Annotated in this window: 56 protein-coding genes and 1 pseudogene (1 of these 57 only partly in view); 34 read left to right on the top strand and 23 right to left on the bottom strand. The window is 74.8% G+C overall.

What is annotated here, in order from left to right; genetic code table 11:
• The 4 genes from AC27L3_RS02705 to AC27L3_RS02690 all read right to left on the bottom strand — a co-directional run.
• Positions 1-988 carry the 5' portion of an FAD-dependent oxidoreductase gene (locus AC27L3_RS02705; protein WP_487232360.1) on the bottom strand. Its footprint begins 383 nt before the window's first position, so 988 of the gene's 1,371 nt are visible here — the first part of the coding sequence; it begins with the start codon at positions 986-988; the stop codon falls past the left edge of the window.
• A gap of 79 nt (positions 989-1,067) precedes the next feature.
• Entirely contained in the window at positions 1,068-1,682 is a 615-nt protein-coding gene (locus AC27L3_RS02700; RefSeq protein ID WP_487232359.1) for a TetR/AcrR family transcriptional regulator, read from the bottom strand.
• A gap of 171 nt (positions 1,683-1,853) precedes the next feature.
• On the bottom strand, positions 1,854-2,750 hold the full coding sequence (locus tag AC27L3_RS02695; RefSeq protein WP_487232358.1) for an undecaprenyl-diphosphate phosphatase: 897 nt from the start codon (positions 2,748-2,750) through the stop codon (positions 1,854-1,856).
• 152 nt (positions 2,751-2,902) lie between these two features.
• A complete protein-coding gene (locus AC27L3_RS02690) occupies positions 2,903-3,640 on the bottom strand; it encodes a TVP38/TMEM64 family protein (RefSeq protein WP_487232357.1) in 738 nt (245 codons plus the stop codon).
• A gap of 119 nt (positions 3,641-3,759) precedes the next feature.
• Between AC27L3_RS02690 and AC27L3_RS02685 the strand changes: the two genes are divergently transcribed.
• Positions 3,760-4,830 carry a GTP-binding protein gene (locus tag AC27L3_RS02685; RefSeq protein WP_487232356.1) on the top strand — a complete coding sequence of 357 codons (1,071 nt, stop codon included), beginning with the start codon at positions 3,760-3,762 and terminating at the stop codon, positions 4,828-4,830.
• A 4-nt stretch (positions 4,831-4,834) separates the two neighbouring features.
• Entirely contained in the window at positions 4,835-5,680 is an 846-nt protein-coding gene (locus AC27L3_RS02680; protein WP_487232355.1) for a spermidine synthase, read from the top strand.
• Between the two features lie 10 nt (positions 5,681-5,690).
• Here the strand turns inward: AC27L3_RS02680 and AC27L3_RS02675 are convergent, their stop codons facing one another.
• Complete coding sequence (locus tag AC27L3_RS02675) at positions 5,691-6,725, bottom strand: DUF8017 domain-containing protein (protein WP_487232354.1); 1,035 nt, start codon at positions 6,723-6,725, stop codon at positions 5,691-5,693.
• 86 nt (positions 6,726-6,811) lie between these two features.
• Here AC27L3_RS02675 and AC27L3_RS02670 point away from each other — a divergent pair, with 86 nt between their 5' ends.
• The 3 genes from AC27L3_RS02670 (at position 6,812) to AC27L3_RS02660 (ending at position 8,770) form a co-directional block, all read left to right on the top strand.
• Positions 6,812-7,264, top strand: coding sequence for a DUF4442 domain-containing protein (locus AC27L3_RS02670; RefSeq protein WP_487232353.1), 453 nt, complete (start codon positions 6,812-6,814; stop codon positions 7,262-7,264).
• A 115-nt stretch (positions 7,265-7,379) separates the two neighbouring features.
• Positions 7,380-8,039, top strand: a complete 660-nt coding sequence (locus tag AC27L3_RS02665) for a DedA family protein (protein WP_487232352.1) — start codon at positions 7,380-7,382, stop codon at positions 8,037-8,039.
• Positions 8,040-8,239: 200 nt separating this feature from the next.
• Positions 8,240-8,770: a gamma carbonic anhydrase family protein gene (locus AC27L3_RS02660; protein ID WP_487232351.1), complete on the top strand. Its 531-nt coding sequence runs from the start codon at positions 8,240-8,242 to the stop codon at positions 8,768-8,770.
• Positions 8,771-8,776: 6 nt separating this feature from the next.
• On the opposite strand, the gene AC27L3_RS02655 is transcribed toward AC27L3_RS02660, so the two are convergent.
• Both AC27L3_RS02655 and AC27L3_RS02650 read right to left on the bottom strand, forming a co-directional pair.
• Positions 8,777-10,375, bottom strand: coding sequence for an FAD-dependent monooxygenase (locus AC27L3_RS02655; RefSeq protein ID WP_487232350.1), 1,599 nt, complete (start codon positions 10,373-10,375; stop codon positions 8,777-8,779).
• 50 nt (positions 10,376-10,425) lie between these two features.
• Positions 10,426-11,292: an EamA family transporter gene (locus AC27L3_RS02650; RefSeq protein WP_487232349.1), complete on the bottom strand. Its 867-nt coding sequence runs from the start codon at positions 11,290-11,292 to the stop codon at positions 10,426-10,428.
• 109 nt (positions 11,293-11,401) lie between these two features.
• On the opposite strand from AC27L3_RS02650, the gene AC27L3_RS02645 reads away from it, so the two are divergent.
• Positions 11,402-11,974 carry a helix-turn-helix domain-containing protein gene (locus AC27L3_RS02645; RefSeq protein WP_487232348.1) on the top strand — a complete coding sequence of 191 codons (573 nt, stop codon included), beginning with the start codon at positions 11,402-11,404 and terminating at the stop codon, positions 11,972-11,974.
• Between the two features lie 28 nt (positions 11,975-12,002).
• Here AC27L3_RS02645 and AC27L3_RS02640 read toward each other — a convergent pair whose 3' ends face one another.
• Positions 12,003-12,497, bottom strand: a complete 495-nt coding sequence (locus AC27L3_RS02640; RefSeq protein WP_487232347.1) for a GNAT family N-acetyltransferase — start codon at positions 12,495-12,497, stop codon at positions 12,003-12,005.
• 34 nt (positions 12,498-12,531) lie between these two features.
• Positions 12,532-13,008: a CoA-binding protein gene (locus AC27L3_RS02635; RefSeq protein ID WP_487232346.1), complete on the bottom strand. Its 477-nt coding sequence runs from the start codon at positions 13,006-13,008 to the stop codon at positions 12,532-12,534.
• A gap of 64 nt (positions 13,009-13,072) precedes the next feature.
• On the opposite strand from AC27L3_RS02635, the gene AC27L3_RS02630 reads away from it, so the two are divergent.
• From AC27L3_RS02630 to AC27L3_RS02620, 3 genes are all read left to right on the top strand, one after another.
• Positions 13,073-13,699 (top strand): YigZ family protein, encoded by a 627-nt coding sequence (locus AC27L3_RS02630; protein WP_487232345.1) that lies wholly within the window; start codon positions 13,073-13,075, stop codon positions 13,697-13,699.
• 101 nt (positions 13,700-13,800) lie between these two features.
• Positions 13,801-14,967, top strand: coding sequence for an exonuclease SbcCD subunit D (locus AC27L3_RS02625; protein WP_487232344.1), 1,167 nt, complete (start codon positions 13,801-13,803; stop codon positions 14,965-14,967).
• Positions 14,964-18,230, top strand: coding sequence for an AAA family ATPase (locus AC27L3_RS02620; RefSeq protein ID WP_487232343.1), 3,267 nt, complete (start codon positions 14,964-14,966; stop codon positions 18,228-18,230). Before AC27L3_RS02625 ends, AC27L3_RS02620 begins: the two co-directional genes overlap by 4 nt.
• Here the strand turns inward: AC27L3_RS02620 and AC27L3_RS02615 are convergent.
• A complete protein-coding gene (locus AC27L3_RS02615) occupies positions 18,175-18,666 on the bottom strand; it encodes an Lrp/AsnC family transcriptional regulator (RefSeq protein WP_487232342.1) in 492 nt (163 codons plus the stop codon). The genes AC27L3_RS02620 and AC27L3_RS02615 overlap by 56 nt on opposite strands.
• A 94-nt stretch (positions 18,667-18,760) precedes the next feature.
• Between AC27L3_RS02615 and AC27L3_RS02610 the strand changes: the two genes are divergently transcribed.
• The 10 genes from AC27L3_RS02610 (at position 18,761) to AC27L3_RS02565 (ending at position 28,116) form a co-directional block, all read left to right on the top strand.
• A complete protein-coding gene (locus tag AC27L3_RS02610) occupies positions 18,761-19,252 on the top strand; it encodes a rhodanese-like domain-containing protein (RefSeq protein ID WP_487232341.1) in 492 nt (163 codons plus the stop codon).
• Positions 19,253-19,346: 94 nt separating this feature from the next.
• Positions 19,347-20,018: a class I SAM-dependent methyltransferase gene (locus tag AC27L3_RS02605; protein ID WP_487232340.1), complete on the top strand. Its 672-nt coding sequence runs from the start codon at positions 19,347-19,349 to the stop codon at positions 20,016-20,018.
• Between the two features lie 85 nt (positions 20,019-20,103).
• Positions 20,104-21,000 carry a TIGR03621 family F420-dependent LLM class oxidoreductase gene (locus tag AC27L3_RS02600; protein WP_487232339.1) on the top strand — a complete coding sequence of 299 codons (897 nt, stop codon included), beginning with the start codon at positions 20,104-20,106 and terminating at the stop codon, positions 20,998-21,000.
• A 175-nt stretch (positions 21,001-21,175) separates the two neighbouring features.
• On the top strand, positions 21,176-22,528 hold the full coding sequence (locus AC27L3_RS02595; RefSeq protein WP_487232338.1) for a hemolysin family protein: 1,353 nt from the start codon (positions 21,176-21,178) through the stop codon (positions 22,526-22,528).
• Complete coding sequence (locus AC27L3_RS02590; RefSeq protein WP_487232337.1) at positions 22,525-23,538, top strand: hemolysin family protein; 1,014 nt, start codon at positions 22,525-22,527, stop codon at positions 23,536-23,538. Before AC27L3_RS02595 ends, AC27L3_RS02590 begins: the two co-directional genes overlap by 4 nt.
• 140 nt (positions 23,539-23,678) lie before the next feature.
• Positions 23,679-24,482: an SGNH/GDSL hydrolase family protein gene (locus AC27L3_RS02585; RefSeq protein ID WP_487232792.1), complete on the top strand. Its 804-nt coding sequence runs from the start codon at positions 23,679-23,681 to the stop codon at positions 24,480-24,482.
• A 107-nt stretch (positions 24,483-24,589) separates the two neighbouring features.
• Positions 24,590-24,787, top strand: a complete 198-nt coding sequence (locus AC27L3_RS02580) for a hypothetical protein (RefSeq protein ID WP_487232336.1) — start codon at positions 24,590-24,592, stop codon at positions 24,785-24,787.
• 96 nt (positions 24,788-24,883) lie between these two features.
• Positions 24,884-26,317 (top strand): adenylosuccinate lyase, encoded by a 1,434-nt coding sequence (purB, locus tag AC27L3_RS02575; protein ID WP_487232791.1) that lies wholly within the window; start codon positions 24,884-24,886, stop codon positions 26,315-26,317.
• Positions 26,318-26,373: 56 nt separating this feature from the next.
• Positions 26,374-26,868, top strand: a complete 495-nt coding sequence (mug, locus tag AC27L3_RS02570) for a G/U mismatch-specific DNA glycosylase (protein WP_487232335.1) — start codon at positions 26,374-26,376, stop codon at positions 26,866-26,868.
• Between the two features lie 90 nt (positions 26,869-26,958).
• Complete coding sequence (locus AC27L3_RS02565) at positions 26,959-28,116, top strand: ROK family transcriptional regulator (protein WP_487232334.1); 1,158 nt, start codon at positions 26,959-26,961, stop codon at positions 28,114-28,116.
• Positions 28,117-28,138: 22 nt separating this feature from the next.
• On the opposite strand, the gene AC27L3_RS02560 is transcribed toward AC27L3_RS02565, so the two are convergent.
• The gene (locus tag AC27L3_RS02560; protein WP_487232333.1) at positions 28,139-28,873 is read right to left on the bottom strand and encodes a GntR family transcriptional regulator; all 735 of its coding nucleotides are present in this window, start codon (positions 28,871-28,873) and stop codon (positions 28,139-28,141) included.
• Positions 28,874-29,064: 191 nt separating this feature from the next.
• Here AC27L3_RS02560 and AC27L3_RS02555 point away from each other — a divergent pair, with 191 nt between their 5' ends.
• Positions 29,065-29,823: an SDR family oxidoreductase gene (locus AC27L3_RS02555; protein ID WP_487232332.1), complete on the top strand. Its 759-nt coding sequence runs from the start codon at positions 29,065-29,067 to the stop codon at positions 29,821-29,823.
• A gap of 178 nt (positions 29,824-30,001) precedes the next feature.
• On the opposite strand, the gene AC27L3_RS02550 is transcribed toward AC27L3_RS02555, so the two are convergent.
• Complete coding sequence (locus AC27L3_RS02550; RefSeq protein ID WP_487232331.1) at positions 30,002-30,886, bottom strand: RNA polymerase sigma-70 factor; 885 nt, start codon at positions 30,884-30,886, stop codon at positions 30,002-30,004.
• A 90-nt stretch (positions 30,887-30,976) separates the two neighbouring features.
• On the opposite strand from AC27L3_RS02550, the gene AC27L3_RS02545 reads away from it, so the two are divergent.
• The gene (locus tag AC27L3_RS02545; RefSeq protein ID WP_487232330.1) at positions 30,977-31,807 is read left to right on the top strand and encodes an alpha/beta fold hydrolase; all 831 of its coding nucleotides are present in this window, start codon (positions 30,977-30,979) and stop codon (positions 31,805-31,807) included.
• A gap of 40 nt (positions 31,808-31,847) precedes the next feature.
• Here the strand turns inward: AC27L3_RS02545 and AC27L3_RS02540 are convergent, their stop codons facing one another.
• Positions 31,848-32,300, bottom strand: a complete 453-nt coding sequence (locus AC27L3_RS02540) for a VOC family protein (protein ID WP_487232329.1) — start codon at positions 32,298-32,300, stop codon at positions 31,848-31,850.
• A 168-nt stretch (positions 32,301-32,468) separates the two neighbouring features.
• On the opposite strand from AC27L3_RS02540, the gene AC27L3_RS02535 reads away from it, so the two are divergent.
• A complete protein-coding gene (locus AC27L3_RS02535) occupies positions 32,469-33,845 on the top strand; it encodes a dihydrolipoyl dehydrogenase family protein (RefSeq protein WP_487232328.1) in 1,377 nt (458 codons plus the stop codon).
• A gap of 182 nt (positions 33,846-34,027) precedes the next feature.
• Here AC27L3_RS02535 and AC27L3_RS02530 read toward each other — a convergent pair whose 3' ends face one another.
• The gene (locus AC27L3_RS02530; RefSeq protein WP_487232327.1) at positions 34,028-34,807 is read right to left on the bottom strand and encodes an alpha/beta fold hydrolase; all 780 of its coding nucleotides are present in this window, start codon (positions 34,805-34,807) and stop codon (positions 34,028-34,030) included.
• A gap of 217 nt (positions 34,808-35,024) precedes the next feature.
• Between AC27L3_RS02530 and AC27L3_RS02525 the strand changes: the two genes are divergently transcribed.
• Positions 35,025-36,416: a GNAT family N-acetyltransferase gene (locus AC27L3_RS02525; RefSeq protein ID WP_487232326.1), complete on the top strand. Its 1,392-nt coding sequence runs from the start codon at positions 35,025-35,027 to the stop codon at positions 36,414-36,416.
• A 47-nt stretch (positions 36,417-36,463) separates the two neighbouring features.
• Positions 36,464-38,149 carry a DUF885 domain-containing protein gene (locus tag AC27L3_RS02520; RefSeq protein WP_487232325.1) on the top strand — a complete coding sequence of 562 codons (1,686 nt, stop codon included), beginning with the start codon at positions 36,464-36,466 and terminating at the stop codon, positions 38,147-38,149.
• 56 nt (positions 38,150-38,205) lie between these two features.
• Here the strand turns inward: AC27L3_RS02520 and AC27L3_RS02515 are convergent, their stop codons facing one another.
• Genes AC27L3_RS02515 through bioB form a run of 4 tightly spaced genes read right to left on the bottom strand, consistent with a single transcriptional unit; the run spans position 38,206 to position 42,368 of the window.
• Positions 38,206-38,988 (bottom strand): polysaccharide pyruvyl transferase family protein, encoded by a 783-nt coding sequence (locus tag AC27L3_RS02515; protein ID WP_487232324.1) that lies wholly within the window; start codon positions 38,986-38,988, stop codon positions 38,206-38,208.
• 43 nt (positions 38,989-39,031) lie between these two features.
• On the bottom strand, positions 39,032-39,745 hold the full coding sequence (gene bioD, locus AC27L3_RS02510; protein WP_487232323.1) for a dethiobiotin synthase: 714 nt from the start codon (positions 39,743-39,745) through the stop codon (positions 39,032-39,034).
• A gap of 9 nt (positions 39,746-39,754) precedes the next feature.
• Positions 39,755-41,071, bottom strand: a complete 1,317-nt coding sequence (locus AC27L3_RS02505; RefSeq protein ID WP_487232322.1) for an adenosylmethionine--8-amino-7-oxononanoate transaminase — start codon at positions 41,069-41,071, stop codon at positions 39,755-39,757.
• Positions 41,064-42,368 carry a biotin synthase BioB gene (bioB, locus tag AC27L3_RS02500; protein WP_487232321.1) on the bottom strand — a complete coding sequence of 435 codons (1,305 nt, stop codon included), beginning with the start codon at positions 42,366-42,368 and terminating at the stop codon, positions 41,064-41,066. Before bioB ends, AC27L3_RS02505 begins: the two co-directional genes overlap by 8 nt.
• A 147-nt stretch (positions 42,369-42,515) precedes the next feature.
• Between bioB and AC27L3_RS02495 the strand changes: the two genes are divergently transcribed.
• Positions 42,516-43,667: an 8-amino-7-oxononanoate synthase gene (locus AC27L3_RS02495; RefSeq protein ID WP_487232320.1), complete on the top strand. Its 1,152-nt coding sequence runs from the start codon at positions 42,516-42,518 to the stop codon at positions 43,665-43,667.
• A gap of 57 nt (positions 43,668-43,724) precedes the next feature.
• Here AC27L3_RS02495 and AC27L3_RS02490 read toward each other — a convergent pair.
• Together AC27L3_RS02490 and AC27L3_RS02485 are read right to left on the bottom strand one after the other, a co-directional pair.
• A pseudogene (locus AC27L3_RS02490) lies at positions 43,725-43,910 on the bottom strand (DUF397 domain-containing protein); the annotation flags it as partial.
• A gap of 15 nt (positions 43,911-43,925) precedes the next feature.
• On the bottom strand, positions 43,926-44,807 hold the full coding sequence (locus AC27L3_RS02485; RefSeq protein WP_487232319.1) for a helix-turn-helix domain-containing protein: 882 nt from the start codon (positions 44,805-44,807) through the stop codon (positions 43,926-43,928).
• Positions 44,808-44,982: 175 nt separating this feature from the next.
• Between AC27L3_RS02485 and AC27L3_RS02480 the strand changes: the two genes are divergently transcribed.
• Entirely contained in the window at positions 44,983-45,411 is a 429-nt protein-coding gene (locus AC27L3_RS02480; RefSeq protein ID WP_487232318.1) for an ATP-binding protein, read from the top strand.
• 22 nt (positions 45,412-45,433) lie between these two features.
• On the opposite strand, the gene AC27L3_RS02475 is transcribed toward AC27L3_RS02480, so the two are convergent.
• The 3 genes from AC27L3_RS02475 to AC27L3_RS02465 all read right to left on the bottom strand — a co-directional run bounded on the left by AC27L3_RS02475 (position 45,434) and on the right by AC27L3_RS02465 (position 47,380).
• Entirely contained in the window at positions 45,434-45,919 is a 486-nt protein-coding gene (locus AC27L3_RS02475; RefSeq protein WP_487232317.1) for a C40 family peptidase, read from the bottom strand.
• Between the two features lie 496 nt (positions 45,920-46,415).
• Complete coding sequence (locus tag AC27L3_RS02470; protein ID WP_487232790.1) at positions 46,416-46,709, bottom strand: hypothetical protein; 294 nt, start codon at positions 46,707-46,709, stop codon at positions 46,416-46,418.
• An 80-nt stretch (positions 46,710-46,789) separates the two neighbouring features.
• The gene (locus AC27L3_RS02465) at positions 46,790-47,380 is read right to left on the bottom strand and encodes an ATP-dependent Clp protease proteolytic subunit (protein ID WP_487232316.1); all 591 of its coding nucleotides are present in this window, start codon (positions 47,378-47,380) and stop codon (positions 46,790-46,792) included.
• Positions 47,381-47,444: 64 nt separating this feature from the next.
• Between AC27L3_RS02465 and AC27L3_RS02460 the strand changes: the two genes are divergently transcribed.
• The 8 genes from AC27L3_RS02460 to AC27L3_RS02425 all read left to right on the top strand — a co-directional run.
• Positions 47,445-47,747, top strand: a complete 303-nt coding sequence (locus tag AC27L3_RS02460) for a type II toxin-antitoxin system Phd/YefM family antitoxin (protein WP_487232315.1) — start codon at positions 47,445-47,447, stop codon at positions 47,745-47,747.
• 129 nt (positions 47,748-47,876) lie between these two features.
• A complete protein-coding gene (locus tag AC27L3_RS02455) occupies positions 47,877-48,179 on the top strand; it encodes an urease subunit gamma (RefSeq protein WP_487232314.1) in 303 nt (100 codons plus the stop codon).
• 17 nt (positions 48,180-48,196) lie between these two features.
• On the top strand, positions 48,197-48,508 hold the full coding sequence (locus AC27L3_RS02450; protein WP_487232313.1) for an urease subunit beta: 312 nt from the start codon (positions 48,197-48,199) through the stop codon (positions 48,506-48,508).
• Positions 48,501-50,222, top strand: a complete 1,722-nt coding sequence (locus AC27L3_RS02445) for an urease subunit alpha (RefSeq protein WP_487232312.1) — start codon at positions 48,501-48,503, stop codon at positions 50,220-50,222. Before AC27L3_RS02450 ends, AC27L3_RS02445 begins: the two co-directional genes overlap by 8 nt.
• Positions 50,222-50,920, top strand: coding sequence for an urease accessory protein UreF (locus tag AC27L3_RS02440; RefSeq protein ID WP_487232311.1), 699 nt, complete (start codon positions 50,222-50,224; stop codon positions 50,918-50,920). Before AC27L3_RS02445 ends, AC27L3_RS02440 begins: the two co-directional genes overlap by 1 nt.
• A 25-nt stretch (positions 50,921-50,945) precedes the next feature.
• Positions 50,946-51,647: an urease accessory protein UreG gene (gene ureG, locus AC27L3_RS02435; protein WP_487232310.1), complete on the top strand. Its 702-nt coding sequence runs from the start codon at positions 50,946-50,948 to the stop codon at positions 51,645-51,647.
• On the top strand, positions 51,644-52,438 hold the full coding sequence (locus tag AC27L3_RS02430; RefSeq protein ID WP_487232309.1) for an urease accessory protein UreD: 795 nt from the start codon (positions 51,644-51,646) through the stop codon (positions 52,436-52,438). Before ureG ends, AC27L3_RS02430 begins: the two co-directional genes overlap by 4 nt.
• Positions 52,439-52,640: 202 nt before the next feature.
• Positions 52,641-54,096: alpha/beta fold hydrolase (locus tag AC27L3_RS02425; RefSeq protein ID WP_487232308.1), on the top strand; the 1,456-nt coding region annotated here is incomplete at its 3' end.

The raw sequence follows: 54,096 nt of genomic DNA, 5'->3' as shown, positions 1-54,096 counted from the left end.
CGAAGGGCAGGCCGCCGACCGGCACCCCGCGGTAGCCCACCGACCGCAGCACCAGCTGGGCCTCGATCTCCTCGAACCGCCCGGTGCCCACCACGCCGCCGTTGCCGTCCGGCACCGTCCGCTCGAAGCGCACCGCCCGCACCGCGTCGTCGCCCAGCAGCGCCACCGGCCGCAGGAAGAAGCGCAGCCGGATGCTGCGCGCGCCGGGCTCCGCGGGGACCTGCGAGAACTCCCGCAGCACCTCGACGTTGCGGCGCGCGGGCCCCGGCAGCCCCGCCGGGTCCGCCCAGGCGGCGTCGAGGGCGGCCTCCTCGGCGTGCACGTGCGCCCGCACGCCGGGCAGGGCGCCCAGTTCGCGCAGCTCCTTGGTGGTGAACCGGGCCTGGGCCGGGCCCCGCCGGGCGACCATGTGCACCTCCCGCACCCGGCTGCCGGCGAGCGTGCCGAGGACGGCCTCGGGGACGTCGGTGGCCCGCAGCTCCGGGGCGCCGCGGGCCAGTATCCGGCTGACGTCGACCGCCACGTTGCCGGCCCCGATCACCACCACGGACCGCGCGCCGAGCACGAACCCGCCGGGCGCCGCGTCGGGATGGGCGCTGTACCAGGAGACGAACTCGGTGGCCGAGAAGCTGCCCGGCAGGTCCTCGCCCTCGATGCCGAGCCGCCGATCGCTCGCCGCGCCGACGCAGTAGACGACGGCGTGGTAGGCCTGAAGCAGCCGGTGCGGCGGGACCGCGCCCGGGCCCTCGCCCACGGACACGTTGCCCAGGAAGCTCACGCCCGGCGTCTCCAGCACGGTGCGCAGGCTGTTCTGCAGCGACTTGATCTTCTCGTGGTCGGGGGCCACGCCGTAGCGGACCAGCCCGTAGGGGCAGGGCAGCCGGTCCAGGACGTCCACGGTGACGCCCGGAACGCTGCGCTGCTGCACCAGGGCCTGGGCGGTGTAGACCCCGCTGGGACCCGATCCGACGACTGCGACGCGAAGCACGGCGGCTCCTTCCGCTGTGAGCCCCCAGGATCGCACTCCCCGGCGCGCGAAGGCAGATGCCCTGGCGCGCCGGGAGTGTTCACACCCCCGTCGGCGGCGGGTCGCCGGGCGGGAAGCCGAGCTCCCACGGCAGGCCGTAGCGCTGGAAGAGCTCGACGCGCAGCCGGTCGGTGGGCATCGGCATGCCCGGCACCAGGACCGCCACCACCGCGCCCATCATCAGGGCCCGCAGCATCCGGTAGTCGGCCTCGGGGTCGGCGGAGCCGAACTCGGCCATCGTCTCCTGCAGCAGGGAGGCCAGGCGCTGCTGGTCGGGGCAGCGGATGAAGGTCTCCGTCATCAGGATGTTGGCCATGTGCTGGCGCATCAGCCGTGGATGCTTGCGCGTGAGGTCGAGGATCGCGTCGATGGCCCGGGCGAGCTGCTCGCGCCCGTCGCGCGGCAGCGGAGTGCGCGCGTAGTAGGCGTCGATCTCCAGGTGCATCAGCCGGTGCACGGCCGACTGCAGCAGCTGACGCTTGCCCGGGAAGTAGTACGAGATCAGCCCGCGCGCCGCACCGGCGCGGTCCGCGACGTCCCCGAGGGTCGTCTCCTCGAAGCCGCGCTCGTCGACCAGCTCGGCGGTGGCCTGCAGCAGTCGTTCGCGCGATCGCCGGCGCAACTCCTCGTTCACCGCTGGGCTGCGCGGGCACATGCACATAACTCCTGTGTTGGCTGGCTCCCAACCAGTATACTTGGCGCTGCGTCACGTTGTCCCCTGTGCTGCACGGAGGACGGCTGCGCCGCCGGCGCCGGGTCATGCGGGGGATGATCCGGCGCCGGCGGCTTTTTGACGTCCCGTCACATCGAGGCTGCTTGCCGCCGGTCAGCCGGCGGAGCCGCCCGCGTGCGGGCCGAGGACACCCGCGCCGACGAGGGCGAGGAGCAACAGGCCCAGCAGGATGCGGTAGACGACGAACGGCAGGAAGCTCCTGCTGGAGATGAACCGCATGAACCATGCGATGACGGCGTAGCCGACCACGAAGGCCACCACCGTGGCCAGGGCGGTCGGCCCCCACGCCGTGGGCCCCTCGCCCGCGTCCTTCAGCTCGAACAGCCCGGAGGCGAGCACCGCCGGGATCGCCAGCAGGAACGAGTAACGGGCCGCGGCTTCGCGGGAGTAGCCGAGGAAGAGACCGCCGCCGATCGTCGCGCCCGAGCGCGAGACCCCGGGGATCAGGGCCATGGCCTGGCACAGGCCGAAGATCAGCCCGTCCCTGGTGCCGAGTTCGGCCAGCTGCTTGCGCCGCCGCACCGCCCGGTGCCGGCCGCCGGCCCGGTCGTACGCGTCCGGGCGGTGCTCGTCGCGCGCGGCCAGCCGGTCCGCCGCGCCCAGCACGACACCCATCACCACCAGGGACGTCGCGATCAGCCGCAGGTCCCGGAAGGGACCTTCGATCGCGTCCTTGAGCAGCAGGCCCAGCACGCCGATCGGCAGCGAGCCCACGATCACCAGCCAGCCCGTCCGGGCGTCCTGGTCGCGGCGCATCGCCGGATCGCGCAGCGAACGGAACCACGCCGCGAGGATGCGGCCGATGTCCCGGCGGAAGTACAGGATCACCGCGGCCTCCGTGCCGATCTGCGTGACCGCGGTGAAGGCCGCCCCCGGATCCGACCAGTGCGCGAACGCCGCGGTCAGCCGCAGATGGGCGCTGGAGGAGACGGGCAGGAACTCGGTGAGGCCCTGGACGAGCCCGAGAAGAAAGGATTCGAACCAGCTCATGAACGTCGCGCCCACCCCAGCGTCCTCGACCGGGCATGATCCGCCGCCGGTCTACCGGCCGGTACGTTCTCACGGATCGGTGAACGTCTTTACGCAATGCGGGCTGGTGTGCGAAGAGTTCATGGGCCGTACCGGCGGGGTACGGCCGCGGTTCACTCCGCGCCGCGCTCGGCGCGGCGGCGGGCCAGGGCGGCCGGCAGGGTGCGCGGCCGGCGCCGCCAGGCCACCGCGGCGGCCGCCGCGCCCGTGACCGCGATGAAGCCCGTCGCCGCCAGGAACACCGGCGAGGTGGGCGAGGTGGCGTGGCTCCCGGCGACGACGTAGGCCGCCGTGTTCGGGACGCTGCCCACCGCCGTCGCCAGCAGGAACGGCAGCCAGCCCATGCGCGAGACGGACGCGAGATAGTTCATCGCCGCGAACGGCAGCCCGGGCAGCAGCCGCAGCGCCAGCATCGAGCGGAAACCGTGCCGGCTCAGCTGCCGGTCGGCGGCCCTGAGCCACTTCCCCCGCAGCAGCGGACGCAGCGCCTCCTGCCCCAGCAGCCGGCCCAGCCCGAACGACAGGGCCGAGCCCAGCACCGTCCCCACCAGTGCCGCCGCCGTGCCCACCGGGCCGCCGAAGAGGGCACCGGCCGCCACGTTCAGCACCGGGCGCGGCACGAACGCCGCCGTGCACAGCCCGTACGCCACGGCGAACAGCACCGGGGCGGCGCCGCCCGACAGCCGGGCCGGCCAGCCGTCGGCCAGGATGCGCTCCGGACGGCACAGCAGCACGGCCGCGACCGCACCGCCGAGCAGCACGACGAGCAGCGCCAGCCGGAACCAGGGGGACAGCAGCGCGCGGACGCAGCGCTCGGCGGGCCCGGGGGACGGCACTGCGGTATCGAGCATCGAAGGAGCGTAACCGACGCCCGCCGCCCCGGGCGGCGAAAACCGTTCGACGGGCCGCAGCCGGTGCGCGAGCATCGAGGCGGTGCGAGGCGCCGGGACACCGCGCACCGGAAGGAGCCATGCCCGAACCGGCCTACGCCCGCACCAAACCGCACGTCACCATCGCCACCCTCGGCCACCGCGGTCACGGCAAGACCACGCTCACCGCCGCCCTGGCCCACCTGCTCGGTGCCCCCGCGCCCGTCGGCGCGCCGTACGTGGAGTACGAGACGGGCACCCGCCACTACGCCCACGCCGACCTGCCCGGCCGGCCCCGCCGCCTGCCCGCCCTGATCGCCGGCCTGTGGGGGCTCGACGGCGCACTTCTGGCCGTCTCGGCGCACGACGGCGTCACCCCGTCCACCGCCGAGCACCTGCTGCTGGCCCGCACCGCCGGCGTCCACCACGTCGTCGTCGCCCTCACCATGGCCGCGAGCGCCGGGCCCGCCCGCAGCGCCCGCGCCGAGGCGCAGGTGCGCGAGCTGCTCGCCGCCCACGGGGGCGGGCACGTCCCCGTCGTGCGGACCGACGCGCGGGCCGCCTTGGCCGGCGAGGCGCGCTGGCGCGCGGCGCTGGAGGCGCTCGTCGACGCCGTCGACACCTATGTGCCCACGCCGGTGCGGTACGCCGACGCGCCCTTCCTGCTCCCGCTCTCCCACGTGCGGCACCTGTCCGGCGGTGCGACGGCCGTCAGCGGCACCGTCGAACGCGGCACGCTGCGGCCGGGGGAGCGCGTGGAGCTGGCCGGCGCGGGCACGAGCGCCACCGCCGCGGAACTGCGCACCTTCGGCCGCCTCATGGACGGGGCCGAACCCGGCGACAGGCTCACCCTGCTGCTGACCGGCCCCGGCGCCCGGGCGGCGCTCCGCGGCGACGTGGTGGCCGCCCCGGGCGGCATCACCGCGCTGCGGCGCTTTCGTGCGCACGTGGAGCTGGCCGCCGGCGTCCGCGCCGGGCAGGCGCTGCGCTTCCACCTGCGCACCGCCGAGGCGGCCGGCACGCTCGCGCAGCCGCCGGGGGCGGCCGTCGCGACCGTCGAGCTCGACCGGGCCGTGGCCCTGACCCGGGGCCTGCCGTTCGCCGTGCGTCGCGACGGGCGCACGGTGGGCACCGGGGTGGTCACCGGCCCCTTGCCGGCCGGGGGACAATGAACGGATGGCCGAACCCGTACCCGTGACCCGCGACGTCGATCTGGGCACCGCCAAGCTGCTGCCCGACGTGGACCGGGACCGGGCCTGGCTGCTGACCATGGACGGCGCGCCCCAGTCGTACGTCGACCTGGACGAGCCCACCCACCTGGAGTTCGAGTACGCCCGGCGGGTGGGCCACGTCCTCGACGCCGTCGCCGCCCCCGGCCTGCCGCTGGAGGTGCTGCACCTGGGCGGCGGCGCCCTGACGCTGCCCCGCTACACCGCAGCGACCCGTCCCGGCTCCCGCCAGCGCGTGATCGAGGCGGACCGCGGCCTGATCGGCCTCGTCGCCGAGCACCTGCCGCTGCCGGCCGGCAGCGGGATCGAGGTGTGTGCCGGCGACGCCCGGGCGGCACTGGAGGCGTCCCCGGCCGGCTCCGCCGACGTCGTCGTCGCCGACGTCTTCGGCGGCTCGCGGGTGCCCGCGCACCTGACCTCGGTCGAGTACGCCCGCGCCGCCGCCCGGGTGCTGCGCCCGGGCGGCCACTACGTGGCCAACCTCGCCGACGGGGCGCCGTTCGCCTTCCTGCGCTCCCAGGTCGCCACGTTCGCGGCGGTCTTCCCGCACCTGTGCCTGATCGCCGAGGCGCCGATGCTGCGCGGGCGGCGCTTCGGCAACGCCGTGCTCGTCGCCGCCCGTACCGAGCTGCCGGTGGCGGCCCTCTCCCGCCGGGCCGCCGCCGACGCCTTCCCGGCGCGGGTGGAGCACGGGACGGCGCTCGAACGTTTCACCGCCGGCGCGCACCCGGTCACCGACGCCGAGGCGACCGCCTCGCCGGAGCCGCCGGGCGGCACCTTCACCGTCGGCTGAAGCCGGCCGTTCAGGACGAGGTCAGCGGCCGCAGCGTGCTCATGATCTTCTTGATGGTGTCGTCGGGCACCTCGTTGTCCTTGCCCTTGACGCCGGAGAAGATCCACGTCTGGAAGTCGCCGTTGGCGTCCTTGTAGGCCACCGAGAACGCCTTGCCGTCACTGGAGCACTTGTTGCCCTTGGGCACGTTGTTGGCGGACGTGGTGGCGGTGAAGCCCGTGATGCCGTGGTCGCTCGTGAACGGCTGCGCCTTGCCGATGTCGAACTTGCCCTTCTTCTCCTGGTCGAACATCGCCCAGGCCCAGCTGGCGGCGGAGTTCTCGGCGGCCTCCTGCAGGTTCTTGGCGCCCTGCGCACCCTTGGCCCCGGTGATGGCGGCGGAGTACGTCTCGTCGTAGCCCTTGTCGTTCTTCACGACGCACTGCTCGCGCTGGAAGTAGGCCGGCGAGGACATCGCCTCGGCCAGCTTGCCCTCCTTGCGGCCCGCCTCCGAGGTGTCGGGGATGGTCACGCCCGAACCCGTCGTGGCGACGTCCCAGTCGGCCGGCACGTCGTAGGCCACATGGCGCTTGGGGTTGACGACGACCTTCCAGCCGGCGATCACCGGCTTGGCGTCGCTGCCGCCCGCCCGCGGGTTGTTGCCGGGCGCCGCGCCGGACGGCGCCGCGGAGGAGGGGGCGCTCGCCGAGGGCGAGGCGTCCTTGGCGGCGGGCACCGGGTCCTTGCCCTTGTCGTCGTCCTTCAGCACGACCACCCCGGTGATCACGGCCGCGGCGACCACGGCCACCGCCGCACCCACCGCGATCACGGTGGTGCGCCGGTTCCGGCCGCCGTCCGGCGGGGGAGTGCCCGGCATGCCCGGTGCCGGCCACTGCGGCACGGTGGGCTGTTGCTGTGCGTAGGGGTTGGGCTGGGGAGGGCCCGACTGCGGGGGTGCGGGCTGCTGGTAGGGGTTGGGGTATCCGTACCCGGGCTGCTGGTACGGGTTGCCCTGGGGACCCTGCGGGTTCTGCGCTCCGCCGGGCTGCTGCTGTCCTGGCCACATGGCCGACAACCATATAGAGGGCCCGGGAACCCCGGGTAACCGGCGGCCCCTTCCCCACCAGGCTACTGACTGGTAACTTTCGCGGCATGTCACAGAGCCCGACTTCGACCGGCGATCTCCTCGCGGCGACCGTGCCCATGGTCCGCACCCTCAACCTGGAGTTCGAGGAGACCGGCGCCGAGCGCGCCGTGCTGCGCCTGCCCGACCAGCCCGCGTACCACAACCACGTCGGCGGCCCGCACGCCGGCGCCATGTTCACCCTCGCCGAGTCCGCCAGCGGCGCCATCGTGCTCGCCGCCTTCGGCGACCAGCTCGCACGGGCCACGCCGCTGGCCGTGCGCTCCGAGATCGCCTACAAGAAGCTCGCCATGGGCCCGGTCACCGCCACCGCCGAGCTCGGCCGCCCCGCCGCCGAGATCCTCGCCGAGCTCGACGCCGGCGAGCGCCCCGAGTTCCCCGTCCGTGTCTCGATCACGCGCGAGGACGGCGCGGAGACCGGCGAGATGACCATCTGGTGGACGCTGCGTCCGAACAAGTAGGCGCCCCCGGTCAACCGCGGGGGCCCTGGGGGAGTCCTACCTCCAGTAGGCTTCCCGGCGTGCGCCCTGCGGCGCACGCCGGGAAGCAGGTCGTCGTACGGGGAAGGAACCGGCGTTGCACATCCAGGAGTGGCTCGAGACAGTACCGGCGATCGCCGTCTACCTCATGGTGGGCGGAGTCATCGGGCTGGAGAGCCTGGGCATCCCGCTCCCCGGTGAGATCGTGCTCGTCAGCGCCACGCTGCTGGCCGCCTCCCAGGACCACATCAACCCCTACGTCCTGGGTGCCTGTGCGGTCGCGGGCGCCATCGTCGGCGACTCGATCGGCTACCTGATCGGCCGCAAGGGCGGCAAGCCGCTGCTGGAGTGGCTCGGCCGCAAGTTCCCCAAGCACTTCGGGCCCCACCACGTGGCCACCGCCGAGCGGTCCTTCCACAAGTGGGGCATGTGGGCCGTCTTCGTGGGCCGCTTCATCGCCCTGCTGCGCATCTTCGCCGGCCCGCTGGCCGGTGTGCTGAAGATGCCGTACTGGAAGTTCCTCATCGCCAACGTCCTCGGCGGCATCGTCTGGGCGGGCGGCACGGTCGCCGTCATCTACACCGTGGGCAAGGTCGCCGAGGAGTGGCTCAAGCGCTTCTCCTGGCTGGGCCTGGTGGCCGCCCTGCTCTTCGGCCTGGGCTCGTTCGTCGTGATGCGCATCCGCGCGAAGAAGACCGCGGCGGCCCAGGAGGCCGCGCAGCCCGCCGAGCCCGAGGCGGTCGCCGCCGCCGAGTGACGGCCCATCGGCCGCGTACGACGAGGGCCCCCGGTGCAGCGAGCACCGGGGGCCCTTGCCGTACGGCTGCGAGAGGTGCAGCCGCGAGGGGTACGGCTGGGTGTCGTTGCGCCTGTGATCTGCGCCGCACCCTCCGGCGTCCCGGCGCGGTGTCGCATACGGTGCGCAGTGGATCGACCGGTGCGCGGCGAGGAGCGGACATGACGCAGCAGGCACTGATCAGGGGCGTGGCCGGCAAGGAGCCGCGCGTGGACGCGACCGCGTTCACCGCGCCGACCTCCGTCGTCCTCGGCGACGTCACCCTCGGCCCCGGGGCCAGCGTGTGGTACCACGCGGTCCTGCGCGCCGACTGCGGCCCGGTCGTGCTGGGCGCCGGCAGCAACATCCAGGACAACTGCACCGTCCACGTCGACCCCGGCTTCCCCGTCACCGTGGGCGAGCGCGTGACGGTCGGGCACAACGCCGTCCTGCACGGCTGCACGGTGGAGGACGACGTGCTGATCGGCATGGGCGCGACCGTCCTCAACGGCGCCCGCATCGGCGCCGGTTCGCTGGTGGCCGCGCAGGCGCTCGTGCCGCAGGGCATGCAGGTGCCGCCGGGCTCGCTGGTCGCGGGCGTGCCGGCCAAGGTCCGGCGGGAGCTGACCGAGGAGGAGCGCGCGCACATCCGCCTCAACGCCGAGATGTACACGGGCCTGGCCGCCGCCCACCGCGAGGCCATGGAGGGCTGAGCGCCGTCAGGGCGCCGCCACGCCGGTGATGCGGGTCAGGGCGTCCCCGAGGGCGCCGGCCCGCTCGGGGCCCTCGCGCCAGCGGGCGCCGATGTGGCCGTCGGGGCGGACGAGCAGGGCTCCGTGCGGACCGAGGTCGCAGGGGCCGGTGTGCTCGGCGGGAAGTGCCTCGACGCGCAGCGGCCACGGTCCGGCGGCGGGGCGCGTCCACCGGGCGGGGTCCGGGGTGAACAGGGTGAACCACGGGCCGCAGGCGTCGAGCGTGGAGCGGCCGGGCGTGAGCCACAGGTGCGGCATGCGGTGGCCGGGGTGCGGGATGGGGACGTAGTCGGTGCCCGTGCCGGGCGACTCGGGCGGGGCGTCGGCGCCGGGCAGGACCGCGCCGGAGCGGTAGGCGACGCCGAGCACGAGGCCGAGCTGGGCGAAGTACTCCTGCGACCAGGGCAGTTCCACCCGGTCCGGGGCGGGCCCGGCCCGTCGGCGCTGCTCGGCGCGCCGGCTCTGCACCTCGACCAGGAGCCGGGTGTTGGCCACCGTCTGCCGCAGGGTCCGGTGGGCGACGGGTTCCCGTTCCTCGCCGTAGGTCTCCGGCAGGGCCGGGCCGGCCCACCCGTGGAGGGCGCCAGCCAGTTTCCAGCACAGGTTGTGCACGTCGCCGAGGCCGGTGTTCATGCCCAGGCCGCCGACGATCGGCATCGCGTGCGCGGCGTCGCCGGCGAGCAGGACGCGGCCGTGGGCGAAACGGTCGGCGACGAACGCGTTCATCACCCAGTGCTGCACCCGCACCACCTCGGCCCGCACCCCTGCGCAGGGACCGAGGGCCTGCGCGACGAGGCCGGGCCAGTCGGCGCGCCCGGCGTCCTCGGGCGTGGGGACGAACCAGGCCCAGCCGCCCTCGGGGTGGAGCGGGGCGACCATGCCGTGCGCGGTGAAGTAGACCCCGGCGGGCCGGCCGGCGCACCAACGGTCGAGGTCGGCGTCGAAGACGACCGTGGTGAAGTTCCCCAGCGCCCCGGGGCCGGTGGTGCCGGTGCCCAGCAGCTGCCGGACGGTGGAGCTCGCGCCGTCCGCGGCCAGGACGTACCGGGCCCGCACGCGCGTCGTGCCGCCGCGCCGGTGGTCGGCGAGGGTGGCCACGATGCCGTCGTCGTCCTCGCGCAGGCCGGTGAGCTCGGCCCCGAACCGTACGGGCGCGCCGGCCGCGGCGAGCAGGAGGGGCTCCAGCCGGTCCTGCGAGGTGACCACGCCCCGCACGGGGCTCTCGGGCACGGGGGCGTCGATGCCGACCATGGCGGCGGTGGCGAAGTCGGGGCCGTCCAGGGTGTCCCGGAAGCGGATGCGGCCGTACTCCGGCGGGAAGGCCACGGCCGTGATCGCCGCGGCGAGCCCGAGGTGGCGGAAGATCTCCATCGAGCGCACGTTGACCAGCCGGGAGCGGGGGAACGGCGACAGCTCGTCGTGCTTTTCCACCAGCAGCGTCGGCACGCCCCAGCGCTCCAGCAGCGCGCGGGCGGTGAGCCCGACCGGGCCGCCGCCGACGATCAGTACGGCCGCCGGGGGCTCCTCGCGCCCGGGACCGCCGCCGGGGCCGGCCCGACCCGTCATGGGACCACTGTGGTGCCACCGCCGGCCGGCCGCAACGGGGCCGGCCGGCGTCAGCCCGTCGCGAGGAGCACCGTGCCCACCAGGGCCAGGCCCGCACCCGCGGCCTGCACCGTGCGCAGCCGCTCGCTGAGGAAGCCGCGCGCGGCCAGCGCGGTGACCACCGGGTAGAGCGAGGCGAGCACGGCCGCGACCGTCACGGGCCCGCTGTGCGCGGCGATGCTGTAGGTGCCGTTGGCGGCCACGTCGGCCAGTCCCACGAAGGCGAGGGCGGGCAGGGCCCCGCGCAGCGCGCTCCGGCCGCCTTCGGGCAGCGCGGGGGAGCCGCGGCGCACGGAGGCGTACAGGGCGCCGGCGCCGACGACCACGTTGCACAGACGCTGGACGAACAGGGCGAGGAAAAGACCCGTCAGATTGTGCGAGGCCTCGGCGATCAGGGCCATCACGGAGCCGAAACCGAAGGCGGCGACGAGGGTGAGCACGAGGGTCTGCCGCTGGACGGGTGCCCCGCCCAGGCCCGGGCCGCTGGCGAGGACGACGCCGGCGACGGCCACCACGATGCCCGCGAGCTGCAGCAGGCCGGGCCGCTCGCCGAGGACCAGGCCCACGCCCACGGGGACGGCGACGCCGCCGAGCGCGCCGAGGGGGGAGACCACGCCCATGGGGCCGAGCGCCAGGGCCCGGTAGAAGGCGAGCATGGCGGCGGGGCCGACCACGCCGGCCGCGACCGCGTACCACAGCTGCGGTCCGGCCTCGGACCAGCCGCCGGTGCCCACCACGATCGTGCCCAGCGCGACGACGGCGAGCAGTTGCGAGACCAGGACCACGGTCAGCGCGGGCATGCGCCGGGTCAGCAGCCCTCCGCCGAAGTCGGCCAGCCCCCACATCAGGCTGGTGAGCAGGGCGAAGACCGGTGTCATGGGGAAGACCTCGCAGTACAGTGTGATGGACGGTGGCGTCCACGACACCGTAGTGCATGAGACTGAACTTCTTGAAACATTATTTTCGACGGGATGAACGGGACGGATCGTGACGGACCTCGACCAGCTCACGCAATCGCTCGCCCGCAACCTCAAGCACTGGCGTGCCGAGCGGCACTTCACGCTCGACGCCCTCGCCGCCCGCTCGGGGGTCAGCCGCGGCATGATCATCCAGATCGAGCAGGCCCGGACCAACCCCAGCGTCGGCACCACGGTCAAGCTGGCCGACGCGCTCGGCGTGAGCATCACCACCCTCCTCGACTACGAGCAGGGCGCCCGCGTGCGCCTCGTCCCGCGCGAGCAGGCGGTGCGCATGTGGTCCACCGAGGCCGGCAGCCACACCTCCCTGCTCGTGGGCACCGACGCCCGCGGACCGCTGGAGCTGTGGGACTGGCGCATCATGCCCGGCGACAGCAGCGTCTCCGACCCCCACCCGGCCGGCACCGTCGAGCTGCTGCGCGTCACCGCGGGCGAGCTCACCCTCGTCGTCGACGGCGAGGAACACCTGCTGCCGGCCGGCACGTCCGCCACCTTCGAGGCCAACGTGCCCCACACCTACCGCAACACGGGCACCGAACCGGTCGAGATGACCATGGCCGTCGCCGTCCCGCCCGCCCGCTGACCGCTCCGCGCGGACGGGCGGGCGCCGCTCACGGGTGCACCGGCCGCCGGGAGACGTCGAGCGACAGGGCGAGCGAGTGCTCGGCGAACCCCAGGCTCCGGTAGAGCGCTTCGGCGTCCGGCGTCGCGTGCAGGTCCACGCGCGTGACGCCCCGCTCGGCGAACCAGCCGAGCAGCGCCTCGGTCGTCGCCCGGGCGTACCCCCGGCCCCGGTACCGCGCGTCCGTGGAGACCGTGAAGACGAAACCGAAGCGCCCGGTGGGATGGCCGGGCGCCGGCAACCGCTCCTCCAGCCGTCCCACCGCGCACGCCGCCAGATGTGCGGGCCCGTCCCCCGGGACGCCGTCCACGACGAACGCCCCGAGGAGCGGCCGCGCGGCCGCCAACTGCTCCCGGGCCATCCGCTCGGCCTCCCGCTCCCAGGGACCGGGCGCGTCACGGCCCTCCATCGCGGCGAACATCAGCCGGCGCAACCGTACGATCTCGGCGGCGTCCTCGGGGCCCGCCGGGCGTGTGGTGATCATGAGTGGACGCTAACGCAGCCCCCGGCCGCCGGGATCACCAGGCGGGCAGCGCACCCCCGGGCCCCTGGCCCGGGGCGCCGGCCTTCTGCCGCCGCGCGGCCCGCAGGCCCAGGGAGGGGATCTCGATCGCCGGGCAGCGGTCCATCACCATCAGCAGCCCGGCCGCCCGCGCCCGGTCGTAGGCGTCCTCGTCGACCACCCCGAGCTGGAACCACAGCGCCTTCGCGCCGATCGCCACGGCCTCGTCCGCCACCGCGCCCGCCAGCTCCGAGCGGACGAAGACGTCCACCACGTCCACGTCGAAGGGAATCTCCGCGAGCGAGGCGTACCCCCGCTCGCCGTGCACCGTCTCCGCCCTGGGGTGCACGGGCACGACGCGCTTGCCGTACTGCTGCAGGATCCCGGCGACCCCGAAGGCCGCACGCCGCTCGTTGGACGACAGACCGACCACCGCCCAGGTGTCGCCGGTCTCCTCGATGATCTTCCGGATGATTCCCGGTTCTGCGTACATGCCCGCTCAACGACCGCCCACCGCCCCCCATTCCCGCCCGCGGGCGAGCATTTAGGCTGGCGGGATGCAGGACGAGTACCGCACGGTGGCGCGCGAGGGCGTGCACGAGATCGAGATCAACAAGTCGCGCTTCCTCTGCGCGCTCGCGCCCGCCGCGACCGAGGAGGAGGCCCAGGCGTTCCTCGCCCGCGTCCGCAAGGAGCACCCCACCGCCCGCCACCACTGCTGGGCCTACGTCCTCGGCGCCGACGGCTCCGTGCAGAAGGCCAGCGACGACGGCGAACCCGGCGGCACCGCCGGCGTCCCCATGCTGCAGATGCTGCTCCGCCGCGACATGCGCTACGTCGTCGCGGTCGTCACCCGCTACTTCGGCGGCGTCAAGCTCGGCGCCGGCGGCCTGATCCGCGCCTACGGCGGAGTGGTCGGCGAGGCCCTCGACACCCTCGGCACCGTCACCCGCCGCCGCTTCCGGCTCGCCACCGTCACCACCGACCACCAGCGCGCCGGAAAACTGGAGAACGAACTGCGCGCCACCGGCCGGGACGTGCGCGAGGTCGCCTACGGCAGCGAGGTCCGCATCGGGATCGGCCTGCCCGAGGCCGACGTCGAGGACTTCCGCGCCTGGCTCGCCGACACCACCGCCGGCACCGCCCGCCTCGACCTCGGCGGAGAGGCGTACGGCGACGCCTGAACAATGAGAAACTCAAGCCTGGTGAGGAATGGGATGCCGCGAGAAGCGGAAGTGGCACGGGGCGACAGCGGAGGAGACGAGATGCGGGCCGGAGCCCTGCGGTGAGGCTGCTGCACACCTCCGACTGGCACCTGGGCCGGTCCTTCCACCGCGTCGGCCTGCTGGCGGCCCAGCGCGCCTTCCTCGACCACCTCGTGCACACCGTGCGCGAACATCGCGTCGACGCCGTCCTCGTCGCCGGCGACATCTACGACCGGGCCGTGCCCCCGCTCGCCGCCGTCGAGCTCTTCGACGAGGCCCTCCACCGCCTCGCCGCCCTGTCGGTGCCCACCGTCATGATCTCCGGCAACCACGACTCCGCCCGCCGCCTCGGCGTCGGCGCCGGCCTCATCGACCGCGCCGGCATACACCTGCGCACCGACCCCGCCACCTGCGCCACCCCCGTCGTCCTGGCCGACGACCACGGCGACGTCGCCTTCTACGGCCTGCCCTACCTCGAACCCGCCCTCGTCCGCGACCAGCTCGGCGCCGACGGCACCGGCCACGCCGCGGTGCTCGGCGCCGCCATGGACCGGGTCCGCGCCGACCTCGCCGCCCGGCCCGCCGGCACCCGCTCCGTCGTCCTCGCCCACGCCTTCGTCACCGGCGGCACCCCCAGCGACAGCGAGCGCGACATCACCGTCGGCGGCGTCGCCTCCGTGCCGCCCGAGACCTTCGCCGGCGCCGACTACGTCGCCCTCGGCCACCTGCACGGCTGCCAGACCGTCGGCGAACGCGTCCGCTACTCCGGCTCCCCGCTCGCGTACTCCTTCTCCGAGGCCGACCACCGCAAGACCATGTGGCTCGTCGACCTCGGCCCCGCCGGCGAGATCACCGCCGAGCGCGTCGACTGCCCCGTGCCCCGGCCCCTGGCCCGCCTCCGCGGCCACCTCGCCGACCTGCTCGCCGACCCCGCCCTCGACGCGCACGAGGACGCCTGGGTCGAGGCCACCCTCACCGACCCCGTGCGACCGGCCGACCCCATGGCCCGCCTCGCCCGCCGCTTCCCGCACGTCCTCAGCCTGCTGTTCGACCCCGAACGCGCCCCCGGCGACGACGCCCCCGCCTCCTACGCCCAGCGGCTGCGCGGCCGCACCGACCAGCAGATCGCCGAGGACTTCGTCGCCCACGTGCGCGGCAAGGGCCCCGACGACGCCGAACGCGCCGTGCTCACCGCCGCCCTGGACGCCGTACGCACCGAGGACGCCGCCCGCGAGGTGGCCCGGTGAGACTCCACCGGCTGACGATCACCGCGTTCGGGCCCTTCGGCGGCACCCAGCACATCGACTTCGACGACCTGTCGGCGGCGGGGCTCTTCCTGCTCCACGGCCCCACCGGCGCCGGCAAGACCTCCGTCCTCGACGCGGTCTGCTACGCCCTGTACAACGAGGTCCCCGGCGCCCGGCGCGGCAGCGACCTCGCCCTGCGCAGCGACCACGCCGACCCCGGCACGGCGACCGAGGTCGTCCTGGAGTTCACCGTCGCCGGCCGCCGCCTGGAGGTCACCCGCCGGCCCGAACAGCTGCGGCCCAAGAAGCGCGGCAGCGGCCTGACCAAGGAGAAGGCCTTCAGCGCCCTGCGCGAGAAGCCCGCCGGGGCCGCCGAATGGAAGGGCCTCAGCCGCTCCCACCAGGAGATCGGCGAGGAGATCAAGCAGCTGCTCGGCATGAGCCGGGAACAGTTCTGCCAGGTCGTGCTGCTGCCGCAGGGCGACTTCGCCCGCTTCCTGCGCGCCGAGGACGCCGCCCGCGGCAAGCTGCTGCGCAGCCTCTTCGGCACGGGCCGCTTCCTGGCGGTCGAGGAGCGCCTGGCCGACCAGCGCCGCTCGGCCGAGGCCCGCGTCCGCACGGGTGACGAGCACCTCCTGGCTCTGGCCCACCGCATGCAACAGGCGGCGGCGGACCCCACCCTGCCGCAGGTGGCCACACCGTCTCCGTCGACGGCCGTGCGGGACGGCTCCCGCCGCGCGCCGGGGCCGTCCGGTGCCGGGCTGCTCGGCGGGGAGCCCCCCACAGGGGGCCCGGGGGGCGAAGCCCCCGGACGGGGTACGGGGCGGAGCCCCGAAGCGGGGGTTCGGGGGCGCAGCCCCCAGGAAACGGTGAAAGGCCGGGACCGGGGCCCCTCCCCCTCCGCACGCCGCGCCACCGTGCCCGCCCAGGGCCGCCGCCCCGCCGAGCCCCCCGTCCTCGCCGCCGGCGAGCCGGGGCTCGCCGAGGCCGTGCTCGAGTGGGCCGCCCTCGCCCGCAGCAACGCGCGCGAGGCACTCGCCGTCGCCGACGTCGCCGTACGGGCCGCCGAGGACGCCCACCGCGACGCCCGGCAGCACGCCGAGAGCGCAGCCCGCCTGGCCGCGAACCGGCTGCGCCACGCGGAGGCCGTACGCCGCGGCGAGGCGCTGGCCGCGCGCCGCGACGCCCACGAGGAGGCCCGCGCCCGCCTGGAGCGCGCCGCGGCCGCCGAGTCCGTCGCGCCGGCCCTGGAGCTGCGCGCGAAGGCCACCGCCGCGCACCGCGCCGCCGTCACCGCCGAGGAACAGGCCCGCGAGGCGCTGCCCGCCGCGCACCGTGCCGACGGCGCCGACGAACTGGCCGCCGCCGAGCGCACCCTGCGCGAGGAACTCGGCGCCCTCTCGGCCGCCCGCCGGGCCGAGGAGCGCGCCGCCGGCATCGTCGCCGAGACCGCCGCCCTGGAGGCCGAGGCCCGCGCCGACGAGGAGGCGCTGGCCGAGGCCGACCAGTGGCTCGCGGTCTGGGAGACCACACGCGAACGCCACCGGCAGCGCATCGAGACCGCCCGGGACGCGGTCGGCCTGGCCGAGCGGCTCGCCGGAGCGCTCGAGCCCGCCCGGCGCCGCCTGGAGGCCGCCCGCCGCCGCGACGCCCTCGCCCGGCAGGTCGAGGAGGCCGAGGCCGGCCTGCCCGCCGTGCGCACCGAGGCCCTCGACGCCCGCGCCCACTGGCTCGACCTGAAGGAGCGCCGCCTGGACGGCATGGCCGCCGAGCTCGCCGCCGGCCTGCAACCGGGCCGGGCCTGCGCGGTGTGCGGCGCCACCGAGCACCCGGCCCCGGCCCGGCCCGGGGCCGGCCACGTGGACCGGGCGGCCGAGGAGGCGGCCCTGGCCGCCCACCAGCACGCCGAGGCGCGCCGCGAGGCCGCCGAGGGCCGGCTGCGCTCCCTGCACCAGGAACTGGCCGCGGCCACGGCCGAGGCCGGCGACGAGAGCACCGCCGGCCTCGCCGGCGCCCTCGCCGAGCTGACGGACCGGCACGCCGCCGCCACCCGCGCCTCCCACGACCTGCTGCCCACCCGCGAGGCGCTGGCCGCGGCCGAGCGCGAGTACGAGCGGCGCCGCGAGGACCGGCAGCAGGCCGGGCTGCGCCTCGCCTCCCGCACCTCCCGCCGCGAGAACCTCGAACGCGAACGGCAGTCGCTGCAGCACGAACTGGACCGGGCCCGCGGCGGCGAGGCGAGCGTCGCCCACCGGGCCGCCCTGCTGGAGGACCGGCTGGCGGCCCTGGCCGCCGCGGCCGAGGCCGCGCGCGAGGCGGCCCGCACGGCCGCCGCCCTGGCGGCCGCCGAGGCGGACCTCGCGGGCGCGGCTGCCCGCGCCGGCTTCGCCGACCCGGACGAGGCGGCCGCCGCGCTGATGGACGCGGACGGGCGGCGGGAGCTGAGCCGGCGGCTCGAACAGTGGCGGGCAGCGGAACTGGCGGTGGCCGCCGAGCTGGCCGACCCGGAGCTGCTCGCGGCGGCCGCCGCGCCCCCCGCCGACCCGGAGGCCGCCCGGGCCGAGGCCGAGACCGCGCACGAGGCGCTGCAGCGGGCCTTCGCCCGCGCCGCCGCGGCCCGTACCCGCTGCGAGGAGCTGGACCGCCTGTCCGCCGAGGCCGCCGCCGACGTGCGGCGGCTCGCGCCGCTGCGCGAGGAGTACCACCGCGTGGCGGAGCTGGCCGCGCTGGCCGCCGGCACCTCCGCCCGCAACGAGCTCAAGATGCGCCTGGAGTCCTACGTGCTGGCCGCCCGGCTGGAGCAGGTCGCGGCGGCGGCGACGGCCCGCCTGCAGCGGATGTCGGCCGGGCGCTACACGCTGGTCCACTCCGACGCCAGGACCGGCGGCCGCGGCCGCTCCGGCCTCGGCCTGCACGTCGTCGACGCCTGGACCGGCAGCGAGCGCGACACGGCGACCCTCTCCGGCGGCGAGACGTTCTTCGTCTCCCTCTCCCTGGCCCTGGGCCTCGCCGACGTGGTCACCGAGGAGGCCGGCGGCACCCGGCTGGAGACCCTCTTCATCGACGAGGGCTTCGGCAGCCTCGACGAGCAGACCCTCGACGAGGTGCTGGACGTCCTCGACTCCCTGCGCACCCGCGACCGTGCCGTGGGCATCGTCAGCCACGTCGCCGACCTGCGCCGGCGCATCCCCGCTCAGCTGCAGGTGGTCAAGGAGCGCTCCGGCTCGGCCGTGCGGCACCGGACGGCTCGCTGCGCCGGCTGAGGGAGCGGCGGGGGAGCGGCGAGGAGTACACGACGCTGGTCGTCACCGCGCCCAGCGCCCCGACGCGGCCGGCGACCTCCTCCAGGTGGCGCATGGAGCCGGCGGCGACCTTCAGCACGAAGCAGTCGTCGCCGGTGACGTGGTGGGCCTCCAGGATCTCGGGCGTGGCGGCCAGCAGGTCGTGAAAAGGTTTGTAGTTGCCGTTGGGGTAGCGCAGCCGCACGAACGCGAGGACGGGCAGTCCCAGCTTCTCCGGATCCACGACGGCCGTGTAGCCGCCGATCACCCCGGCCTCCTCCAGCCGCCTGACCCGCTCGGTGACCGCGCTCGCGGACATGTTCACCGCGCGCGCCAACTCGGCGTAGCCGGCACGGCCGTTGCTCTGCAGGGCGTCGAGGATGCGCCAGTCGGTGGCGTCAGGGGAATACCCGGTCATGGGCGATGTCTAGCAGCGGAATCCCCGGCAGGGCAATACCTTTCCCGTGGATCGTTCGTTCCGGCGAATGATCACGGACCGTAGGTTTACCGGCATGACGAACACCGCCATGACACGCACCGCCATGACGCACACCGCCGTCACCGCCACCCTCGCCTCGCCCGCCGAAGCGGCGGCCCACTTCGCCGCCCGGCTGACCTTCTACACGGACGTCGCCGACGTCCACGCCGCGCTGGCCGCGGGCACGGCGGACTTCACGGTGGTCGACTGCCGTTCCACGGCGGCGTGGGACCAGGGCCACGTGCCCGGTGCCGTGCACCTGCCCACGGCGCAGATCCCGCAGCTGGCCGACGAGTTCCTGGATGCGGCCGTGCCGGTCGTCGTCCACTGCTGGGGCCCCGGCTGCGACGGCGCCGCGCGGGCGGCCCTGGCGCTGGCGCGCCGGGGCTACCGGGTGAAGGAGATGCTGGGCGGCATCGAGTACTGGATCCGCGAGGGGTACGAGGTCGAGACGTGGCAGGGCCGCACGCAGTCCGCCCCCGACCCCCTGACGGCGCCGGTCGACGGCGCCGACTGCGGCTGCTGACGCCGCGAGCGCACGCCGGGGGACGGGGAACGGGCGGGGTGGGGGAACACCCCCTCTGGGAAGGATCCCGGTAGCCGTCAGGAAGGGGTCCGCCATGCCGCACCGGACCAGAACCGCGCACGACCCCGTGCACCACCCCCTCTTCGCGCGCTTCTACGCGCGCGTCGCTCCCGCCCTCGACGAGCGCGCCGGGGTGCGGGCCCACCGCCGCGAGCTCGTGGCCGGGCTGTCGGGGCGCGTGATCGAGATCGGCGCCGGCGCGGGGCTGAACTTCGCGCACTACCCCGGCACGGTCTCGGAGGTCGTGGCGATCGAACCGGAGCGCCTGCTGCGCCGGCTGGCGGTGGAGGCCGCCGTGCGGGCCGGGGTGCCGGTGGACGTGGTGCCCGGTGCCGCCGAGGCGCTGCCCGTCAAGAGCGAGGCGTTCGACGCGGCGGTGGTGAGCCTGGTGCTGTGCTCCGTCCGCGACGTGCGGCGGTCGCTGGCGGAGCTGCGCCGGGTGCTGAGGCCGGGCGGCGAGCTGCGGTTCTACGAGCACGGGGTGGCCCGCGGCCGGGTGCCGGCGCAGGTGCAGCGGGCCCTGGACCGTACGGTGTGGCCGGTGCTGTTCGGCGGGTGTCACACCGCCCGCGACCCGCTGGCGGCGATCGAGGCCGCCGGGTTCGAGCAGGTGACCTGCAGACGGTTGCTGGTGCCGGGCGGCAGGATCCCGATGCCGCACGCGCCGCACGTCCTGGGCTCGGCCAGACGCCCGGCGGACGGGTAGGGGCGCCGGAAAAACCCCGGGCAAGCGGAGGAGCCCTCCCTTACGGTGGCGATCGTCAAGATCATCGATCACCGTGGGGTTCTCCATGACGCACCGGACCGACCGGCCCTTCCGCTTCGCCGTCAACATGTTCACCGCCGGCACGGGCGCCCAGTGGCGCGAGAAGTGCCGCCGGGCCGAGGAGCTCGGTTACGACGTGATCCTGGTGGCCGACCACCTCGGCATGCCGGCCCCCTTCCCCTCCCTGGTGGCCGCCGCCGAGGTCACCGAGCGGCCCCGGCTGGGCACCTATGTGCTCAACTCCGGCTTCTACAACCCGGCACTGCTCGCCCGCGAGGTCGCCACGACCGATCTGCTGACCGGCGGCCGCTTGGAGTTGGGCCTGGGCACCGGCTATGCGCAGGCCGAGCACGAGAGCGCCGGCCTGCCGTTCGGCTCGCCGCGCGAGCGCGTCGAGCACCTGGCCCGTACGGTCGACGAGGTCGGCCGGCTGCTCGCGGACCCCGGGCACGTGCCCGCGGCCGTCCAGCAGCGCGTCCCGGTCGTGATCGGCGGCAACGGCGACCGGGTGCTGCGCCTGGCCGCCCGGCACGCCGCCACCATGGCCTTCACCGGGGGCGGCGCCGGCCCCGACGGGGCGCCGCGACTGCACGCGCCCGCCGCCCTGGAGGAGCGCGTGGCCGCCTTCCGCCGCTTCGAGGCCGAGCGGCCCGAGGATCTCGCGCCCGCCGAGCTGAACTTCCTGGTCCAGATCGTGACCGTCGGCGGCGACCCGTTCGCCAGGACCGGCGACCTGATCGGTGACGTGGCGCATCTCACCGAGGAGGAGCTGCTGGACCACCCCGCGCTGCTCTCCGGCTCCGTCACGGAGATCGCCGAGCGCCTGCGCTCGCACCGCGCGCGGTACGGCTTCAGCTACTTCACGATCCTGGAGCCGTACATGGAGGAGTTCGCACCGGTGATCGAGCACCTGCGCGACTGAATCCCACGCTGTTTTGCCTCTCCTTTACCATGGAGGGGCATCAGTACAGCCGACGGCATCCCGCACACGAAAGGTGTGAGCGTCCGCCCATGGGCGAGCCTCCCAGTAGCCACCCCCGGAACCGACATCGCGCGGTCCTTCCGCCCCTGCCCGACCATGGGACGGAGGTGAACCGATGACCGAGCTCCTCCTCCTGGGGATCGCGCTGCTGCTCACGCTGGCCTGCGCCGTCTTCGTCGCCGCGGAGTTCTCCCTCACCACCGTCGAGCGCGCCGAGCTGCAGCGCGCGGCCGAGAAGGGCGAGCGCGGCGCCGAGAGCGCGCTGAAGGCCGTGCGCGGCCTGACCTTCCAGCTCTCCGGCGCCCAGCTGGGCATCACCCTCACCGGCCTGGTCATCGGCATGCTCGCCAAGCCGTCCATCGCCGCCCTGCTCACCGGCCCGCTGACGGCCGCGGGCCTGCCCGCCTCGGCGGCCTCCTCCACCGCGCTGGTGCTGGGTACCGTCCTGTCCACCGTGGTGCTGATGGTCGTCGGCGAGCTGGTCCCCAAGAACTGGGCGATCTCCCGGCCGCTGCCCGTCGCCCGCCACGTCGCCGGCGCGCAGCGCGCCTTCAGCACGGCCTTCCGCCCGCTGATCCGGCACCTGAACAACAGCGCCAACCACATGGTGCGCCGCCTGGGCCTGGAGCCCTCCGAGGAGCTCGCCACCGCGCGCGGCCCGCAGGAACTCATCGCCCTCGCCCGGCACTCCGCCCGCGCGGGCGCCCTGGAGGCGGACACCGCCGAGCTGTTCGTGCGCACCCTGAACCTGGCCGACCTGACCGCGGAGAACGTGATGACCCCGCGCGTGCAGGTCATCGCCCTGGACGAGCGCGCCACCGCCGAGGACGTCGCCAACGCCACCCTGGCCACCGGCCTGTCCCGCTTCCCGGTCTACCGGGACACCCTCGACACCGTCGTGGGCACCGCCCACATCAAGGACGTCCTCGCCATACCCGCCGACGAGCGCCCCCGCCGCCCCGTGGCCGGCCTCTTGCGCGAGCCGCTGTTCGTGCCGGCGTCCCTGACCGTGGACCGGCTGCTGGACCGCCTCTCCGGCAGGCGCACCATGGCCATCGTCATCGACGAGTACGGCGGCACCGCCGGCGTCGCCACCCTGGAGGACATCATCGAGGAGGTCGTCGGCGAGGTCCGCGACGAACACGACCCCATGGAGCTGCCCGACCTCGCCCCGGCCGGCCGGGACCCCGAGGGCCGCAAGCGCTACGACGCCGACGGCGCCACCCGCACCGACCAGCTCGAACACATCGGGCTGCGGGCCCCCGAGGGCCCCTACGAGACGCTCGCCGGACTCGTGGCCGCCGTGCTCGGCCGCATCCCCGTCCGGGGCGACACCGTGGCGGCCGGCGGCTGGCGGATCGAGGTCACCGACGACTCCGGCCGCCGCGCCGCCCGCGTCCTGCTGACGGCCCCCCTGCCGCACGAGCGGCAGGCGAGCGCCGACGGCACCGAGGAGGCCGGCCGATGACCTTCCTGCAACTGCTCATCGGCCTGGCCACGCTCGTGGCCAACGCCTTCTTCGTCGGCGCGGAGTTCGGCATGATCTCCGTGCGCCGCGGCCAGATCGAGCCGTACGCCGAGCAGGGCGACCGCCGGGCCCGGGCCGTGCTGTGGGGCCTGCAGCACATCTCCGCGCTGATGGCGGCGGCCCAGCTGGGCATCACCCTGTGCACGCTGGTCCTCGGCGTGGTCGCCGAGCCGGCCATCGCCGACCTGCTGGGGCCCGTCTCGGACGCGGTGGGCCTGCCGCACCAGCTGGTCCACCCGGTCTCGTTCGTCATCGCGCTCGCCGTCGCGACGTACCTGCACATGCTCTTCGGCGAGATGGTGCCCAAGAACATCGCGCTCGCCGAGCCCGTGCGCACCGCGCTGCTGCTCGGCCCGCCGCTGGTGACGCTGGCCCGCGCCCTGCGCCCGTTCGTCTTCACCATCAACCAGCTGGCCAACGGCGCGCTGAAACTGCTGCGGGTCGAGCCCAAGGACGAGATCACCGCCGCCTTCTCCGACGAGCAGCTCTCCCGCATGGTCGCCGACTCCAGCGAGGCCGGCCTGCTCGACTCGCGGGCCACCGCACGGCTGCGCGACGCCCTCAAGCTCGGCACGCGCCCGGTCAAGGACGTGGTCATGCCGCTGGAGAAGGTCGTCTCCGCCCCCTTCGGGATCACCCCCGAGGAGCTGGAGCACCTGGCCGCCTCCTCCGGCTACTCCCGCTTCCCCGTGACCGACGACGCCGGCCGGATCCTGGGCTACCTGCACGTCAAGGACGCCCTGGACGCCCGGCCCCGCACCGCGCCCTTCCCGCTGCGCCGGCTGCGGCCCATCGCCCGGGTGCAGGCGGACACCCCGCTCGACGACGTCATCCGCGCCATGAGCCGCACGGGCGCCCATCTGGCCGCGGCCATCGGCGAGAACGACCGGCTCACCGGGCTGGTCATGCTCGAGGATGTGCTCCGGCAGCTGGTGGGCACCCGCGCGTGAGAACCTGCCGGCGGTAGGATCTGCGGGCCATGCCGATGAATGCCGTGCCGAGGAACAAGGGCCCGCAGGACGAGGGCCCGCAGCCCGCGTCCCGTCCGTACACCAGCTTCGTCGCCGTCGGCGACTCCTTCACCGAGGGGATGTCCGACGCGCTGCCGGACGGCCGCTACCGCGGCTGGGCCGATCTGCTCGCCACCCGGCTCGCCGGGCGGACGACCGGCTTCCGGTACGCCAACCTGGCGGTGCGCGGCAAGCTCATCGGGCAGATCGCCGACGAGCAGACCCAGGCCGCCGCCGACCTCGGCGCGGACCTGGTGACCCTGGTCGGCGGGCTCAACGACGTCCTGCGGCCCGGCTGCGACGTGGACCTGGTCTGCGCCCGCCTCGCCGAGGCCGCCGGCCGCCTCGCCCCCGGCTGCCGGCAGCTGGTGCTCATGCGCAGCCCCGGCCGGCGCGGCCCCGTCCTCGAACGCTTCCGGCCGCGCATGGAGCACCTCTTCGGCTTCATCGACGAACTGGCCGAGCAGCACGGCGCACTGGTCGTCGACCTGTTCTCCTCCGAGACCCTGGGGGACGGCCGGCTGTGGGCGGAGGACCGGCTGCACCTGAACGCCGAGGGCCACCGCCGCGTGGCCGAGGCCGTCTGGCAGGCGCTCGGCCACGAGCCCGAGGACGACTGGCGCGCCCCGCTGCCGCCCGCCGTCCGCCCCGGCTGGGCCGCCCGGCGCACCGCCGACCTGCGCTTCGCGCGCGAGCACCTCGGCCCCTGGATCGGCCGGCGGCTGACGGGGCGCTCCTCCGGCGACGGCCGCCACGGCGCCCACTTCAGCGCGCAGACCGGCCGGGCGTTCTGGGTCACCCCCGTGGACGCCGCGGCCCCCGGCTGCGTGAGCACCTGGCGGCGCTGGGAGGACGAAGCCGGCGCCGTCGTCAACGCCGTGTGACCGGCGGATCGTTTTGCCGCTCCCCGGAGGGTGAGGCCCGGCGTACGGGCCCGCCGCCCGGGGCAGCCTCGCAGCGTTCCCCGGACCGCCGATCCGAAAGGCCGCTCATGCGCCGCACCGCCCTGACCGTCCTCGCCGCCCTCGCCTTCCTCGGCGCCCTCGCCACCCCGGCGCCGGCCGACCCGCCCTCCTCGGACCACGAGTCGACGCGCGTGCTGCCCGTCAACGTCAAGGCGCTCACCACGGACACCCACGCCGGCGCCACCCCGGGCACCAACGCGCTCCTGCCGGTGGCGCTCGGCTGACCCCGGCGCGGGCGGGTTCTCGTAGCAAGGCACGAATCCCCCCGGGGCGCCGGCCTGCGCATTCCGCCAGTAGACTTTCGCCACGTGACTGCACCTGTGTCCTCCAAGCCCCGCATCCCCAACGTCCTGGCCGGCCGCTACGCCTCCCCCGAGCTCGCCGTGCTGTGGTCCCCCGAGCACAAGGTGAAGCTGGAGCGGCAGCTGTGGCTGGCCGTGCTGCGCGCCCAGAAGGACCTGGGGATCGAGGTGCCGGAGGCGGCCCTCGCCGACTACGAGCGGGTCCTGGACCAGGTCGACCTCGCCTCGATCGCCGAGCGCGAGAAGGTCACCCGCCACGACGTCAAGGCCCGCATCGAGGAGTTCAACGCCCTCGCCGGCCACGAGCACGTCCACAAGGGCATGACCTCCCGCGACCTGACCGAGAACGTCGAGCAGCTGCAGATCCGGCTCTCCCTGGAGCTGGTGCGCGACCGCGCCGTCGCCGTCCTGGCGCGCCTGGGCCGCCTCGCCGCCGAGCACGGCGAGCTGGTCATGGCCGGCCGCTCGCACAACGTCGCCGCCCAGGCCACCACCCTCGGCAAGCGCTTCGCGACCGGCGCCGACGAGCTGCTGGTCGCCTTCCACCGCCTGGAGGAGCTGCTGCAGCGCTACCCGCTGCGCGGCATCAAGGGCCCGGTGGGCACCGCCCAGGACATGCTCGACCTGCTCGGCGGCGACGCCGGCAAGCTCGCCGAGCTGGAGCGGCGCATCGCCGGCCACCTCGGCTTCGGTCAGGCGTTCACCTCCGTCGGCCAGGTCTACCCGCGCTCCCTCGACTACGACGTCGTCACCGCCCTGGTGCAGCTGGCCGCGGCCCCTTCGTCGCTGGCCAAGACCATCCGCCTGATGGCCGGCCACGAGCTGGTCACCGAGGGCTTCAAGCCCGGCCAGGTCGGCTCCTCGGCCATGCCGCACAAGATGAACACCCGCTCCTGCGAGCGCGTCAACGGCCTGATGGTGATCCTGCGCGGCTACGCCTCGATGACCGGCGAGCTGGCCGGCGACCAGTGGAACGAGGGCGACGTCTCCTGCTCCGTGGTGCGCCGCGTGGCCCTGCCGGACGCCTTCTTCGCCCTGGACGGCCTGCTGGAGACCTTCCTGACCGTCCTCGACGAGTTCGGCGCCTTCCCGGCCGTCGTCGCCCGCGAGCTGGACCGCTACCTGCCCTTCCTGGCCACCACCAAGGTGCTCATGGGCGCCGTGCGCGCCGGGGTGGGCCGCGAGGTCGCCCACGAGGTCATCAAGGAGCACGCGGTGGCCTCCGCGCTGGCCATGCGCGAGCAGGGCGCCGAGCGCAACGAGCTGCTGGACAAGCTCGCCGCCGACGAGCGCATCCCGCTGGACCGCGCCGCACTGGATGCGCTGATGGCCGACAAGCTGTCCTTCACCGGTGCCGCCGCCGACCAGGTCGGCTCGGTCGTCTCCCGCATCGAGGAGCTGGCCAAGCGCCACCCGCAGGCCGCCGAGTACGCGCCGGGGGCGATCCTCTGAGGCGCTCCTTCACCCAGGAGGAACTGGAGGCCGCCCGCGACCGCCTCGTACCGGACGTGGTCGCGGACGGCCTGAAGGTGCTGTTCTGCGGCATCAACCCGGGCCTGATGTCGGCCGCCACCGGCCACCACTTCGCCCGGCCCGGCAACCGCTTCTGGCCCGCCCTGCACGCCTCCGGCTTCACGCCCCGCCGCCTGGAACCGGCCGAGGAACGGGAGTTGCTCGCCCACGGGCTCGGCATCACCAACGTCGTCGCCCGCGCCACGGCCCGCGCCGACGAGCTGAGCGAGGTGGAGTTCCGCGAGGGCGGGGCCGTCCTGGTGGAGAAGGTGAAGCTGCTGCGGCCCGGCTGGCTCGCGGTCGTCGGCGTCACCGCCTACCGCGTCGCCTTCGGCGACCGGCGGGCGCGCATCGGCCCCCAGGAGCGGACCATCGGCGACACCCGGATCTGGGTGCTGCCCAACCCCAGCGGCCTCAACGCCCACTGGACGCTGCCGAAGATGGCCGAGGAGTTCGCCCGGCTGCGCGAGGCGGCCGGCGCCACGGGCTGAGGAGCCCGGCGCTCGCCGCCCGGACGCGCAGCGGATACGATCCGTGGCGGGCGAGCGGGCAAAGGGAGCGCAAAGCGAGGAGGCGGCACGTTGGGGCGGCTCACCGGTGGGGACCCGTCCCTGCTGCGGCGGATCAACTCGGCAGTGGTGCTGCACGCGCTGCGCGCCGCCCAGGCCCCCACCCTCACGGACCTGGTCAAGGTCACCGGACTGTCCCGGCCGACCGTCGAAGGCGTGGTCGAGGGCCTGATCGGGGCCGGCCTCGTCGTGGAGGCGGCCGCCGACGAGGGCGCCGCCCGCCGTCAGGGCCGGCCCGCCCGGCGCTTCCGCTTCCGGGTCGAGGCCGGCCACCTGCTGGGCATCGAGATCGGCGCGCACCGCGTCGCCGTCCTCCTGGCCGACCTCGGCGGCCGCGTCGTGGGCTCCGCCCAGGCCGAGGTGCACGAGAGCGACCCGGCCGAGCAGCGCCTGGAGCGCACCCGCGAGGCCGTCGCCGACCTGCTCGCCCGCGCCGGCGTCCCGCGCACCGCCCTGCGGGCGGTGGGCGTGGCCAGCCCCGGCATCGTCGAGGCCGACGGCACCGTACGGCTGAGCACCGCGCTGCCCGGCTGGACGGGACTGCCGCTCGGCGACCGGCTGCGGCGCTCCTTCCGCTGCCCGGTGCTGGTGGAGAACGACGCCAACGCCGCCGCGGTCGCCGAGCACTGGAAGGGCGCGGGCACCGGCAGCGACGACCTCGTCTTCGTGCTGGCCGGGCTGAGCCCGGGCGCCGGCGCGCTCATCGGCGGCCGGCTGCACCGGGGCTTCGGCGGCGCGGCCGGCGAGATCGGCGCCCTGCACCTGCTGGGCCGCGAGGCCACCCCGGAAGAAGTGCTCTCGCCCACCGGCGAGCCGCTGCACCCGCTCGACGAGGCCCAGGTGGCGCGGGTCTTCGCGCTCGCGGCGGAGGGCGACGAGCCGGCCCGGGCCGCCGTACGGCGCTATCTGCGCCGCCTGGTGCACGACGTGGCGGCACTCGTCCTCGCCCTGGACCCCGAACTGGTCGTGGTCGGCGGCTGGGCCGCCGGCCTGGACGGCATCCTCGAACCACTGCGCACCGAGCTGGCCCGCTACTGCCTGCGCCCGCCGAAGGTGGCCCAGTCCCTGCTGGGGGAGGCCGCGGTGGCCACCGGCGCGCTGCGCCTGGCCCTCGACCACGTCGAAGCGGAGCTCTTCGCGGTCGAGGGCACGGTCACGGCACGCCGCTGAGGCGGCGCCGGAGCAGGAGCCGTCAGCCGACGAGGGCCACGGCCGGCGGGGTGCTCTCGCCGAAGGTCAGCTTGCAGGTGTCCGCCCGGTAGGTGGCCACGGCGACGGCAGCGGTGCGCCCGCCGGCGACATAGCGCGTGGTGACGACGAGCACGGGCGAACCGGGCAGCCGGTCGAGCTGCCGGGCCTCGTCGGCGCCGGCCGACCCCAGCTCCACGGAGCGGTCCTGGCCGTCCAGGGGCAGTGCCTGCAGCTCGTGCAGCACGGCCGCGCTGTCCTCGGCGGGCCCGGCGGCCAGGCCGGGAACGCTGCGCGCGGGAACGTAGAGCAGCTCGGCGGCCACCATCTGACCGCGGGTACGGCGGGTGCGGCGCACGGTGTGCACGCACGCGCCCGGCTCGGTCTCCAGCAGCCGGGCGACGGAGGCGGGCGGCGCCTCCCACGAGCTGCCGATCGGCTGCCAGGCGTCGCCGGCGCCGCCGGGCCGGTTCGGGCCCGCGTCGGCGACGGCCACACCCATGCGCGGCGGGGCGACGCTGGTGCCCACGCCCCGGCGGCGCTGCAGCCGTCCCTCCAGCTCCAGTTGCTCCAGTGCCTGGCGGAGCGTGGCCCGCGCGACACCGAAACGGGCCGCCAGATCCCGCTCGTTGGGGAGGATCTCCCCGACGGCGAACTCGGAGTCCAGTGCGTCACTGAGGACGGTCTTCAGGTGCCAGTACTTCGGCTCCGGCACCGCTTCCGGTTGCGTGGTCCCCACCCTGATCCTCCGCGAGGCTTTTTGCGCGCTTCTTTATTAAAGGTTGTTGCAGTATGCCTGCGACCATAGGACGGCGTGCGTACTTGGTCAAGACCAATGCCGCCCCGCGCCCCGGCGCGCATCCACCTTCGGTTACGGTCGTCGCCACCGGTGCACACCGGAGGAACACGTACGACAACAGGGGGCGCACCATGAGCCGTAACGCCGGACAGGTCACCGTGGTCACGGGAGGCGGCAGGGGTATCGGAGCCGCCGTGGCACTGCACCTGGCCCGCGCCGGTCACGCCGTGGCCATCGGCTACGAGCACGCGCAGGAGGCCGCCGAGCGGACGGCGGCGCAGGTGCGCGAGGCGGGGGCCGCCTGCCTGGCCGTCCGGGTCGACGTCAGCGACGAGGCCGCCGTGGACGCGCTTTTCGACACCGTCACGGCGCAACTGGGGCCTGTCACCGGCCTGGTGAACAACGCGGGCATCACCGGCCTGCTCGGCCGCTTCACCGAGACCCCCGTCGCGCGCATGCGCCGGGTCCTCGACGTCAACGTGACCGGAGCCCTGATCTGTGCCCGCCGCGCCGCCCTGGAGATGTCCACCCGGCACGGCGGCACCGGCGGTGCCATCGTGAACATGTCCTCGGCCGCCGCGACGCTCGGCAGCCCGGGGGAGTACGTGCACTACGCGGCGAGCAAGGCGGCCGTCGACGCCATGACCGTGGGCCTGGCCAAGGAGCTCGCCGCCGAGGGCATCCGCGTCAACTCCGTCCAGCCCGGCCTGGTCGACACCGACATCCACGCCGCGATGGGCGCGCCGGACCGCGCCCGCACCAAGGCGGCCGTCGTGCCCATGGGCCGCGCCGGCGAGCCCGCCGAGATCGCCGGCGCGGTGGCCTGGCTGCTCTCGCCGGAGGCGTCGTACACCACCGGCGCCGTCCTGCGAGTCGCCGGCGGCCTCTAGGGTCTGTCCGGCGGGTTTTCGTCGTGGCGCACCACGGCGCCCCGTAAGGGGCGCGGGGAACTGCGCGATCGGCCAGCGACGGCCCGCAGTCGACGCGCCAGGGCGCAGCGCAGCACTCCCTCTGCGGGCGCGTCGTGGCTTGTCGCGCAGTTCCCCGCGCCCCTTACGGGGCGCTGCCCTACACGGAGTCCGCCACCGGCTGCAGGCCGGAGAGCTTGTCGGGGTTGCGCATGAGGTAGACGGTGGAGATCCGGCCCTCGGCGACGGCGAGGCAGACGACCGAGTCGGGCCTGCCGCCGGAGAGCACCAGCAGGGCCGGCCCGCCGTTGACGTCCACCAGCCGGTAGTCCGGCTCGGGCAGCGGCACCGCGGCCACGGCCAGCAGGAAGCGGGCGACCTTGTCCGCGCTGTGGATGACGCGCCGGGGGCCCTTGGTCCGGCCGCCGCTGTCCGCCACCAGGCGGACGTCGGGGGCCAGCAGCGCGAGCAGGTCCGGCAGGCTGCCGCCGCCCGCCGCGGCCAGGAACCGCTCGGTCAGCTCGCGGCCGCGCGCCGGATCGGCGTCGAAGCGCGGCCGGCGCTCGGCCACGTGCCGCCGGGCGCGGCCGGCCAGTTGCCGTACCGCCGCCTCGCTGCGGCCGGTGGCCTCGGCGATGTCCCGGAACGGCAGGTCGAAGGCCTCGCGCAGCACGAAGACGGCCCGTTCCAGCGGGGAGAGCGACTCCAGCACGACGAGCAGGGCGAGGGAGACGGAGTCGGCGAGCTCCGCGCGTTCGGCGCCGGTGTAGGCGGTGGTCACCGGCTCGGGCAGCCACGGCCCCACGTACTCCTCGCGCCGCGCCTGCACCTGGCGCAGCCGGTCGAGGGCGAGGCGGGTGGTCACGCGCACCAGGTAGGCGCGCGGTTCACGGATCTCCTCGCGCCCGGCCGAGGACCAGCGCAGCCATGCCTCCTGCACGACGTCCTCGGCGTCGGCGAAGCGCCCGAGCATGCGGTAGGCGACGGCGGTGAGCAGGGAACGGTGTTCCTCGAAGGCTTCGAGCAGGGTCTCGCTGGTGGTCACGGACCCATCTTGCACCGTCCTCTACCCAGCGGTAACCGTTGCTGACATCCTGTCTCGGTACGCGTGACCACGATGGCGAGGAGCCGCCCCATGGCCGAGAAGATCTCCTTCCCCGTCGCAGCGCCCGCCGGGGACCGCACGGTCGAGGTGTCCTACGAGCGGCTGGGCGAGGGCGAACCACTGGTGCTGCTGCACGGCATCGGCCACCATCTCCAGGTCTGGGACCCGGTCATGGGCATCCTCGCCGCCGAGCGCGACGTGATCGCCGTGGACCTGCCCGGCTTCGGCCGATCCGCCGCCGTCCCCGACGGCATCCCCCACGACCTGCGCGGCGTGACGCGGACGCTGCGCGCCCTGTTCGAGGCCCTGGGCCTGGAGCGGCCGCACGTCGCCGGCAACTCCCTGGGCGGCCTGATCGCCCTGCGGCTGGGCCAGGAGAAGCTCGTACGGTCCGTCACCGCCCTGTCCCCGGGCGGCTTCTGGACCCCGGCCGAGCGCCACTACGCCTTCGCGGTGCTGAAGGGGCTGCGCCTGGGCGCCCTGCGGCTGCCCGAGCCCGCCGTGGCCCGCCTCGCCCGCACGGCCGCGGGCCGGGCGGCGCTGACGGGCGCCATATACGCCCGGCCCGGGCGCCGTTCGCCCGACGCGGTGCTCGCCGAGACCCGCGCCATGAGGGGGGCCACCGCCTTCGACGCGGTGCTGGAGACCGGGCGCTCCTTCGTCTTCACCGGCGACGTCCCCGGGATCCCGGTGACCATCGCCTGGGGCACCGCCGACCGGGTGCTGCTGCGGCGCCAGGGAGTGCGCGCGAAGCAGATCATCCCCGGAGCCCGGCTCATCAGGCTGCCCGGCTGCGGGCACGTGCCCATGAGCGACGACCCGGCCCTGGTGGCCCGGGTCGTCCTCGACGGTTCGCGCTGAGACAGGCTGGCGCTGAGAACAGGCGCGCGCTGACGCGCGGTCAGCTTCCCAGGCCGCGCAGGTTCGTGGCGAGGTCCGCGTTCGACCAGGTGCGGGTGGACAGCACCAGACGGTAGCCGTCGGGGTCCTCGACCGTCACGCCCCAGGTGTCCCAGTAGGGGTTGTGCGCGGGGACCCGCTTGCCGCCGTGCTCCTCCAGCCGCGCCACGAGCTCCTCGGGCACCTCCTCGCCCGCGTAGATCACCAGCAGGTCCTCCACGGTCGGGGCCGGCCGGGGGGAACCGTCGGGCGAGGCGACCAGTTCCAGGTGCCAGCCGGCGTCCGGCCAGCCCACCATCAGCAATGAATGGGCCTCGGCGGGCGGCGCGCCCTCCTCGGCCGTCTTCCGGAAGAGCACCGACAGACCGAGGCCGCCGGTGTAGAACCGCTCCACCGCCGCGAGGTCGCGCGACGGGCGGGCTATGCGCACATGGGCTTGTCCGTTGACGGGCACAGTGCTGCCTCCTTGTCTCCGGGGGCCGCCGTACGGCGGCCCGTACCGATCATGACCCTACGCCGCGTCCGCGGCGCGCCCGCGGCCCGGGGCGCGTCGCAGACCCGCACCCCGCGGCCGCAGTGGGATGGTGGGCGTGCGCAACCGTCGCGAGGAAGGGTGGGCGCTGTGGCCGAGCAGGTGGACGTCGTGGTCATCGGCATGGGCCCGGGCGGCGAGCACGTGGCCGGCCGGCTGGCCGACGCAGGGCTCGCCGTGGTCGGCGTGGAGGCCGAGCTGGTCGGCGGCGAGTGCCCGTACTGGGCCTGCGTCCCCAGCAAGATGATGATCCGCGCCGGGAACCTGCTGGCCGAGGCCCGGCGCCTGCCCGGCATGGCCGGCTCGGCACAGGTGCACGCCGACTGGGCCCCGGTCGCCGCCCGCATCCGCGACGACGCCACCGACGACTGGAACGACCAGGTGGCCGCCGACCGCTTCACCGGCAAGGGCGGCCGGCTCGTGCGCGGCCACGGCCGGCTGGCGGGCCCGGGCCGGGTGGCCGTCGACGGCGAGCAGGGCGGCGTCTTCGAGGCCCGCCACGGCATCGTGCTGGCCACCGGCAGCCACCCGCAGGTGCCGCCGGTGCCCGGGCTGGAGACGGTGCCCTACTGGACCAACCGGGAGGCCGTCGCAGCGGAGGAGCCCCCGCGCTCGCTCCTCGTGCTCGGCGGCGGCGCCGTCGGCGTCGAACTCGCCCAGACCTTCGCCCGCTTCGGCACGCAGGTCACCGTCGTCGAGGCGCTCGACCGCCTCCTGCCGGCCGAGGAACCCGAGGCCGGCGCGCTCCTGGAGCGGGTGCTGGGCGCCGAGGGCCTGACCGTGCGCACCGGCGCCCGCGCCACCGCCGCCCGCCACGACGGCGACTCCTTCACCCTCGCGCTCGACGGCGGCGAGGAGCTGACGGCACAGCGGCTGCTGGTGGCGACGGGCCGCCGGGCGGCCCTCGCCGACCTGGGGCTGGAAACGATCGGCCTGGACCCGCGGGCCCGCAGTCTGCGCACCGACGGCCGGATGCGCGTGGCCCCGGGCCTGTGGGCGGTCGGCGACGTCACCGGGCACGGCGCCTTCACCCATGTGGCGATGTACGAGGCGGAGATCGCGGTGCGCACCGTCCTCGGCGAGCCCGGCCCCGAGGCCGACTACCGGGCGCTGCCCCGGGTGACGTTCACCGACCCCGAGGTCGGGGCGGTGGGCCTGACCGAGAGCCAGGCACGGCAGAAGATGCCCCGCGTGCGCACCGGCACCTCGGCCCTGCCCTCCTCGGCGCGCGGCTGGATCCACAAGGCGGGCAACGAGGGCTTCGTCAAACTCGTCGAGGACGCCGACCGGGGCGTGCTGGCCGGGGCGACCGTCGCGGGCCCGGTGGGCGGCGAGGTGATGTACGGGCTGGCGGTGGCCGTCCAGGCCCAGGTGCCGGTGGAGACGCTGCGGCACATGATCCACGCCTACCCGACCTTCCACCGCGCCGTCGAGGACGCCCTGCGCGCCTTGGAACTGGCCTCCTGAAAGCATGTCCGGCGGCACCACGGCGCCCCGTAAGGGGCGCGGGGCAGTGTCGATCTGCGGCTGCCGCCGCGTGGGCGCGACAAGCCACGACGCGCCCGCAGAGGGAGTGCTGCGCCCGGCCCCCAGGGTGGTACGTCGACTGCCGGGCCGTCGGTGGCCGATCGCGCAGTTCCCCGCGCCCCTTACGGGGCGCCGGCCAGCTCCAGCAGGAGACCGGCGACCGCCTCCGGGTCGCGCAGCGACGGGAAGTGGTCGCAGTGCGGCCAGCGCACCAGGCGGCAGCCGGGGATGCGGGCCGCCATCGCCTCGTTGCAGCGCACCACCTCGTCGTGGTCCTGCTCGCCCAGGGCCAGCACGCACGGCACGTCCAGCTCGGGGAGCCGGTCGAAGGCCGGCGCGTCCTGGGTGACGTACGGGTGGGTGGCGAACCACGCCGGGACCGCCGCTCGCAGCTGGGCCGCGGCCTCCTCGTCCTCGTCGGTGCCGCCGCCGGCCGCGCCCCAGGTGCGCAGGCCCAGCTCCACCAGCCCGTCCACGTCGCCGGCCTGCGCCAGCTCCTCGATGCGGGCCGTGACCTCGGGCGAGGACAGCTGCGGGTAGCCGGTGACGCCCGGGCACAGCAGCCCCAGCCCGGCGACGCGGCCGGGGGCCGCGAGCGCCACGGACACCGCGGTCGCGCCGCCCAGGCTGGAGCCGGCCAGCACGGCCCGCTCCAGCCCGAAGTGGTCGAGGACCACGGCCAGGTCGCGCGCGTTGGAGTACGACACCGTCGGCGCGGGGGAGCGCCCGAACCCGCGGGCGTCGTAGCGGATCACCCGGTGGTGCGGCGCCAGCAGCGGCACCACGCCGTCCCAGATCCGCGAGTCGCCCACCCCCGGGTGCAGCAGGACGAGCGGCGTGCCCTCCCCGCCCGTGTCGTGCGCCCACACCATGCCGCCCGGCACCGGGACCGTGATGTCCATGTCCATGAGTCTGTCCGCCGTGCCGGACGGCGTAAACGACGGACGGCCTATTCGACGCACGGCGCATGCGAGGGACGGCGCATGCGAGGGGAAGGCCCAGGCGAGGGGAAGGCCGGCAGAATCCGCCCACCGGCCACAGAAGCGAACAGAAGCGTCCGTAACTCATCGGACACAGGGCGTTCGTGATCACGCAACACCCGTCCGTCAAGGTGGCGACATGAGCGACGAGACCCCCGAGACCACGGCCCGGAGTCTTGACGACACGCGCCGGCACCACCACTGGCGCCGCGACCTGACCGAACTGGCCGCCGTGTTCACCGCGGTCGCCACCGCCGACTGCGTGGCCGACACCGTCGCCCACGGCCCCGACGGCCCCGCCCTGCTGGTCGCCTCCGCCGGCGCCCTGCTGGCCACCGCCGCGTTCCACACCTGGTTCTCCCGGCGCCGCGCCCGCACCGCGGACCACCCGTCCTGCGCGCCGGCCGCCGCACCCGGCCCGGGCGCCACCGCACTGTGGCGGATGCGCACCACCGTCCGCGACACCCCCGGCAGCCTGGCCGCCCTCGGCCGGGCCCTGGCCGACCGCGGCGTCGACATCCTCTCCCTGCAGACCCACCCCCTCGGCGACGCCACCGTCGACGAGCTGCTCCTGCGCGCCCCCGCCGCTCTCGCGCCCGCCGACCTGACCCGGGCGGCCGCCACCGGCGGCGGCCACTCGACCTGGCTGGAGCGCGCCGACGCCCACGACCTCGTCGACGCCCCCACCCGCGTGCTGCGCCTGGCCACCCGCACCGCCGCCGACCCCGCCGAACTGCCCCTCGCCCTGCGCCAGCTGCTCGGCCGCTGCACCATCCGCTCCACGCCGGCCCGCTCCCCGCGCAGCGGCACCGCCACCGATCCCGTACCGCACGAGGGCGTGTGGGAGGAGACGGTGCTGCGGCTGCGCGACCCCGCCGGCGGCACGATCACTATCGAGCGGCCCCACCTGCCCTTCACGCCCACCGAGTTCGCCCGCGCCCGGGCCCTGGTCGAACTCGACTCCCGGCTGGGACCGCGCGTCCCGCACCGCGGCGACGTGCACACCCTGCCCGAGGGCAACCAGATCACCGTGCGCCGCGCCGGGCCCGGCGACCTGGCCGCCGCCCGGGAGATGCACGAGCGCTGCTCACCGGCCACCCTGGCCCGCCGCTACCACGGCCCCGTCCGCGACGCCGACCGCTACCTCGGCCACCTGCTCGGCCCCCGCTTCGGCCGCACCCTGGCCGCCTGCACCCGCTCCGGCCGCCTCGTCGCCCTCGGCCACCTGCTGTGGGACGGCGAGGAGACCGAGGTCGCGCTCCTGGTCGAGGACGCCTGGCAGCGGCGCGGCATCGGCGGCGAACTGCTGCGCCGGCTCGTGGAGATGGCCACCGACACCGGATGCGAGAGCGTCTACGCCGTCACCACCGCAGCCAACACCGGCATCGTGGCGACCATGCGCTCCCTCGGCCTGCCCCTGGACTACCAGGTCGAGGAGGGCACCCTCGTCATCACCGCCCGCCTCGCCGCCGCGCCCGCGGCGCCCGGCGCACGGCACGACGACCGTGCGCCGAGCACCCGCCGGCCATGAGCGAAATGCCGGTGACGCAGGGGCCGGTGGCGTACGAGGATGAGGCCATGCCGAACACCAGCAGCGCGCTCCTGCCCCGCCAGGTCGCCGACGCCTACGTCACCGCCCTGACCGCACTCGACCCCATCACCGGCACCTACCTCGGCATCCCCGAGTCCGCCCGGCACCTGCCGGACTTCTCGCCCGCAGGCTGCGACGCCCTCGCGGAGCTGGCCCGCACCACCCTGGAGCGCCTCGCCGAGGCCGAGGAGTGCCCCGGGGCGGACGACGAACGGGAGCGGCGCTGCGCCCGGCTGCTGCGGGAACGGTTGACCGCCCAGCTCGCCCTGCACGACACCGGCGAGCACCTGCGCACGGTCAGCAACATCCACTCGCCGCTGCACTCCGTGCGCGACGTCTTCAGTCTCATGCCCACCGCCACCGACGAGGACTGGTCCGCGATCGCCGCCCGGCTGCGCGCCGTCCCGGCGGCCCTGGAGGGCTACCGCGCCACCCTCGCCGAGGGCCTGCAGCGCGGCCTGTTCGCCGGGCCCCGGCAGGTCTCCACCGTGCTGGGGCAGCTCCGGGAGTGGATCGGCACGGGCAACGGCTGGTTCGGCGACTTCACCGCCGACGGCCCCGCCGCGCTGCGCACCGAGCTCGACGAGGCGGCCCGCGTCGCCACGGGCGGCCTGACCGCGCTGCGCGACTGGCTGGAGGGGACGTACGCGCCCGCCGTCGCCGGCGCGCCGGAGGTGGTGGGGCGCGAGCGGTACGCCCGCTTCTCCCGCTACTGGAACGGCACCGACCTCGACCTCGACGCGGCGTACGCCTACGGCTGGTCGGAGTACCACCGCATCCTCGGCGAGATGCGGCTGGAGGCGGAGAAGATCCTGCCCGGCGCGAAGAGCCCGTGGGAGGCGCTGGCCCACCTCGACGAGCACGGCACCCACATCGAGGGCGTCGAGGAGGTGCGCGTCTGGCTGCAGGCGCTGATGGACGAGGCGATCGAGGCGCTGGACGGCACCCACTTCGAACTGGCCGAGCGCGTCAAGCGCGTGGAGTCGCGCATCGCCCCGCCCGGCGGCGCGGCGGCCCCGTACTACACCGAGCCCTCGGAGGACTTCTCCCGCCCGGGCCGCACCTGGCTGCCCACCCTGGGCCAGACCCGCTTCCCCGTCTACGACCTGGTCTCCACCTGGTACCACGAGGGCGTGCCCGGCCACCACCTGCAGCTCGCGCAGTGGATGCACGTGGCCGACAGCCTCTCGCGCTACCAGGCCACCGTCGGCCTGGTGAGCGCCAACGTCGAGGGATGGGCCCTGTATGCCGAGCGCCTGATGGACGAACTGGGCTTCCTCACCGACCCCGAGCGCCGCCTGGGCTACCTGGACGCGCAGATGATGCGGGCCACCCGCGTGATCATCGACATCGGCATGCACCTGGAGCTGGAGATCCCCGCCCACTCCCCGTTCCATCCCGGCGAGCGCTGGACGCCCGAGCTGGCGCAGGAGTTCTTCGGCCTGCACAGCGGGCGCCCGGCGGACTTCGTCGAGAGCGAGCTGGTGCGCTACCTCGGCTGGCCGGGCCAGGCCATCGGCTACAAGCTCGGCGAGCGGGCCTGGCTCGCGGGCCGCGAGGCGGCCCGCAAGGCCCACGGCGAGGCGTTCGACGCGAAGGCCTGGCACATGGCCGCGCTGTCCATGGGCTCCCTCGGCCTGGACGACCTGGAAGCGGAGCTGTCGGTCCTGTAGTGCCCAAGTGCCGTGCGCGGGGGCGGGAGTGGCTTCCTCTGCCGCCCCCGCGCAGGTCAGACGTGATCGCGTGGGAACGCCCGGACGAGCGAGCGCTGGATGCGGGCCGTCTCGCGCGGCCGGTACGCCGCGGCCACCTGCTCCAGGTGCGAGCGCTCCAGCATCTGCGCGCGGAAGGGCCGGGGAGCCGGCGGCGGCATGTCGTACACCGAGTAGTAGTCGTGGAACTTCCACTCGCCGCCGTGCGGCGGCGTCGTGAAGGTCACCCACTGGTTGGGCACACCGAAGCTGTCCGCGATCACCAGGCCGTGCAGCGCGGAGGACAGGACGACCTCGCAGGAGGCGATCTGCTTCATCACCTCGACCGGGTGCCGCCGCACGTCGATGACCTTGAGGTGCGGGAAGCGTTCCTTGGCCTTGAGCACTTCCGCATCCGCGCGGTTCCACAGATGCGGGACGAGCCCGACCGGGGCGTCCTTGGGCGGGGCGTCCACCAGGTGGGAGGCCAGCAGCCCGGGGTCGCCCAGCGTGACGCCGTCCAGGGCACTGTGCCGCTGGGTCAGCTTCCCCCGGATGGCCCAGTGCCGCACGCACGCGTGCCCGACCGCCGGTTCCTCGTCGAAGGGGTAACCGGTTCCCCACACGTGGATGTCGCGGGGCCGGGCGGCGATCGACCGGGCCAGCCGGTGCAGGCACGACCCGATGCCGATCAACGTGGCCCGCTCCATCTCCACCCGCCGCACCCGCACCCCGAAGAGGCGCTCGACGATCAGCGGATTGAGCCTGTCCCCGAGGTTCGGCTGGTCGTTCCACCAGTACATCTCGATGGTCTTGCCCATGGCGCCAACCCCTTAGGACAGCTCGCTGTGGGCCGGACCACCACTATGCGGCCGCGCGGTGCGCCTCGCACGTCCAGCTGCCGTGCAGCCGGGGAGCCAGCCAGGTGGGCGCCAGGCGCCGGAAGGCCGCGCCGTCCAGCTCGCCCGAGCGCTCCGGCACCGAGCCGAGCAGGGGCGCGCCCGCCACCTCGGGCAGGTCCGCCAGGTTGCACCGCATGGCGAGATCCGGCTCGGCCGGCCAGCTCCCGATGACCAGGCCCGCGCACGCCAGGCCCCGCGAGCGCAGCGCCTCCGTGGACAGCTGGGAGGTGTTGAGCGTGCCCAGCCCGGCCTGGACGACCAGGAGCACCGGGGCCCCGAGCAGCCCGGCCGCATCGGCCAGGGTCGCACCCTCGTCGTCCAGGCGGACCAGCAGCCCGCCCGCGCCCTCGACGAGAACGAGATCGTGCTCCTCGGCGAGCCGGGTGGCCACCTCGGCGATCTGCGCGGGGCGCACCGGCTGCCGCCCGGCCCGGCGGGCGGCCGTGTTGGGGGCCAGCGGGTCGGGGAAGCGGGCGATCTCCACGCCCGTGACCGCCTCGCCCGCCAGGCGCCGCACCGTGGCGACGTCCCCCGGTTCGTGGGGTCCCACCCCGGTCTGGGCCGGTTTGAGGACGGCCACCGACTTCCCGGCGGCCAGCGCGGCCGCCGCCACGGCGGCCGTCACGACCGTCTTGCCGATCTCCGTGCCCGTGCCCGACACGACCAGCACCGACATCTTGCGCTCCTATCCCTCCCGCGCGGCGGCGCACACCGCCGCGCAGATCCTCGCCAGGTCGTCGTCGCCGGTGACGTACGGCGGCATCGTGTAGATCAGGTTCCGGAAGGGGCGCAGCCACACGCCCTCCCGCACCGCTGCGGCCGTGGCGGCCGCCATGTCCACCTCGTGGTCGAGCTCGACCACGCCGATCGCGCCCAGGACCCGTACGTCCCGCACGCCCGGCAGTTCCGCGGCGCCGGCCAGGCCGGCGCGCAGCCCGGTGCCGATGTCCTTGACCCGGGTGCGCCAGTCCTGGCCGAGCAGCAGGTCGATCGAGGCGTTCGCGATCGCGCAGGCCAGCGGGTTGCCCATGAACGTCGGGCCGTGGGCGAGCACCGGCACCTCGCCGGAGCTGATCCCGTCCGCCACGCGCGGGGTGCACAGCGTCGCCGCCAGCGTCACGTACCCGCCGGTCAGCGCCTTGCCCAGGCACATCGCATCGGGGGTCACGCCCGCGTGGTCGGCCGCGAAGAGCTCGCCGGTGCGGCCGAAGCCCGTCGCGATCTCGTCGAACACCAGCAGCACGTCGTGCTCGTCGCACGCCTCGCGCAACACCCGCAGCAGCGACGGGTCGTGGAAGCGCATGCCGCCCGCGCCCTGCACGACCGGCTCGACGATCACCGCGGCCAGCTCGTGCGCGTGCTGCGCGAGCGTCCGGCGCAGGTGCGCCGCGTACGCCGGCAGGGCGGCGGTGTCGCGGTCGTGCGGGGGCCGGTCGGCGAACACCTGCCGGGAGAGCACCCCGGACCACAGGTGGTGCATCCCGCCGTCGGGGTCGCACACGGCCATCGGCTGCCAGGTGTCCCCGTGGTAGCCGCCGCGCCAGGTCATCAGGCGCTGCTTCTCCGGCCGGCCGACCGAATGCCAGTACTGCAGGCACATCTTGACGGCCACCTCGACCGCCACCGAACCGGAGTCGGCGAGGAAGACGTGGTCGAGGCCCTCGGGGGTGATCTCCACCAGCCGGGCGGCCAGCCGCACGGCGGGCTCGTGCGTGAGCCCGCCGAACATCACATGGCTCATCCGCCCCAGCTGCTCCCGGGCGGCCTCGTTGAGCACCCGGTGGTTGTAGCCGTGCACGGCCGACCACCACGAGGACATGCCGTCCACGAGCTCACGGCCCTCGTGCTCCGCCCCGGCCAGCCGCAGCCGCACCCCGGACGCCGAGGCGACGACCAGCGGCTCCTGCCGGCCCGGCATGGGCCCGTACGGGTGCCACACGTGCTGCCGGTCCAGCTCCAGCAGCCGGGCCGCGTCGAGCGGCCCGGCGAGCGGCTCAGGCATTGGGCGGCAGGTCCGTGCCCGCGCCCCGGCGCCGCACGGCCACCAGGTCGGTCCGGGCCTCGCCGGGCTCGGCCTGACCCGCCGCACCGGGCACACCGGCCGGGACGGCGTCGGTCGGCGCGACGGAGCCGGCAGCCGCCTGCGCCCCGGCCGTGGCCGGACCGCAGACTCCCGCGGAGCCGCAGCCGCTCGCGCCGGCGCCCTCCGGCGCGGCCGCCGCGCCGCCGTCGCCGCACGGCCCGCAGCCGCCGCCCTCCCCATGCCCGCCGCAGCCGCCGGCGGCGACCGCATCGGCGCGGTGCGCGGGCAGCGTCGTGGTGTCCGCGCCCTCGACCTCGAAGCCCGCGTCCTCGATCATCGCGAGGTCGGCCCGGCCCTCCTGGCCCTCGCTGGTCAGGTAGTCGCCGAGGAAGATGGAGTTGGCCAGGTGCAGCGCCAGCGGCTGCAGCGAGCGCAGGTGCACCTCGCGCCCGCCCGCCAGACGGACCTCCACGTCGGGGCAGACGAAGCGCACCATGGCCAGGATGCGCAGGGCGCGCTGGGGGGTGAGGTTCCACTCCTTGGCCAGCGGCGTGCCCTCGAAGGGGATGAGGAAGTTGACCGGCACCGAGTCCGGGTCCAGCTCGCGCAGCGAGAAGACCACGTCCACCAGGTCCGCGTCGCTCTCGCCCATGCCCGCGATCAGGCCGGAGCAGGCCGACATGCCCGCCGACTGGGCCTTGTGCACGGTGTCCACGCGGTCGGCGTAGGTGTGGGTGGTGGTGATGTCGCCGTACGTCGCCTCGGAGGTGTTGAGGTTGTGGTTGTAGGCATCGGCACCCGCCGCACGCAGCCGCTCGGCCTGGCCGTCCGAGAGCAGACCGAGGCAGGCGCACACCTCGACGCCCTCGTTCTCCTCCTTGATCGCCTCGATCGTCCTGGAGACCCGGTCGACGTCCCGGTCGGTCGGACCGCGGCCGCTGGCGACGAGGCAGACCCGCTTGGCGCCGCCGGCGATGCCCGCCGCCGCGGCCTTGGAGGCGTCCTCCGGCCCCAGCCAGGTGTACTTGAGGATCTCGGCCTTCGACCCCAGCCGCTGCGAGCAGTAGGAGCAGTCCTCCGGGCACAGCCCGGACTTGAGGTTGACGAGATAGTTCAACTTCACTCGCCGCCCGAACCACTTGCGGCGTACCTTTCCGGCCGCCGCGACCACGTCGAGCAACTCGTCGTCGGAGGTCGCCAGCACGGCCAGCGCCTCCTCGCGGGTCGGCAGCTCGCGCCGCAGCCCCTTGTCCACCAGCGTGTTCAGCAGGTCCATGGCGCAGATCCTCGCCTACACCCGCGGCCCCGGCCAAGGGAGGGACCGCACAACGAGAGCCGAGGCAGGTGTGTGTATCGCCACATCCTGTCCGGGACGCCTGGCGGCTAGGTTTTATGCAAACCCACCAAACGCGAGGGGCGGCGCATGCAGCGGGACCCGTTCGACTGGATCGACGCCCACCACGAGCGGCTCGCCGCCGCGGGGCTGGTGCGCGGCCTGCGCCCGCGCCCGGCCGAGTCCTCCCTCGCCGACCTGGCGGGCAACGACTACCTGGGCCTGACCCGCCACCCCGAGGTCACCGCCGCGGCGGCGGAGGCGGCCCGGCAGTGGGGCGCCGGTGCCACCGGCTCCCGCCTGGTCACCGGCAGCACCGAGCTGCACGCCCGCCTGGAGGAGGAACTCGCCGCCTTCTGCGGCTTCGAGGCGGCCCTCGTGCTCTCCTCCGGCTACGCCGCCAACCTCGCCGCCGTCACCGCCCTCGCCGGACCCGCCGCGAACGACACCCTGCTGGTGTGCGACGAGGCCAACCACGCCTCCCTCATCGACGGCGCCCGCCTGGCCCGCGCCCGCAAGGCCGTCGTCCCGCACGCCGACCCCGAGGCCGTGCGCAAGACGCTCGCCGCCCACGGCGGGCGGGCGATCGCCGTGACCGACTCGGTCTTCTCCGTCGACGGCGACGCCGCCCCGCTGCCCGCCCTCGCCGCCGCCTGCCGGGAGCACGGCGCGGCCCTGCTGGTCGACGACGCGCACGGCCTGGGCGTGCTCGGCGACGGCGGCCGCGGGGCCGTGGCGGCCGCCGGCCTGGCGGGCGCGCCGGGCGTCGTGGCGACCGTGACGCTGTCGAAGTCGCTCGGCAGCCAGGGCGGGGCGGTGCTCGGCCCGGCGCGCGTCATCGCGCATCTGGTCAGCACCGCCCGCACCTTCATCTTCGACACCGGCCTGGCCCCGGCCGCGGCCGGGGCGGCCCTGGCGAGCCTTGCGGTGCTGCGCCGGGAGCCCGAGCGCGCCCGCCGGGTGCGGGAGGTCGCCGCGGAGCTGCACCGGCGCCTCACGGCAGCGGGGCTGGCGGCGGTACGGCCCGACGCCGCCGTCGTCTCGGTGCGGGCGCCCTCGCCGGAGGCCGCCGTCCGGTGGGCGGCCGACTGCCGGGCCGCGGGGCTCGCGGTCGGCTGCTTCCGGCCGCCGTCGGTGCCCGACGGCGTCTCACGGCTGCGGCTGACCGCCCGCGCGGACCTGTCCGACCGCCAGGTGGCGGCGGCGGCCGCCACGATCGCCCGGACGGCGCCGCGCGCCTGACCGGGCCCCGCCCGCGGGGGCGGTGCGCCGGGCGGGCGGCCGGCAGGCCGGCGTCCGCAGCGAGGCGACGAAGGCCGACCAGGCGGCGCGGGAGAACAGCAGCACGGGCCCCGAGGCCCGCTTGGAGTCGCGCACCGCGAGCAGCCCGGGCCCCAGCAGCGCCGTCTCGACGCAGTTGTTCATGCCGGTGCTGTGGCTGCTGTGGACGTACCGGGGCTGCGCGTACCGAGTCCTGAGGGACATGGACATGGCGCCTCCTTACGTGCCGTCGGCGACTGCGGTGATGTAGGCGAGGGACTCCTCGTGCGGCAGGGCCTTTTCCCGCAGCGAGGCGAAGGCCGCGGCGTACGCCCGGAGGTCCTCTCGCCGCTCCAAGTGGAGGCTACTCGTCAAATGGTCGAGGACAACCACGTCCAGATCGGCGATGCGCGCAAACGAGAAGATGACGAAAGGCCCCGTGATGCCGATATGACTTCCCCGGCTGAAGGGCAGCACGTGCAGCCGCACGTGCGGCAGGCCGCCCTGGCGGACGAGGTGGCGCAGCTGCCCGTCCATCACCGCGCGGCCGCCCACCTCGTGCCGCAGCGCCGCCTCGTCCAGGACCGCGCACAGCTGCAGCGGGCGCTCGCCCGTGAGGACCGACTGCCGGGCCATCCGTACCCTGACCAGCTCCTCGACCAGGTCCTCCGGCGGGTCGCCGAGCGCCGCGCGGGTCACGGCCCGGGCGTACGCGGGCGTCTGCAGCAGGCCGGGCACCACCGTGGTCTCCAGCGTACGGGCGCAGGAGGCCTCCGACTCCAGGCGGATGAAGTCGAGGTACGCCGCGGGCAGCAGCTCCCGGTAGGCGTACCACCAGCCGCGCCGGCCCGGGGAGCGTTTCCTGCTCCCGTCCGGCGCCGGCGCCCCGCACAGCGCGCCGAGCATTTCCCTGAGCTCCGGGTCCGAGACGCTGTAGACGTCCAGCAGCCGGGCGACGTCCGAGGGCTTCGCGCCACTGCTGCCCGTCTCGATCCTGCTCACTTTCGACTGGTGCCAGCCCAGCGCGCAGGCGGCCTCCCGGCTGGTCATGCCGGTCAGCTCGCGCTGACGGCGCAGTTCCGCGCCGAGTTTGCGGCGGCGCACCGCAGGTTCGTACCGCATCAGCTCTCCTCAGAGGTGATGAGAGTCAATAAACCAATGCGGCGGCCAAATGCGGTCGCGGTTCGCAGAGTTCACCGCTTCGAGCGACAGATATATCCATAATCCGGTGGAACCCGCCCATCAGGGCCGTTATCAGTGGCACGCTGCACGGACGCGTCGGGAAAGGTGCAGCGCCATGGCAGACCACCAGGAAGCAACCGTCACCCTGCCGAGCGTCCCGGCCTCGGTCGCCGTGGCCCGCCGCCGGACCGCGCACCTGCTCGCCGAGTGGGGTCTGCCCCAGGGCACCGAGGCCGCCGAGGTCATCCGCCTGATCGTCTCCGAGCTGGCCACCAACGCCGTGCTGCACACCCGGGGCCACTCGCCCTCCTTCACCGTGGAGCTGCGCCTCGACCGCGACGAGTGCCTGCGCATCGGGGTCGGCGACAGCTACCCGCGCCACCCCCGGCGCCTGCCCGCGGCCGTCCAGCAGGACAACGGCCGGGGCCTGGTCATCGTGCGCTGCCTCGCCGCCGAACAGGGCGGCGGCTTCCACATCGCCCCTACGGCGGACGGGGGCAAGACGGTGTGGGTCCGGCTGCCGTGGCCCGGTCCGATGAGCTGACGGCAGCCGGACGCGCGGTGCGTCAGCCGTTGACGCGGCCGTAGGAGACGCTCCTGGTCCAGATGCGCTCCATGCGGACGACCGAACCGGTCTTGGGGGCGTGCCAGATGAGGTTGTCACCGGCGTAGATGCCCACGTGGTAGACCCCGCCCCGGCCGTGGAAGAAGACCAGGTCGCCCCGCTCGCGGGTAGTGGCGGGGATGTGGCGGGTGCGGTTGTACTGCTCCTGTGCGGTGCGCGGCAGCTGTTTGCCGGCCCGCTTGAACGAGTACTGCGTCAGCCCCGAGCAGTCGAAGCGGTACGGGCCGGTGGCTCCCCACTGGTAGGGGGACCCGGCCTTCGAAGCCGCGATCAACAGGGCTTGGACGGAGACGGTTGCCGCTTCGGCCTTTCCGGCCGCGCCCGGTGCCAGCACCGAGGCGCTCACGGCCGCGAGGGTCAGCGCCGAGACGGGAACCGCCGCGGCCCGGGCCCGGGACAGCTTCGAGGGACGCCTGTGCACGCCCATGCTCTCACCCTTCGTCAGCCGCCTGTGAAGGATGACCTGTCGGGTTCGGGCAGGCGAAGAATGCCCGGCCGCGCACGGCGGCTTCACCCCAAGGGGCGGTCCGGTGGTGCTCGGCTCCGGCCGTCCCGTCGTGCTTGGGTCCTCCATCCCTGCCGAGTGCACCCATGTCGACCCGCGCCCGGGCGGCGGCAGGGTTCGGCGTCCGCCCGGACCGCCCCGCCGTGGTGGCGGGGTCTTGTCGTCGGGACGGATCTTGGCGCAGCCGGGCCGGGGAAACCGAGGGGATCCCCTGTTATGTGAGCCTCGTCACCTTCGGGCAATTCAGGTGGACGCAGCGGGATTTGGCACTCACTGATCAGCCCTGGTGAGGTCGCCACCTGCGCCGGAGCGATCTCCCCGGGCGCCGGCCCGGCGTGCTGCCCGAGGAGATCACCGCGCTCCGTCTACGATCGCCTCCGGCGTCTGGAGGAGATCGGGGGATGAATGTTTCCGCTCCTCAGTTCGCCGCCTCCGGAGGCAACATCACCCGCCGGGCCCGTCGTTCACCGTCCAGGACCCGCATCGCCCGCGTCAAAGTCCTCCCGTACACCTCGCGTTCACCGCGTTCGTGCATCGTGGCGAGCGCGTCGCGCAGCGCGGTGGCCGCGACCACGAGCCTCTGCGCGGCTCGTAGCCCGCTGTACGTGTCGTGTGCCCGGGCCGGGTTGATCCTGCCGAGCTGATCCAGTACTTCCAGATAGCGGTCGACCAACTCGCCCTCCGCGCGCGTCAGGGCGGGCAGCGGCGGCAGCGGGGGCGGCCACCGGTGGGCCGCGTCCGGGGATCCGTCCCGGAAGTCGTCGCGGGAGTCGTCGTCGTACGGCGCGCCGCTCACCTCGTCGCCCCGGCCCGGGCCTGCTGTGCGCGGCGATCGGTGACCACGGCGTCGGCCAGCCCGTAGGCGACGGCGGCCTCGGCGTCCAGCACGGTGTCGCGCTCGACGTCCCGGCGGATCCGCTCGGCGTCCTGCCCGGTGTCCCCGGCCAGCGCCGTCACCATCTCCTCGCGCACGCGCAGCACTTCGGCCGCCCACAGGGCCAGGTCCGTGGTGTGCCCGCGCACCGGCTCGGGCAGGGCGGGCTGGCGCAGCACGGCCCGCGCGTGCGGCAGCACCAGTCGCTTGCCGCGGGTGCCGGCCGCCAGCAGCACGGCGGCGGGGCCGGCGGCCTGGCCCAGGCAGACGGTCTCGATGTCGCACTCGACGTAGCGCATGGTGTCGCGGATGGCGCTCATGGCCCCGGGGGAGCCGCCGGGCGAGTTGAGGTAGAGCCCGATGTCCCGGCCGGGCGCCGCGTGCTCCAGGTGCATCAACTGCGCGATCACGTCCTGGGCCGCCGCGTCGTCGATCGGCGCGCCGAGGACGATCAGGCGTTCCGCGAACAGCTTCTCGTACGGGTTCAGGTCCCGGATGGCGGTGTCCATGACGGCGCTCCCTCTCGGCTTCTGTAAAAAATGTACAGGATGTACGTCCAGTTAGAATGGGAGCATGGCCTACGAAATTCCCGTGACGCAAGCCCGAGCCGAGCTGGCGGACCTGATCAACCGCGTGGTCTACGGCGGCGAGCGGGTCGTCGTCACCCGCCACGGCAAGCCGCTGGTGGCCCTCGTCTCCGCCGCCGACCTGCAGCGGCTGGAGCAGCCGGAGGCCGCGGCGCAGGCGGAGGACGAGCAGGTGATCAGCACGGTGGCCGCACTGCGTCCGGCGTCCTCCTCCACCGCGGGCGAACGCCGGCGCTTCGGCATCGCCGCCGAGCACCGCGACCCGGGAGGGACGAATCCGGGCCGCTGAGCAGGCTCGTCATGCGCACGCAAAGAACGGGTCAGACCTGTTAACGCGTTGGAAAAGCTTGCGCCTTAATCTGCGTGCACCGGCCACGGGCCACGGAAGCCCTGGTCAACCCTGTGCTGAGGTGGGCGCATGCAACTATCCCCGCACGAGATGGACAAGCTCCTCGTCCACGTCGCCGCCGACGTCGCCGAGCGGCGCAGGGCCCGCGGCCTGCGGCTGAACCACCCCGAAGCGGTCGCCCTGATCACCGCCCACGTCCTCGAAGGCGCCCGGGACGGCCGCACGGTCACCGAGCTGATGGCCTCCGGACGCGCCGTCCTCACCCGCGCCGAGGTCATGGACGGCGTGCCGGAGATGATCCACGACGTGCAGGTCGAGGCCACCTTCCCCGACGGCACCAAGCTCGTGACCGTCCACGAGCCCATCGCGTGACGGGGAGGCGCAGCCACGTGATACCCGGAGAGATCCTGCACGCCGCCGGCACCGTACGGCTCAACGAGGGCCTGCACCGCACCGCCGTCACCGTGCTCAACGCCGCCGACCGGCCCGTCCAGGTCGGCTCCCACTACCACTTCGCCGAGGCCAACCCCGGCCTGCGCTTCGACCGCGCGGCCGCCCACGGCCGGCGCCTGGACATCCCCGCGGGCACCGCCGTGCGCTTCGAACCCGGCATCCCCGTCGAGGTGCGGCTCGTCCCCATCGCCGGCAAGCGCATCGTCGAAGGGCTGCGCGGCGAGTGCGGGGGACCGCTGGATGCCTGAGCTCACCCGGGCCGCGTACGCCGGCCTGTACGGCCCCACCACCGGCGACCGCATCCGGCTCGCCGACACCGACCTGCTCGTGGAGATCGAGGAGGACCGCTGCGGCGGCCCCGGCCGCGCCGGCGACGAGGCCGTCTTCGGCGGCGGCAAGGTCATCCGCGAGTCCATGGGCCAGTCGCGCACCACCCGCGCCGACGGCGCCCCCGACACCGTCGTCACCGGCGCGGTCGTCCTCGACCACTGGGGCGTGGTCAAGGCGGACGTCGGCATCCGCGACGGCCGCATCACCGGCATCGGCAAGGCCGGCAACCCCGACACCATGGACGGCGTCCACCCCGACCTGGTCATCGGCCCGGAGACCGAGATCATCGCCGGCAACGGCGGCATCCTGACCGCCGGCGCCGTCGACGCCCACGTCCACTTCATCTGCCCCCAGCTCGCCGACGAGGCCCTCGCCTCGGGCATCACCACCCTCGTCGGCGGCGGCACCGGCCCCGCCGAGGGCAGCAAGGCCACCACCGTCACCCCCGGCGCCTGGCACCTCGCCCGGATGTTCGAGGCCCTGGAGGCCCATCCCGTCAACATCGGCCTGCTCGGCAAGGGCAACACCGTCTCCTACGACGCGATGCGCACCCAACTGCGCGCCGGAGCCGTCGGCTTCAAGATCCACGAGGACTGGGGCGCCACTCCGGCCGTCATCGACGCCTGCCTGAGGATCTGCGAGGAGAGCGGCGCCCAGCTCGCCATCCACACCGACACCCTCAACGAGGCGGGCTTCGTCGGCGACACCCTCGCCGCCATCGCCGGCCGCTCGATCCACGCCTACCACACCGAGGGCGCCGGCGGCGGGCACGCCCCCGACATCATCACCGTCGTCTCGCAGGCCAACGTCCTGCCCAGCTCCACCAACCCCACCCGGCCGCACACCGTCAACACCGTCGACGAACACCTCGACATGCTGATGGTCTGCCACCACCTCAACCCGGCCGTCCCCGAGGACCTCGCCTTCGCCGAATCGCGCATCAGACCCGGCACCATCGCGGCCGAGGACATCCTCCACGACATGGGGGCCATCTCCATCGTCTCCTCCGACTCCCAGGCCATGGGCCGCATCGGCGAGGTCGTGCTGCGCACCTGGCAGACCGCACACGTGATGAAGAAACGGCGCGGGGCGCTTCCCGGGGACGGACCGGCCGACAACCGGCGCGCCCGCCGCTACGTCGCCAAGTACACCATCAACCCCGCCGTCGCCCAGGGCCTGGACCGGGAACTGGGCTCCGTCGAGAGCGGCAAGCTCGCCGACCTCGTGCTGTGGGACCCGGCGTTCTTCGGCGTCCGGCCCCGCCTCGTCCTCAAGGGCGGCCAGATCGCGTACGCACAGATGGGCGACGCGAACGCCTCCATCCCCACCCCGCAGCCCGTCCGCTCCCGCCCGATGTACGGCGCCCTCGGCCGCGCCCCGGCGGCCAACTCCCTGAACTTCGTCACCCCCTGGGCGCTCGACGACGGCCTCCCCGAACGCCTCGGCCTCGGCAAGCGCTTCGTGCCCATCCGCAGCACGCGCGGCGTGACCAAGGCCGACATGCGCAACAACGACGCGCTGCCGCGGGTGGAGGTGGACCCGGACACCTTCACGGTGAGAATCGACGGCGACCCCGTCGATCCGGCTCCGGCGACGGAACTGCCCATGGCCCAGCGCTACTTCCTGTTCTGATGACAACGCCGGACGCCCCCGGGGCGGTGCGCTCGGCCCTCCTCGTGCTCGCCGACGGCCGCTTCCCCGCCGGCGGCCACGCCCACTCCGGCGGCGCCGAGGCCGCCGTCAGGGCCGGCCGCATCGTCGACGCCCCCACGCTGGAGGACTTCTGCCGCGGCCGCTTGCACACCACCGGCCTGACCGCCGCCGCCCTCGCCGCCGCGGCGGCGGCCGGCGCCGACCCCCTCGCCCTGGACGAGGCCGCCGACGCCCGCACCCCCTCGCCCGCCCTGCGCGCCGCCGCCCGCCGGCTCGGCCGGCAGCTGCTGCGCGCGGCCCGCGCGGCCTGGCCCTCGCCCGAGCTGGAGGCCCTGGCGGCGGCCCGCCCGCGCGGCGCCCACCAGCCCGTCGTGCTCGGCCTCGCCGCCCGCGCCGCCGGGCTGGGCCCGCCGGACGCCGCCCACGCCGCCGCGTACGAGTGCGTCGGCGGCCCGGCCACCGCGGTCGTACGGCTCCTCGGCCTGGACCCGTTCGCCGCCACCGCCGTCCTGGCCCGCCTCGCGCCGGAGCTCGACGAGGTCGCGGCCGCGGCCACAAAGGCCGCCGCGCGCGTCCCGGCCGAGGGCACCGAGGCCCTGCCCGCCGCGTCGGCACCCCTGCTGGAGATCGCCGCCGAGAAGCACGCCGCCTGGCCCGTGCGCCTCTTCGCGACCTGACCCGACCCCCCGGAGAGACGAGACCATGCACCTCGACCACCCCGAAGCCTTCCCCCACCGCCACACCTACAGTGCCACCCCGCCCCTGCGCCCCGACGGCACCCGGCGCGCCCTGCGCATCGGGCTGGGCGGTCCCGTCGGGTCCGGCAAGACCGCGACGGTCGCCGCGCTGTGCCGGGCCCTGCGCGAGGAGCTGTCCCTCGCCGTGGTCACCAACGACATCTACACGCGGGAGGACGCCGAGTTCCTGCTGCGCAACGCCGTCCTGCCGCCGGAGCGGATCACGGCGGTGGAGACCGGTGCCTGCCCGCACACCGCGATCCGCGACGACATCTCCGCCAACCTCGAAGCGGTCGAGGAGCTGGAGGAGGCCGTCGGCCCGCTCGACCTCGTCCTGGTCGAGTCCGGCGGCGACAACCTCACCGCGACGTTCTCCAAGGGCCTGGTCGACGCCCAGATGTTCGTCATCGACGTCGCCGGCGGCGACGACATCCCCCGCAAGGGCGGCCCGGGGGTGACCACCGCCGACCTGCTGGTGGTCAACAAGACCGACCTCGCCCCGTACGTCGGCGCCGACCTGGAGCGCATGGCGCGCGACGCGGTGGCCCAGCGCGGCGGCCTGCCCGTCGTGTTCACCTCGCTGGCGGCGCAGGACGGCGTGGCGCCTGTCCGCGCGTGGGTGCGCGAGCGCCTCGCGGCCTGGACGGGCGCGCCGGCCGCCGCATGACGACGACCGCCCCTGCCGGCACCGCCTCCGCCCTGCGCGCGAGCGCCCGCATGGCCGCCGTGCCCGACGGCCGGGGCGGGGTGGCCCTGCCCGTCCTGCAGGGCGAGGGCCCCCTCGCCCTGCGCCGGCTCCGGCCGGACGACGGGGCCCGCGCCCGGGTCTGCCTGGTCGGCGCCATGAGCGCGCCCCTGGGCGGGGACGCGCTCGCCCTGAGCGCCGACGTCGCCGACGGCGCCGGGCTGACCTTCACCACCGCGGCCGCGACGGTCGCCCTGCCGGGCCGCTCGGGCGCTCGCGCCACGTACGACACCCGGCTGCGCGTGGGGGAGGGCGCGGTGCTGCACTGGCTGCCCGAACCGCTGATCTGCGCCCGCGGCAGCGACCTGCGGCAGAGCACCCGCGTCGAGCTCGCCGCCGGCGCCCGCCTGGTGCTGCGCGAGGAGCAGGTGCTCGGGCGGGCCGGCGAGCCCACGGGCCGGCTGGCCACCCGGCTGACCGTGCACCGCGCCGGGCGCCCGCTGTACGACCAGGAACTGCGCTACGGGCCGGGGGTGCCCGGCTGGGACGGGCCGGCGGTGCTCGACGGGAACCGGGCGGCCGGCCAACTCCTCGTGGTCGACCCGGCCTTCGCGGACCGCCCGGTGCAGCCGCGGGTGCTGGGTCCAGGGGCGGTGCTCGTCCCGCTCGCGGGACCGGCCGCCCTGGTCGGCGCGGTGGCGCCGGACGCCCTGGGCGTGCGCAGGGCACTCGATTCGGCGGCAACCACTCTCAATGCCGTAATCCTGCCGTAAAGGGGGCAGTCGGGGGATAGCAGACCGGCGACCGCGGGTAACAGCCGCCCGTACGGCGGCTCATGCGTCCTCTCCTTTACGGATTAGTAAAGAACGCCCTTCCGGTCTGTCCTTTGTGGCAGGGGAGGCGAAAGGATTCCCCCCTGCACATCGTGTGATCATCGCCGCCCCGGGCGGCGCACTCTGCAGGGGGATTCCTACTTTGAGAACGAACGCGATAGCCGGTGCGGCCGGCAGCGTGGTGGCGGGCGCACTCGTCGCCGGCTTCCTGACCGCGACGCCGGCCGGTGCCGCCCAGTCCGTGCCGGGCGGTGCCGCCGAGGCGCGGGGCGCGAAGATCGCCGCCGACCGTGCCGCCAAGAGCGGCATCACCTGGCAGGACTGCCCGGCCGACTGGGGCCTGGACAAGCCCATCCAGTGCGGCTTCGTCACCGTGCCCCTCGACTACGCGCGCCCCAACGGCCGCACCATCAAGATCGCCGTTGACCGGGCGAAGTCCACCGGCACCGCGAGCGAGCGCCAGGGCTCCCTGGTCTACAACCCGGGTGGTCCCGGCGGTTCCGGCCTTCGTTTCCCGAAGAAGGTCACGACCAAGAACCCGCTGTACACCAACATCGCCAAGGCCTACGACTTCGTCGGTTTCGACCCCCGCGGCGTCGGCCACTCCGCCCCGATCTCCTGCGTCGACCCGCAGGCGTTCGTCAAGGCGCCCAAGGCCGACCCGGTGCCGGGCAGCGAGGCCGACAAGCGCGCCCAGCGCAAGCTGGCGAAGGAGTACGCGGACGGCTGCGCCGAGCGCAGCGGCGACATGCTGCCGTACATGACCACGGCCAACACCGCGCGCGACGTCGACGTGGTCCGTGCCGCCCTCGGCGACAAGAAGCTCAACTACCTGGGCGTCTCCTACGGCACCTACCTCGGCGCGGTCTACGGCACGCTCTTCCCGGACCACGTCCGCCGCATGATCGTCGACAGCGTCGTCAACCCGGCGCGCGACAACATCTGGTACCAGGCCAACCTCGAGCAGGACATCGCCTTCGAGGGCCGCTTCAAGGACTGGGAGAACTGGGTCGCCCAGCACGACTCCGTCTTCCACCTCGGCACCACGCAGGCCCAGGTCCAGCAGGAGTGGGAGAAGCTGCGCGCCGCCGCCAAGAAGGAGCCCATCGGCGGGCTCGTCGGCCCGGCCGAGTTGATCAACTACTTCCAGGGCGCGGCGTACTACGACTCCTCGTGGGTCCCGGTCGCGCAGACCTGGGCGAAGTACCGTGCGGGCGACCAGAAGGCGCTCGTCGAGGCGGCCGGCCCGAACCTCGACGACAAGGCCGGCAACATCGCCTCCGAGAACAGCAACGCCGTCTACACCGCCGTCGAGTGCGCCGACGCCAAGTGGCCCACCAGCTGGCGCAAGTGGGACCGCGACAACACCCGCATCCACCAGCAGGCCCCCTTCATGACCTGGGCCAACGCCTGGATGAACCTGCCGTGTGCCACCTGGAAGGGCCCGCAGTACAACCCGGTCGAGGTGACGACCCACAAGGGCCTGCCGCAGACCCTGATCGTCCAGTCCGACCGTGACGCCGCCACCCCGTACGCGGGCGCGGTCGAGCTGCACAAGCGCTTCCGCGGCTCGCAGATGATCACGGAGAAGGGCGCCG

The sequence above is a fragment of the Streptomyces sp. PKA51 genome (assembly GCF_057552455.1).
This window is presented reverse-complemented; position numbering and strand designations above follow the sequence as displayed.

Excerpts from the sequence above, each read along its gene's own strand:
- AC27L3_RS02700 (WP_487232359.1), bottom strand. The coding sequence starts at position 1,682 with ATGTGCCCGCGCAGCCCAGCGGTGAACGAGGAGTTGCGCCGGCGATCG.
- AC27L3_RS02695 (WP_487232358.1), bottom strand. The coding sequence starts at position 2,750 with ATGAGCTGGTTCGAATCCTTTCTTCTCGGGCTCGTCCAGGGCCTCACC.
- AC27L3_RS02690 (WP_487232357.1), bottom strand. The coding sequence starts at position 3,640 with ATGCTCGATACCGCAGTGCCGTCCCCCGGGCCCGCCGAGCGCTGCGTC.
- AC27L3_RS02685 (WP_487232356.1), top strand. The coding sequence starts at position 3,760 with ATGCCCGAACCGGCCTACGCCCGCACCAAACCGCACGTCACCATCGCC.
- AC27L3_RS02680 (WP_487232355.1), top strand. The coding sequence starts at position 4,835 with ATGGCCGAACCCGTACCCGTGACCCGCGACGTCGATCTGGGCACCGCC.
- AC27L3_RS02675 (WP_487232354.1), bottom strand. The coding sequence starts at position 6,725 with ATGTGGCCAGGACAGCAGCAGCCCGGCGGAGCGCAGAACCCGCAGGGT.
- AC27L3_RS02670 (WP_487232353.1), top strand. The coding sequence starts at position 6,812 with ATGTCACAGAGCCCGACTTCGACCGGCGATCTCCTCGCGGCGACCGTG.
- AC27L3_RS02660 (WP_487232351.1), top strand. The coding sequence starts at position 8,240 with ATGACGCAGCAGGCACTGATCAGGGGCGTGGCCGGCAAGGAGCCGCGC.
- AC27L3_RS02655 (WP_487232350.1), bottom strand. The coding sequence starts at position 10,375 with ATGACGGGTCGGGCCGGCCCCGGCGGCGGTCCCGGGCGCGAGGAGCCC.
- AC27L3_RS02650 (WP_487232349.1), bottom strand. The coding sequence starts at position 11,292 with ATGACACCGGTCTTCGCCCTGCTCACCAGCCTGATGTGGGGGCTGGCC.
- AC27L3_RS02640 (WP_487232347.1), bottom strand. The coding sequence starts at position 12,497 with ATGATCACCACACGCCCGGCGGGCCCCGAGGACGCCGCCGAGATCGTA.
- AC27L3_RS02635 (WP_487232346.1), bottom strand. The coding sequence starts at position 13,008 with ATGTACGCAGAACCGGGAATCATCCGGAAGATCATCGAGGAGACCGGC.
- AC27L3_RS02630 (WP_487232345.1), top strand. The coding sequence starts at position 13,073 with ATGCAGGACGAGTACCGCACGGTGGCGCGCGAGGGCGTGCACGAGATC.
- AC27L3_RS02615 (WP_487232342.1), bottom strand. The coding sequence starts at position 18,666 with ATGACCGGGTATTCCCCTGACGCCACCGACTGGCGCATCCTCGACGCC.
- AC27L3_RS02610 (WP_487232341.1), top strand. The coding sequence starts at position 18,761 with ATGACGAACACCGCCATGACACGCACCGCCATGACGCACACCGCCGTC.
- AC27L3_RS02605 (WP_487232340.1), top strand. The coding sequence starts at position 19,347 with ATGCCGCACCGGACCAGAACCGCGCACGACCCCGTGCACCACCCCCTC.
- AC27L3_RS02600 (WP_487232339.1), top strand. The coding sequence starts at position 20,104 with ATGACGCACCGGACCGACCGGCCCTTCCGCTTCGCCGTCAACATGTTC.
- AC27L3_RS02595 (WP_487232338.1), top strand. The coding sequence starts at position 21,176 with ATGACCGAGCTCCTCCTCCTGGGGATCGCGCTGCTGCTCACGCTGGCC.
- AC27L3_RS02590 (WP_487232337.1), top strand. The coding sequence starts at position 22,525 with ATGACCTTCCTGCAACTGCTCATCGGCCTGGCCACGCTCGTGGCCAAC.
- AC27L3_RS02585 (WP_487232792.1), top strand. The coding sequence starts at position 23,679 with ATGTCCGACGCGCTGCCGGACGGCCGCTACCGCGGCTGGGCCGATCTG.
- AC27L3_RS02580 (WP_487232336.1), top strand. The coding sequence starts at position 24,590 with ATGCGCCGCACCGCCCTGACCGTCCTCGCCGCCCTCGCCTTCCTCGGC.
- AC27L3_RS02555 (WP_487232332.1), top strand. The coding sequence starts at position 29,065 with ATGAGCCGTAACGCCGGACAGGTCACCGTGGTCACGGGAGGCGGCAGG.
- AC27L3_RS02545 (WP_487232330.1), top strand. The coding sequence starts at position 30,977 with ATGGCCGAGAAGATCTCCTTCCCCGTCGCAGCGCCCGCCGGGGACCGC.
- AC27L3_RS02530 (WP_487232327.1), bottom strand. The coding sequence starts at position 34,807 with ATGGACATCACGGTCCCGGTGCCGGGCGGCATGGTGTGGGCGCACGAC.
- AC27L3_RS02525 (WP_487232326.1), top strand. The coding sequence starts at position 35,025 with ATGAGCGACGAGACCCCCGAGACCACGGCCCGGAGTCTTGACGACACG.
- AC27L3_RS02520 (WP_487232325.1), top strand. The coding sequence starts at position 36,464 with ATGCCGAACACCAGCAGCGCGCTCCTGCCCCGCCAGGTCGCCGACGCC.
- AC27L3_RS02515 (WP_487232324.1), bottom strand. The coding sequence starts at position 38,988 with ATGGGCAAGACCATCGAGATGTACTGGTGGAACGACCAGCCGAACCTC.
- bioD (WP_487232323.1), bottom strand. The coding sequence starts at position 39,745 with ATGTCGGTGCTGGTCGTGTCGGGCACGGGCACGGAGATCGGCAAGACG.
- AC27L3_RS02505 (WP_487232322.1), bottom strand. The coding sequence starts at position 41,071 with ATGCCTGAGCCGCTCGCCGGGCCGCTCGACGCGGCCCGGCTGCTGGAG.
- bioB (WP_487232321.1), bottom strand. The coding sequence starts at position 42,368 with ATGGACCTGCTGAACACGCTGGTGGACAAGGGGCTGCGGCGCGAGCTG.
- AC27L3_RS02495 (WP_487232320.1), top strand. The coding sequence starts at position 42,516 with ATGCAGCGGGACCCGTTCGACTGGATCGACGCCCACCACGAGCGGCTC.
- AC27L3_RS02485 (WP_487232319.1), bottom strand. The coding sequence starts at position 44,807 with ATGCGGTACGAACCTGCGGTGCGCCGCCGCAAACTCGGCGCGGAACTG.
- AC27L3_RS02480 (WP_487232318.1), top strand. The coding sequence starts at position 44,983 with ATGGCAGACCACCAGGAAGCAACCGTCACCCTGCCGAGCGTCCCGGCC.
- AC27L3_RS02475 (WP_487232317.1), bottom strand. The coding sequence starts at position 45,919 with ATGGGCGTGCACAGGCGTCCCTCGAAGCTGTCCCGGGCCCGGGCCGCG.
- AC27L3_RS02465 (WP_487232316.1), bottom strand. The coding sequence starts at position 47,380 with ATGGACACCGCCATCCGGGACCTGAACCCGTACGAGAAGCTGTTCGCG.
- AC27L3_RS02460 (WP_487232315.1), top strand. The coding sequence starts at position 47,445 with ATGGCCTACGAAATTCCCGTGACGCAAGCCCGAGCCGAGCTGGCGGAC.
- AC27L3_RS02455 (WP_487232314.1), top strand. The coding sequence starts at position 47,877 with ATGCAACTATCCCCGCACGAGATGGACAAGCTCCTCGTCCACGTCGCC.
- AC27L3_RS02445 (WP_487232312.1), top strand. The coding sequence starts at position 48,501 with ATGCCTGAGCTCACCCGGGCCGCGTACGCCGGCCTGTACGGCCCCACC.
- AC27L3_RS02440 (WP_487232311.1), top strand. The coding sequence starts at position 50,222 with ATGACAACGCCGGACGCCCCCGGGGCGGTGCGCTCGGCCCTCCTCGTG.
- ureG (WP_487232310.1), top strand. The coding sequence starts at position 50,946 with ATGCACCTCGACCACCCCGAAGCCTTCCCCCACCGCCACACCTACAGT.
- AC27L3_RS02430 (WP_487232309.1), top strand. The coding sequence starts at position 51,644 with ATGACGACGACCGCCCCTGCCGGCACCGCCTCCGCCCTGCGCGCGAGC.